The following is a 57,671-nucleotide window of genomic DNA, read 5'->3' on the forward strand; positions in this document are numbered from 1 at the left end:
GCGTCAGTCGTCTGCAAAACAATGCCCCCTTCCAACAAATTATGGACATCTCTAACAGACAACTACTCACCGAAAGATGCACAAATGTAATTGTCGTTGACGCTCAAGTGTAATTGTCGCTGAACAGTTCTCTTTGGGTTTTACGGCCCTGTGCGAGGCTCAGGGTATTGCGCCCACCGCAAGGACAACTGCATTCCCCGCACCCAGCGACATACTCAGGCAATCAGATGTCATACCTTTTTCCAGCGGTATGCTTGGCGCATATATGCCGACTATTCCAAACTTAGAATTAGGCTTTCAATACTATTTTGGTGACAAGGTCCGCAGCGGGCAAGTCAGCGGGGATTATCTCCTACCTTATAATCTCGGCAATGACGCTGTTCTCTTTGGGGAAGCCCACGGTAACTATTGGAATTTCGCCCAGAAACCATCAGGAGGCGCCAGCAACAGGGTAGATTTGTCTATAGGCGCTGGCTATCGCAAGATTATGTCGAGTCAGCTACTTATAGGCATAAGTGGTTTTTATGACACATCGAGACTATTCAACAACTGGTATTCCTCAGGTGGTGTTGGATTGGAAATGGCTGCGAATATGGGCTCCAGTGACGCTGTTGATTTGAACGCCAACTGGTATGGTGACCTGTTCGCTTCCAATAGCATCTTAAACGCATTCAGGAACCAGGGCTCCAGTTTCGATATACAGGCTGGGTATTCCCATGCGCTGTTCGATTCTGCCCTTGACCTTCGTCTAAAGGCTGCCGGTTACAAGTTCGATGTTGGAAATAGTGTTTATGGCTATATGACAGGGGCTGACCTAACAACCAGAGATGGGATGTTCACCGTCCGATATGAATATGGAAATGATAAAGTTAATGGTTCCTGGAACAACATTGGGGCATTTGTAAATGTGGGCTTCCAGATGGAGAATATTATTAAGGGTGAGAGTCCTGTTACCATGCCGGAACCTATATTCAAGAGCCCGCGTAATCTACGAAGGATGCTTACTCAAAAGGTTAAGAGAGACTGGAACCAGCAATACGCTCCTGGGAGGGCTGCTCTTGCCTCGGCTGCGGTGAGTGGTGGATGTGCGTTGAGCCGCACAGCAGCAGGGGGCGACAACAACTTCTTTAGCCCATTCAACGAGGGGGTTGTTCCCTATTCTCAACTCACTCCTGGTGCTTATGTAACGGTAACTTTCACATATACTACAAACTATACACCGCCCCCCGACAGGGATCTAAGCGTTTATGTTCAAGGTGATAATCTCTCGATATATGTGCAAAAGGATACCCCAAATCTTTCCGTAGGAACGCATACTGTGACTCTGCAATTATGTGGATCACAAGATGTCTTCATTACAAACCATGCCAATCCCTATAGGGTACTTTTCGAAGGACATAGGCTTGCTGGAGATTTTACCATTAGCAATATCGTCGTTTGCTTCAATCAGCCACAAACGGAGGTATGTCCTTAAATTAACTAGGAAATAAAGTTCCACATTACAACATAAACATCTTATTAACGTCTCATAACACTGTATCCCTCAACAGACCTCCTATTTGTTGGGGGTATTTTTTGTGGGAAGGAACGCCTTCACATCCTCAGTCCCGTTTCACGGGAATTAACTGATGGAGCTAAAACTGAGGTTTTTAATCACTATATGGTGGTATTTTAGAAAAACTCATGCCTACCCATGTTAGACCCTACCCGAATGAGTATCGTCGCTAAAACGCCGATACGTTCAGCGTATTTTGATGCAATTTAGTGATGTCTGCTGAATCGTTATGGCGTCTCTCGTTGTAATGTTTCTGATGTTTCCATTGTACTGTTTCAGACATTTCAACAGGAAAAAGTTGTTAGTTTCTGATTATTGAGTTGCCACTGTTGTTTTCTGTTCTCTCGAATCTGTCCAACTTGAACTGAATATTATACTTTGGGTTAGGATTTCGGCAGAGTCGATACTTTTTCCCTTGTGATGATACCGTGACCACAATCGTCACTCATAATGTGCCGTATTTACAGCAGAATGACGATAGTAACGGTAGTGACGATTAATTTCATAGTATTTACGGTTTTTCTTGAATGATTTTCTTTGCGGGGGCGGGCGGTTTATAACTTTGAAGATAAAAATTAAGTGAACTGTAAATTTGCGCGCCCTAACAAAACACAGTTACTTAACATCCCTAAAGCATTACATAAACTGATTTTGCGTACAAGTTGCGGACAACTTTTTAGGGTCTAGTTCTTAATCATTTCAATAGGTTACTGGTGGAGGCGGCGGGAATCGAACCCGCGTCCGAAAACCTTCGACCTGAGGCATCTACATGTTTGTTTCGAGTTTTGTTGTCTCGTCTGACTCGTCCCCCTCGAACACGGTACTCATCAGACCAACCCGCTATTTTTTTCGCATCATTCTCAACGGGTCCGAGAAATCAGCTATCCTGCTTTCCCTCGCCTGCTCCACTCTCACAGGAAAAGAGAGGGCAAACGCTAGCCTTACGCGGCTAGAGCGTACTCGTAATTATCGGCGAGTATATTTATTTCCAGCGGATTACCGAGTCGCCGGAGGGCTCGACATGCAACCTCGATCTCAACTGTCCCCGTCGAAACCAGTGCGCCCCCTTTGGAATTTCATTCTACCTGTACTCTTTGACAGGCGTGATAGCGGAATTGTTCCCGAAAAGCAAAGGAAATGAAATTAATCAAAACTATAAAAAACTCTCTTTCCTTGCTAACGCCCCTGAATGCGGAATTTGACCAACCGTTCGAGTTCTCGCCGTTGTTCCTTTTTCTTGATGACTTCCCTTTTGTCATAGGTCTTCTTGCCGCGCGCCAGAGCCATTTCTACTTTTACCTTACCATTTTTAAAATACATTTTCAAAGGTATTAGGGAAAATCCTCTTTCCGCCACCTTACCTGTAAGTCGCTTGATCTCCCTTTTGTGTAGAAGCAACTTTCTTTGTCTCAATGGGTCGTGGTTAAGGAGATTGGACTGCTCATATGGAGATATGTGAGCGTCTATAAGAAATATTTCGCTATTGCGAACTTTTCCGTATGAATCGGACAGATTGGCTTTCCCATTCCGTAAAGACTTGACCTCTGAACCAAGCAGAACGATGCCACATTCAAAGGTGTCTTCAATTTCAAAGTTGAAGAAAGCCTTCCGATTCTTACAAATTATCTTGATGTTTTCAGCCTGGGGGGTTTTCATTATTACTGTTGACTCAGGAAATAATCCCCTGGGAATCTCTCAAAAATCCATCTTTCGAGAAAATCATGAATCTCTTGAGCGGACTGCATCTGAAATGCCTGATGGGTTAATTCCATGCACTCATCATAGGATATTGACCTGATCAATTTTTTCACAAGCGGTATGGATAAGGCGTTCATTGACAACTCATCTATTCCCAGGCCGACCAAAATAGGCACGTTAACAGGATCCCCCGCCATTTCGCCGCACATAGCCACATTGACTCCGTAGGCCTGTCCAGCGCTGACAACCTGCCTGATAAGCCTCAAGACCGCTGGATGCAAAGTGTCGTACAAATAATTCACGTGTTCATTGAGCCGGTCGATCGCAAGGGCGTACTGAATCAGGTCGTTAGTGCCAATACTGAAAAAGTCAACCTCACGAGCCAGAAGGTCAGCTATGGCCACTGCCGAAGGCACTTCGACAAGGATCCCGAGCTTGATACGCTGATCGAACGGAACACCTTCCGCTGCCAGCTCGGATTTCACTTCCTCCAGAATAACCTTGGTACTATGGATTTCAGTGATGCATGAAATCATCGGAAAGAGCAAACGACACGATCCGTAAGTCGCGGCTCGCAGAATAGCCCTTAATTGTGTCTTAAAAAGATCCTTTAAACTCAGACATAGCCTGATGGCTCGCAATCCCATCGCCGGGTTGGTTTCGTGGGGAAGATTCAGGCTGCTCGCTATCTTGTCACCTCCGATATCAAGAGTCCGGATCGTGACAGGATAAGGCTTGTTAAGAGAAACTACCGCCCGATAGGCCTCAAATTGCTCATCTTCAGATGGAAGATCTTCCCTCCCTAAAAACAGATACTCGGTTCTAAAAAGACCTATTCCTTCGCAACCGTGAGTAACGGCTATATCGATCTCATCAACCAGTTCTATGTTTGCAAGGATTCGGATTGTGCGGCCACCATCACGAGTCACGGCAGGTAGCCGACCAAAAGCTAACAGCGATTGATGATAGTTCTTTAGTAGCTCATGTCTCTGACGATATCTGAAAATCATTTCAGGATCAGGATTAAGAATCACTAACCCAGTACTGCCATCTACGATTATGGTATCCCCGGTCTGGACCATCCGGCTAACCTTTTCGAGGCCGGTAACAGCCGGAATCTTAAGCGATCTGGACATGATGGCGGAGTGTGATGTCCTACCACCTACATCAGTAGCAATGGCAAGAACCGATTCTCTTTTCAGTTGCGCTGCGTCCGCTGGTGACAGATCGTGACACACGAGAATAGAATTGGGAGGAAGTTGATGTATTTTTTTCTCTGATGTTACCCCCAGAAGATTCCTCAGGACGCGTTCCCCAGCAAAGTGGACGTCTCTAGCCCTTTCTTTCAGATATTCGTCATTTATAGAGTCAAATGCGGAGGTTATTCTCGACATAATTTCCGACAAGGCCCATTCGGCATTCTGTCGACCTTGCTCTATAGCCCGTTTCGTGCCCTCAAAAAGAGTTCTATCTCTGATCAGGAGCACATGCGTGTCCAGAATATACGAGTGCTCCCCGAGTGGATGGCTGCTATCAATCTGACTCTTTATCGATTCAAGTCTCTTTTCAGCGTTGTCTACGGCTTCCTCAAATCGTGCTATTTCAGCAGGAATCTCTTCCGGACTCAGTATCCTGCACGGACAAATATCTGCCACAAGGCGTTCTATAAGAACTACCTGGCCGATACCAATACCTACGGAAACACCGACCCCTTTGATCATGGTGTTTTCCGGGATCTCCGTCGATCCGGGAACATCGGAATGGCTATTTTTATCTTCTATAGTCTGAATCATTGTTTTCCAGCAACTCGGATATTTGCCTCACCGCATCCTGAGAACCCGGGCCATGAGCGCGTATCATTAATTCAGCTCCGGGAGTCGCAGCCAGTAATAACAAACCCAGGACACTGCGAGCGTCAACTTCCATTCCATCCTTAGCAAGGGTAACCTGACAAGAGTGCTGTTTCATGGTCTTAACCAAAGCTGTAGCCACCCTGGCGTGAAGGCCCAACTCGTTACCGATAACAATCGTTTTTTCAATGAGTTCTGGGTCTAATGTCATTTAGCCTCATGTCCATTCGCGCAGAAGAGAGAAACCCAAAAGCAGCAAAATCAACAGTGGATAAATAAGTCTAGTCTGAGAGAAGCTTTTCTTCAGAACAAAGAAGGAAGCGGAGAAAAGCGCCAATAAAAGCAACACAAGCGCTACCAAACTAGTGACCTGCGCGGCGCCGGCGTGCTCAACAGCAAATATCAGCGCTACCGCTGTCACCGAACCTGAGCAAAGGAATACCAGCCCTCTAAAAACCGAAACCGATTCTTCAACCCACCTGGACTTTAATCTCCTCACTACTTTAACGCCGTCATCCCAGCCGGCATGGAACCCCACGTATCTTATAACTACATTAGGAACATTGTAAATCAACAATGCGATTATCGGAGCCAACCAAAAAGAAGAAGACATCATGGCGATAGATACCGAAATGAGTGATGAAACAGGCCTCAATATTCCCCAAAAAATTCGATCTCCCTGAGCAGCTAGAGTGGACATCAGTCTTTTTTTGATTTGAGCCGGATTTTGGGCGCAGTCCCCTTCTTCAAGCCTTGAAATAGCTCCAATACACATTGGCGCAAAAGCGGGGTTCGTGTTCCCAGATTCAATTTGCCTCAGAGTAACTTCTTTGCGGCGTTTCTCGTTAGTGATCAGCCTGTCCAAGGCTGGAAGTAGGCAAAAAGTAAACCCAACATTTTGCATGCGCGGATAATTCCACATGATCTCAATCAGGAATGATCTAAGAAATACCCGCCAGCCCACCCCTTTCATTGAAACCGCGCTACCTTCGGAATGCTTCATGGGGTCAAAATAAGATACCATAAGAACCCTGTCAATCAATGGGCCGACAAAAGCGCAAAAATAAATCGACAATGCAAAATTGAAGTGAGATCTGCTTTCGTTTCACCAATTTCAGAGTGTTCCAGCTCGTGTCCAGCACGAAAAATACCCTGTCTGAGTTTATTCTTATATCATAATTTACTCTAATTAAATATTATAAATACATATTTTAAAACTTGTTTCATAAATAGATTGTGATATATGAACCTTCTAAAGTCCTTGAAACATTAGGGCCGCAACCAGTTAACACAACACTAACTAGTAGATATCATAGGAGATTTTAGATGAGAAACCGCTCTTATTGCATCCTGACAGTAATTTTGGCGACCCTGATTCTAGTAGCGAACTCCCAAGCCTCTGGGACCGATGATCTAGTTGTAAAAGATTGCGCCGAGCTGTTGAGAATGGCTCAGAGCCTTCAAGATGACGTTAAGACCATTGATACGGTTCTCGGTTCGGCTATTGAAGTCGGCAATATGACCACAATTCGAAACTATAAACTCAAAAAGGCCAGCGCTCAGAATCAGCTTCAGGCAGTTCTTAAAGCTATTGAAATCAGATCATGCGTCAAAAGCAATTGATACTGATCTGCTAAATCGTCATGCGGGGCGGCTGCAAAGCAACTACTCCAATGAAGAGAATTTGTCCTCCTCGCCTCATTTAACAGTGGCAGGACTTTGTTGCTCTGATTTTTCGTTGCTGACGGTTGATTGTCTTGAATGTTTTTTCTTTGAAGCCATCAAATGACTGATTCGAGTAATCACAGGCCGTACAGCTCTGGAAACATTCAATTCACATCTTGAAATTGGGAAAAGCACTGGTTTTTCAGCTCCCACTTCTAGTTCTCGACCATCTTCCACAGATCGAATAAAAATTCTGGACAACTGTTTATCTGCAAACATACAAAAAAGTTCGTGAGTTTCTCCGTCCAGCCACGATATAGCTTTATTGAATGTCTGAGTTGATTGGACCCCTAGTACGGCTTCTGCGTATCGGATAGCTCTATCGGGAGCCAAACCCAAATCCATTATGCACAGAGCGAGCTTAAGTGTCACCACGTCCTGAATTAAGAATGATTCTTTCTTGTTGTTGGAGTTGAGCCGTCTTATCAGACCTTGGCTCTCCGCTTCCTTGAGCTTCTCTGCGCTATCAACATCGAGAAGATACACCGCTTCGTCCATAGTCACATGTTTACTGAACATGGCCAGCCCTCAATCGAATCAAATGATTTTGGGGAACTGTATCGCAAGCTCCCCGGTCATTGTTTAGATAGCTCATCTGCCCTATCCGCAGCCGCAGCTACCGTTTCCATAAGCACTCCCCTCGTTCCCGCTCTTTCTAAAACCCTCAGCCCATTGATGGTGGTTCCTCCAGGTGAGGTAATCATGCCTTTTAACTCGCTCAGCGGTTTGCCCTCGGCGGCCATAGACGCCGCCCCAAGAAAAGTCTGTATGGTCAGTCTCGAGGCTATGTCTCTTGAAAGGCCAAGGAGAACCCCTGAATCAATCATGGCCTCCATAATGACAAAGAGATAACCTGGACCGCTTCCGGAGAGTCCGGTCACTGCGTTAAGGTTCTTTTCGTCAACAACTACAGTGGAACCTACAGCATCGAATAGACGAATGGCGGTCTCAAGGTCTCTGTCGTCCGCTGCGCCCGCCTTGCACAAAGCAGTAGCGCTTTGGCCGACCATGGCCGCAGCGTTGGGCATAGCCCTAATAACACGCCTGTCATGTCCCACCTTTTCCAATAGGTGTTTGGTGGCTATTCCGGCTGCGATTGATATCAAGAGAGTTTCTCTGTGGAGCGATTTAGCCAGACAATCGAGAACTGTGTCAATGACCTGCGGCTTGACCGCCAGCAGGACAACGCTGCAGTCTTTTTTCAAGGTGTCTTCCAATGAATTGGAAACCAGAACTCCCAGTTGACTTTTCAAAGTCGCCGTTTTACCGGAGTCAATGTCAAAGACTGTAATGTTCCGCGCCTGCGTGACTTTGGCTCGAACCAAGCCATGAACTATGGCGTTACCCATGGCGCCGACGCCGATAAGCGTTATGGTAAGATTCTCAGTCTTCATTTCAAAAACATCCGTAGCATAGATTATTCCTATTGCTTTTATCGAGCATTTGAATACATAAAAAAGATATATTAAACTTCATCGTAACAGGGTCCATTCGTTTTATCTAGCATGGAAAGAGATCGTATCAAAATTTTTATGAACCTGGAGAAAAAAGAGTGATCAAAACCGACATATTTAGACTGGACGTACGTGGGCTCAAGTGTCCCGATCCCGTCATTCAGACAAAAAAAGTCTTTGACAAGGGAACGGTTGGTCGTTTGCAAGTGATTGTAGACAATGACGTCTCAAAGGAGAATGTCTGCCGATTCGCCAGGAATCAGGGGGCTGACGTTCAGGCGCCACGAAATGAGGGCGCGGACTGGGTCATAGACATCTTCATAAAGAATCGGGCAGCGTCTTACGAAGAAAAGGAAGAACTGATTCCCTGTCCAATCCCGTTTACCGAAACCGCGTCTGTCAAAAACGTGGTCTATATTGGGTCGGACAAGATGGGTAGAGGGAATGATGACTTGGGGCTCAAACTAATGCGAGGGTTCCTTAGAACCTTGATTGATGTTAATCCTCATCCTTGGCGAATTATTTTCATAAATTCGGGAATAAAACTGACTACAGTCGATCAGGAGGCGGTGGACGCATTGGTCATCCTTGAAGAAAGAGGCGTAGAAATTCTCTCTTGCGGGACCTGTCTCGAAGCCTTTGGGTTAAACGATCAGTTAAATGCAGGGCGTGTAACAAACATGTATGAGGTCATTGAATCCCTCAACACGGCTTCGAAGGTGGTTTCACCTGGTTAAAGTTGTTTACGACCACTGCGCTGTCATTTCTGGCGCACAGGAAGCTCAACAATGAAGCATGCTCCTTGGTCGTCGGAATCCTTGACTCGAATAAAACCGTTGTGATCAGAAACAATCGCGCTGACTATTGTTAATCCGAGCCCGGTTCCTCCCTGTTTCCTTGTGAAATATGGGTCGAATATTCTTTCTCTATCTTCGGGGGCTATCCCTGGGCCATTATCGCATATACTGACTGAGGCTATCCTAAGGATAGGCTCATACCCAGATTGGATCTCTACCTTACCGTGCGGTCCGGCCGCTGCCACCGCATTTTCAAGAAGATTCATGATAGCTCTTTTCAGTTGCTCTTTGTCCAGGTCAAGAATTGGAATCGAATCGTCGGGAATGAAGCGAATTTCCATTCCCTCATTTGCGGCCCGGTATAAAGGCGTTACCTCTTTGATAATGTCATTCAGTTTGTTGGGGGATGGATTGGCGGCAGGCATTCTTGCAAACTTGGAGAACTCATTAACCATGTTCTTCAGTTGTTCAACCTGATCAATGATAGATTCGGTGCATTGGTCAAGGACCCTGCCGTCCTCTCCCAGAGCAGCGAGGTACTTGCGTCTTAACCTTTGGGCGTTCAGTTGAATCGGGGTTAGAGGGTTCTTTATCTCATGCGCAATCCTCCTGGCCACTTCTCGCCATGCCGCCATTCGTTGCGCCTTGACCAGGAAAGTCAAATCCTCGAACACTAAAACGACTCCCAATTCAGCTCCCGCTTCATCTTTCAGAATGTTGGCAAAACAAAGGAGGATCAAAGATTTCTCAAGGAATGAGATTTTCAGTTGTTTTTCAATAGCGCCTGATTCGGATTCCCTCAGATCCGATATTATTTTTTTAAGACGTTGCGCCACTTCGTCAGCAAGTTGAGCAAAGAGGCTCGAACCGAGCCCCAATTCAGAATCTAATCCTAAAAGCTTAAGTGATGAAGCGTTGAATGCGGTCACTCGCTCTTCAGCGTCAATGGCGATAACACCGGCGGCCACATTTTTTAGAACCGTCTGAATATATTTCCGCCGGTTTTCCAGATCGGCGTTTACTCTAAGAAGCTCATCCCGCCCTTGTCTCAAGTCACCGGCCATTTTGTTAAAAGAGCGTACTAGCGCCCCTAGTTCATCGTCTCCTATCGGCTCAACAAAAACATCGAGATTCCCCGTTGCAATCTGTTGGGTTCCCTCAGCGAGACTCTGAATCGGATCCGTTATCTCCCTGGCCATACTCATTCCAAACCAGAAGCCGACAAAGATCACGAGAAGAGCCACAATCAACAATATCAATATATAAGTGGTCTTTACCGGACCCTTAATGCGTTTGGCCTCCTGGTAATCGTCAAAGGCCTTGGTTATGCCGAAGAGTTTACTTGAAAGGGCCTTTGGGATCACGTAATCAGCCACCAGAACTCCTGCTATTTTTTCCCCTTTGCCGGAGAATACTGGGACGATGCCTCTAACCAGATCCTCACCGGAATCAAGTTTGATTACTGTGGAAGCGTCAGAACCTTGACGACCTATTTTGAGAAAACTTGGGATCACTTGCGGAATGGTAACGTCTCCGAGATTGCCGGAAGAAATTTGCAACGGTTTGCCGTGTTCCCCGAAGTAGACATGAACTACGTTCAAGCCCAGATTGGGCATCTCGGACATTATAAGGTTCGTGGTTTTTTCAGGTTGATCAGCGGATGTGATATTGTTCCGCATAAGTTCATCAGAAAGTCTCTCTGCGCTTTTGGCAACGTTTTCGGAGGCTTTCTGGTGGTAGGCCTGGCCGATAACCACAGCGGATGTCAACGCTTCTTCGATTTGAGAAGCGAACCAACTGTCTATGGTGGTATGCAGGACACCGGCGCTGGCGATAAAGAGCACCACTGTGGGCACAAGAGTCAGGGCTACAAAAGCAAGTATTAGCCTGGTTTTTATTTTTGAGCCCAGGACTTTGCCTTTACGTTCAAAGACGAGCTTGAAAAGGTTCCTTATGAGAAAAAATATAATCAAGATGAGCAGGAGTATTACAATTCCAAGCAGGGAGAACAGAAGCAAGTGTCCGCTAAAAGGCCCCTCACCTCCGGATCTGGTGAGTTCTGAACCAGCGAAAAGCAGCGCCACAATCGCCAGCGCTGAAAATAAAGAAACAACAAGTTCTCTTCTTCGTTTCTTTTTCTCAAGTTCGATTTTGAAGTTTTCTTTCAAGAGGTCAACCTTGACATTTCATGAAGCTCATCATCACTAAAACCAAAGTGGTGTCCGATCTCATGAAGGATCACATTACTTATCACCTGGACAATGTCTGTCTCTTTTTCACAGGAACGAAGTATTGGCAATCGGAACAAGTAAATACGGTCAGGTAGAAGATTAGTCTGAAAAAAACTGCGTTGGCTAAGTGGATTTCCGACATACAATCCAAGTAATCGCCACTTTGAACTGATATTCAAGGACTTCAAAATTTCTGCGTCCGCAAAATCTTCGACCATAATTTCTACGTTTTCAAGGTGTTCAAGAAAACTAGCCGGAATTTTTTCCAGGGCTTCAAGGGCTTTTTTTCGGAATAAGTTTTCATCCATGGGAGATTGAACTTGACATGTTACAAAAATAGAGATTAGAGGATGCTCTAACAGAAAAGGGCATAAATGTGAAGTTGTTGAATGAATCTGACAGTAGAATATTTGTGGTGGTCGGTCTAGGCAACCCGGGTAGGAAATACGGCTCTCACAGGCATAACATTGGCTTTATGACTGTCGACGCGCTAGCTGATGAACTTGCCTGTACGTGGTCTCCCGTCAAGCATGAAGCTTTGACATGCCTGGCAGAGTATGGGGGACGGAAACTAATACTGGTAAAGCCGCAAACCTTCATGAATCTGAGTGGCAAAGCTGTGTCCAAGGTATTTTTAAATCGAAATATCGATTACAGGGCATTGATTGTCGTTCATGATGAACTGGACATAAGTCTTGGGAGACTAAGAATTAAAGTGGGCGGGGGTGATGGTGGCCACAGAGGGGTCAGATCGATAGCCGACTCGCTTAGATTCAGAGATTTCATCAGAATCCGTCTCGGGATAGGGAGGCCTCCGTCGGGAATCGCTGCGGAAGACTATGTGCTGAGTCCGTTTCAGCCTTGTGAGATTCCAATTGTGAAACAACTCATAGCCTTGGGTGTAGACGCTATCAAGTTAATCATAGATAAGGGTATTGAAAACGCCCAACATGTAATTCATACTACTAAGGATGTCGCAATAGTCGACTCCGAATCCGTATAAGGTTTTCTCTTGCCTATCTGGACTAATTGTAATAAAAGTATAACTTCGAACCTATGGAACGTTTGTAGGGGGTAACCACACAAATGAATGGAACTATGGTGAGCGAAGATCACGCTCCGCTCCAAAGATTATTAAGACCACTTATCAAGGCGCTTAGAACCGCCTATATACAAGGCAATAGAGTAGTGAAGCTGATGCCCTCCGAAAGGGCCATCCAGCTCTATTACAAGTATCGCCGCAAGAGTTACGATTTGCAGTGGTCCATGGACCCAGGATATAGAAAAGGTCTCAGAAAGCTTGTCGAACTGGTGATTGAAAAGGGAGATCACGTGCTTGATGTGGGCTGTGGAACAGGCTCAGCCACCGTGGTCGCGGCGCGGCAAGCAAAGGATGTCGTTGGAATTGATCTGTCTCCCCACATGATCGAACTGGCTGAAGAAAAGACTAAGAAGAAGAATATTTGTAATACGTGTCTATTCTCGACTTCGGTTGAAGACTACAGTCCGGATTCAAAGTTTGACAAGGTTATCAGTTCATTTATGATACCTCACGTCAAACCGCATCTGCGCCCCACTATCTACTCCTGCATGTATAGTTTTCTCAAACCTGGAGGGGTTGTCGGTTTATTCGGGTCGCGTGGAGAAGTCTGTGATGTCTACGAGACAACAGAGGAAATCCTTGAGAATTTGACTAGGGCTGGATTTACAGACATAAAACTCTATGACGTTTATGACATTTATCGGATCGCAGTAGCAAAGAGACCGGAAAAAGCCTAGCTTATTTTCTCCATAATATACCAAAAAGCCCCTTGATGCGAATATGGCGCCAAGGGGCTTTTTGCTTGTTGGGATTTAGTAACGTGATGTAAAAAGTGATTCGTTAGAAATCCGGTGTCAAAACGATTCGTTTCATCAGTCCGCCGCTGTGCGCTTCTTCGAACGCCTTTTGAATTGTAGACATCGGGCGTGTTTCCAGTAATGGATCTATCTTTATCGCTCCGGACTGAACCATTTCCAAAACGTTCGGGTAATATTTCGGTAGGCATCCCCATGTGCCTATGATTTCGGCGTCAAACGCCATCAATCTTGAAATGCTGTATGAATTTTTTTGAAGTCCAAAACCCACAACGACTAGTTTTCCTATGAAGCCCAGAAGGCCAAGAGCGATATCTTGAGCTGCGCCAACGCCTGTGCATTCAAATATTTTCCATCCAGTGTTGTGCCTTACCTTCGACTGTTTAGCTATTGCTTTAAATTCTTCCTGAATAGCCTTGAAATCTTTGTCCTTGGTGTTGATTACATAGTCCACGCCAAGTTCTATAGCTCTTTTTAGTTTTTCCTCATTGCGAGCCATCCCGACAATCGGTCCGGCGCCGAAAGCTTTTGCGACCTGGGCCATATACACGCCTACACCACCGGTAACGCCAGTAATCAATACTGGGTCCCCTGCGGTCAAACCAGCCCGAATTGCCGCCTGATAGGGGGTAGTAGCCGCATCGGCGACAACCGCATAATTCTCTAGCGGCCTGCCTTTTAAATCATCTATCACACACAAATCAGCGGCCGGAACAGGAATATGGCTGGAAAAGCCTCCATAAATTCCGAGAGAGTTTCCGGGCATCTTTTGAGCCAGACAACGATTGCCCCTCCCTTTTCCGCAAATATCACAAGAATTGCATGGCATTACTGCAGGGACTATTACATTCTTTCCGACCCACGAACCTGCCCCTGGACCCGCCGCCACAACAGTTCCAGAAATTTCGTGGCCAAGGGTTAATGGCGGCTTTGTTACAGTCGGCACGCCATCGTAGAAATAGGACATGTCAGTGTGGCAAACCCCACAACCTGCGATTTGGACCAGAACTTCACCTGCGGCCAGTTCCGGAACAGGTATTTCTGTTTTTTTCAGTTCTCCCGGAGCAGTGACTTTACGAGCTTCTTTGTCATAAGTCGGCCCCTTTACCATTTGCCAAGTGAATATTTTATCCGGAACGCTCACGCTAGTACCTCCTGATTCAGACTGTAGATTATAGGTCATTCATCCTTGGAAGAACAACCAGAGGATTTCTTCATCCCATATTGGATTCTCACAGTTAAGATATTTCCATGCAGATACTTCTGTCAAGCGAAATTCTGTATCAGCTCAAAAATCACGGTCAAGCAGCTAACTGTCTATTTATTTTTGGTTATCCAATTAGCAATGATTGTTCTTTGTATATTTACACGTTCAGCATGAAGAACACGATGTTACACGCCAATTAGTAAGAATTGACATAATTGTTTAGCAAACCCATCATTTCCAAAGTCAAAGGCCCTGGCCGTCCCGAACCAATGACGTTGTCGTTCAAACGCACCACCGGAAGAATGTTTCTTGTGGTGGAAGCAAGGAAGGCTTCCCGAAATGTGGTGACTTGATCCAGGGTGACAGGTCGTTCAAGGACCTCAATTTTGTCGTTGGATTTCATTAGCTCCAGGATCGCCCGTCTTGTGACGCTGTCGAGAATACGACCGTCCAGTGGGGGTGTTATAAGTTGACCGGACTCCAGGATGAAAAAAACGCTGAAAGTAGAACCTTCAAGTATTGTTTGGAGGTCATTTGGGCATACAAACAAGGTATCATAAGCGTCAAATTCGGGAACAACCGTTTGATGGGCTATGACCGCGCCGATGTAGTTCAGGAGTTTCACACCGGGAAACATTCTCTGGTGAGCGAAAGTAGCCAAAGCGACACCGTTTTCATAAAATTCCGTTGGTGGACTGAACATTTTTTGCGCAACTATATAAAGATGGGCGCCTCCGCCTGATTGTCTCATGGTTTCGCCCTGAAGTCCTCCACTGAAGATTATGTCTATCAGCAGGTCGGCGCTGTCCAACTCCTTATTCTTATCCACAATCATCATTAGAACGTCCTGAAGCTCTGAACGGGATTTCGGGGGTTGCATGTATATCAAAGATGCGGACTTGTAGAGACGATCCAGATGATCTTCCAATCTGAAGATCTTCCCGTTGACTGTTCTGCAAGCAGTAAATATACGATATCCTCGCAAAGTGCCGCTAATATCTTCCGAGTAAGGGAACACCAAATCCTCTGTGTTCACAAAATGATCACGCTGATAAGAGAGCATCATATTTCTCCGGGATTTTCACAAAAATCATTTTCAAGCAGCCTTACCGCAACATTTCTTGTATTTTTTGCCGGAACCACAAGGACACGGCGCATTACGGCCAATTTTTTCGACTGTTCTGTGTTTAGGCGTTGAGCCGGATTCAGGTCCAGTAAGGTTCGAATGCACAGCCTGCAGTTCGCGTTCCCTAGACTCGTTCAATTCTTCAAGCTCATTTGGCACTGCCAGTTTTACGAGGAGCAGGTTACGAACGGTCTCTTCCTTAATTCTGGAACTCATGTCGAGAAAGAGTTCATAGCCCTCTCTCTGATATTCCTTGAGTGGATCACGTTGCCCATAGCCACGTAAGCCAATTCCTTCCTTAAGGTGGTCCATGCTCAAGAGATGATCTTTCCACTGTGAATCAACGGCCTGGAGCATCATAAACTTTTCCAATTCCCGCATAAGCTGAGGAGTTACTTCCGCTTCTTTTTCATCATACCGTTGTTTGATCCGCTCCGTTACATGATCAATAATTCCAATCTCTGTTTGCTCGGATTCAGGGAGTTGACCGAAGTCGAATTTCAAGCCAAACTGACCGTATAGGGCCTCAGTTAGCCCAGTGATATCCCAGTCCTCGAAATGGGTCTTCTCATTGGTGAAACGTCTAACCATTTCATCCGACAAATCCTCAGCCATCTCAAGCGCTGTAGTTTTTAGATCCGATCCCGCTAGAATAAACCTGCGCTGAGAATACACTACCTCTCTCTGTTTGTTCATCACATCGTCGTATTCGATGAGATGCTTACGGATTTCAAAGTTGTGGCCTTCTACTTTCTTCTGCGCATTTTCGATTGCTTTTGTGGTGTACTTATGCTCTATGGGCTCTCCATCCTGCATCCCTACCCTTTCCATGATCATTTTCACCCTATCGCCACCGAAAATTCTCATAAGGTCATCTTCGAGGCTCAGGTAGAAACGACTGGATCCAGGATCACCCTGGCGGCCCGAACGACCACGTAACTGATTGTCTATACGCCGTGATTCATGACGTTCTGTTCCAAGGATATGCAGACCGCCGGCCTTAAGCACATTTGCCTTTTCCTGCTCACACTTAATCTTGAAATCTTCAAGCGCCTGATTGTATTCTTCGGAGCTTTCTCCTCTCTTGACCTTGGATCGAGCAAGGAAAGTGGGGTTGCCACCTAGTATTATGTCCGTTCCTCGGCCGGCCATATTGGTAGAAATCGTCACACCCTTATAGCGGCCGGCTTGTGCGACAATTTCAGCTTCGAGAGCATGATTCTTTGCATTCAGGACGTTGTGGGCAACACCTAGTTTCTTCAGTCTCGCGGCTAGATACTCCGATTTCTCGATCGAGATTGTACCCACGAGAACCGGTTGTCCTTTCTCATGAAGCTCCCGAATTTCAGAAATTGCCGCCTCGAATTTCTCATCTTCAGTCTTGTAGATCAGGTCCGAAAAGTCTTCTCTGATCATAGGAAGATTAGTCGGGATGATCACAACCTCAAGTTTATATATCTTGTGGAATTCTGCAGCTTCGGTATCAGCAGTACCGGTCATCCCCGCCAGTTTTTCATACATTCGGAAGTAGTTCTGAAAAGTAATAGTAGCTAACGTCTGATTTTCATTTTCGATCTTGACGCTCTCTTTTGCTTCCAGAGCCTGGTGCAGGCCGTCAGAATATCGACGACCCGGCATGAGCCTTCCAGTAAATTCATCAACAATAATTACCTGGCCTTCTTTTACTATGTAATCAACGTCCTTCTTAAACAGTGTATGCGCTTTCAAACCCTGATTAACATGATGAAGCGTCTCCATTTGCGCAGGATCGTACAAATTGTTAACCCCAAGAGACCGTTCCACTCGAGCTATTCCTTCTTCGGTAAGGACAACGCTCCTGGCTTTTTCGTCCAGAGTATAATGAATATCCTTTTGAAGACCTGGGATAACTCGATTTATTTTATAATATTTGTCCGTGTTCTCGTGTGTCGGTCCTGAAATAATTAGCGGGGTTCTGGCTTCATCGATCAAAATGCTATCAACTTCGTCGACTATGGCGTAATGGAGTTCTCTTTGGACATAATCTTCCAGGGCGAACTTCATGTTATCCCTAAGATAGTCGAAACCAAACTCATTATTGGTCCCATAGACAACATCGGAACCATAGGCTTCCCGTCTTTCCTCATCACTGAGATCGTGGACTATGACACCGACAGACAAGCCTAAAAATTTGTATATAGTCCCCATCCATTCGGAGTCACGTTTGGCGAGATAGTCGTTGACGGTAACCACGTGCACGCCTTTTCCAGTCAGAGAGTTTAGATACACGGCGAGAGTAGCCGCCAAAGTCTTGCCTTCACCAGTTTTCATTTCCGCTATTTTACCCTGGTGCAGGACAAAACCACCGATTAACTGAACATCAAAATGACGCATCCCCAGCGTCCTCATCGACGCCTCTCGAACCAGAGCAAACACCTCGGGGGCAAGATCATCAAGGGTTTCCTTCCCTGAAGCTAAGCGTGCTTTGAATTCTAACGTTTTCGCAGGAAAATCGTCATTTCCCAAGGCTTTCATTTGTGGTTCAAGATCATTGGTGGCCTTTACTATGGGATCGATGCGTTTCAACTCTCTATCGTTTTTACTGCCGAATATCTTTCGACCTAGTGTTGCAAACATTCTAGTATTCTAACCCCTTTATTAGTGTCTAACGGTAACAATTGACAATCTTACGGCTTGAAGGTTCATTGTTATTGTAGTCAACCGGATTTGGCAAACTGTTTCAAATTGATGGGGATCTTTCTGTTGGTTCTGCGTGAAAATGGCGCCTCGGAGTAATGATTGGGCTCTATCGTCTAGTAATGACGGAATTCGGTCTACCACAGTGGCCAATGGGTGTCAATTCGCCTCTCGCGCATTAAGCTACCCGGACGGGTTCGCAAGGATTTCTGTAAGAAAAACGTTCTTCGGGTTCCTACATCAGTCCCTCCGGTGGGAGTTTTTCCGAAGATTGACCAGGCGCTCCGTAGTGATCAGTCAAGGCGCGAACCAGTCCATCCACAGTATACTCTCGCGCTTGCACGGAAGCCTTCAACCCATGCTTGGCCAAAGTGTCGGTAGTAATAGGGCCTATAGAGGCCAAGAGCGCTCCGTGCAGGAGATCGCCGATGTTGACGCTATGAAACATTTCGACGAAGTGATTTACCGTAGAGGAGGATGTGAAGGTTACAGCGTCAATGGCCTTATCAAGGAACATTTGTTTTATAGTGTCAACACCTTGACCTGAAGGAAGCACAGTCTTGTATACCGGAACCACTTCAACGGAGGCGCCCATCCCCACGAGACCTTCGGGGAGGATATCCCTAGCTTTCTCAGCTCTTGGTATAAGGAAACTTCGCCCAATGAGGTCCTGATTCTCAAAGAAGCTAAGAATCCCTTCAGCCACAAATTCTTTGGCTAGCATGTCTACCTTTATGCCTCTCGAACTAATGGCTTTGGCTGTAACTGGTCCTATGGCCCCAAATCTGGGTCCGACAAGCTGTCGTATGTCCCTTCCCAATTCGAAAAAACGTCTAAAAAAAAGTTCCACACCGTTTTCCGATGTAAAAACAACCCAGTCGTAGCTTGAGATTTTGTCGATTGCCGCATCTAACGGACCATAACTAGTCGGTGGAGTTATCTCGATGGTTGGAAACGCTACCGGTTCTCCGCCATTAGCATAAATCTTGTCCGACATCTTCCGCGATTGCTCCCTGGATCTCGTTACGAGAATTTTCTTCCCGAAAAGAGGTTTTTTTTCATACCATGAAAGCGTTTCTTTAAGTTTTATCACTGAACCCACAACTAGAATAGCCGGAGCTGATAATCCTTTTCTCCGGGACTCCATCGCTATGTTCGCAAGATCAGACACCACGGAAACCTGTTTGGGGGTAGTTCCCCATCTAACAAGCGCAGCGGGAGTATCAGAGGCTTTTCCATTTGAGATTAGTTCATTTGAAATATTCTCTATATTCTTCACCCCCATCAAAAAAATGAGAGTTCCGGACATCTTGGCCAGAACGGACCAGTCTATGGCTGATTCATCTTTCTTAGGATCTTCATGACCGGTTACAAAAGTGACCATGGAAGCGTGATCTCTGTGAGTTACCGGGATCCCGGCATAAGCAGGAGCGGCTATTGCGGATGTAATCCCAGGAACCACCTCGAAGGTAACTCCGGCCGCGGCCAATTCCTGAGCCTCCTCCCCTCCTCTACCGAATACATAGGGGTCCCCTCCTTTGAGTCTAACTATCGTTTTGCCTTCTCTAGCCTTGGAAACGAGGATCTGGTTGATGTCAACCTGCTCAACCGTATGACTTTTCCCGCTTTTCCCGACATATATTAGTTCTGCGTCCGCTCTAGCTTTTTCAAGAAAGTTTTGACCAGCCAGGTAATCGTACACGATTACGTCGGCTTCAGCTATTTTCTCGGCCGCCTTTATGGTCAAGAGGCCAGGATCCCCTGGTCCGGATCCAACCAAATAGACAATTCCGGTTATCTTCTTATCTTCTATTACCATTCTAGGTTTCTATTAACCTCTACTCCATGTTCGGGAGATCTGAACCAGCATATGAGAAAGGCCCCGATTAGCGGCCCCGGATATTCCGGATTCTACATAACATTATGGCGTTAGACTCCTACTGTGACCGGCTCCCAGTCCGCCGAGAGCACTGAGCGCAAGACATCCCCTGCCCCTCTTTCTATTAACCTGTCGGCTACGGCGATTCCAAAAGCAACATCGTGAATGGGCCCAACGTAAGATTCTTTGAAAATTGGAGATCCATCAGGATGAGTAACAGCAGCAGTAATCCTGAAGCCGTCATCATGAGGCTCGCAATAAGCCGCCATTGGAACCTGGCAACCGCCTCCCAGTCGCATTAGAAAGGAGCGTTCAACTGACACGCATTTCCGCGTCATGGGGTGGTCCAACTTTTTTATCAGGTCTACTGTACCAAGATCATCAGTCCTCGTTTGGACCCCTATGGCGCCTTGACCTATAGCGGGAATCATTTGATCTACATTCATGAAATGTCTGATTCTATCCGAAAACCCCAGTCTTATTATGCCGGCCGCAGCGAGTAAGGCTCCCGCCAAGCTTTCCGATTCAATTTTCTTCAAACGGGTATCGACATTTCCGCGAATAGGCACGACTTCCAGTTCAGGAAATTTGTGGAGCAGAAAGGCCTTTCTCCTTAGACTCGAAGTTCCTATTTTATCGCCACTGACGAGTTCGCCAATCGACCTGCCATCCCTTGAAATAAAGACATCCCTGGGGTCTTCTCTTTTCAGAATTGCAGACAAAACCAGACCTTTCGGCATCTCAGTTGGAACATCCTTCATCGAATGGACCGCAATATCGATACTGCCATCCAGCAGAGCGTCTTCAATCTCCTTGGTGAAAAGTCCCTTTCCGCCAATTGTCGCTAGTGGAGCGTCCAGAATCCTGTCACCCGTAGTCTTGATAATCTTCAACTCTACATCGAGTCGTGAATCAATTGTTCTTAAAAGGCCGGACACGTGACGAGCCTGCCACATTGCCAGCCCACTGCCTCTAGTTCCTATTATCAATTTCATGGTCCGAAGTCTTTATTTCCTCTGAGTCGTCGTCGGAAACGAATGTGTCAAGATCAAAAACCCGTTGAACAAAATCGACATGTTGATTACTTCTTGACGTTTTGATGGATTTCTTCATGAAGGAAATAGGCCCGTGAGCTATCTTGTTGACGATAGCCCTGGTCAATATTTCAATCGCATCCCTCTCCGCCACGTTCAAGTCGTTAAGTTTTCCGTTCATCCTGCTTATTTCGGCGGATCTTATCTGTTCGAATTTTTCTTTCAAAGCGACTATGGTAGGGGCCCATTCCAAAGATTTGGTCCAACTCAGGAACTTCCTAACCTCTTGATCCACGATCTCCTCCGCCTTTTCCGCCTCAAGCCGCCGTCCTCCTATATTTTCATCAACAACGGACTGTAAATCATCAATGTTATACAAATACACACCGTCCAGATCATTCACTTCCGCCTCAATATCTCGTGGAATTGCTATGTCTATCATGAAAATAGGCCTGTGCCGCCTCTTGCGCATGACTTTTTTCATTGCGCCAAAGTTTATTACGGGATCGCAACTTCCTGTTGAGCTTATTACGACATCAGCAGATTCCAGCGCCTCATAGAGCCTATCCATAGACTCGGCCGATCCTTTGAATTGAGAGGCTAATGAACATGCGTTTTCAAAGGTCCGATTGATGATTTTTATCGGTTTGTTAACGCATGTCGCCAGGTGTTTTGCTGTAAGTTCGGCCATGTCGCCCGCGCCTATGAGCAACGGTTGACGTTGCGCGAGGTCGCCCAATATCTTCTTGGCAAGTTCAACCGCCACATATGCGATTGAAACAGCGGCTAAAGCCACTCCTGTCTCTGTTCTGACTCTCTTGGCGGTAAAAAAGGCTCTGTGCATTAGCCTGTTGAGCAAAGGGCCGGTTGTATTGGCCGCAGCGTCTCTTTTAAAAGCTTCCTTGACCTGGCCCACAATCTGAGGTTCTCCAAGAACCATGGAATCCAGGCTCGAAGTCACCCTAAACACATGTCTGACAGCCTGCTCACCCCTTTTGACATAGAAGTACGACTGCACGGAGTCCCTAGTGAGGCCATGAAGACTACAAACCAGTTCCATCAAGGCCTCGCAGGATGAATCCGGGTTCCTGGTCACTGCGATCAACTCCGACCGATTGCAGGTTGACACAATAATACATTCCAATATCCCGCCGACTTGAACTATGTGTCTGGTAACTGATCCATCCGAGTTTCCGGGAAAAGTGATTCTTTCTCGGACGAGCACAGGGGCGGTGTTATAATTTATTCCCAACACCAGAAAGTTATTACCCAGAATGGTCATATTAGGAACAAGTCTCTAGAACCGCTAGCAAAGGAGTGGTGACCACCAAATAAAAGGCTTACTCCAATGAACGTAAACATCACTAAAGCAAACCCTACCAACGCGAGCATCGCAGCTTTCTTTCCTCTCCACCCAATAGCCAACCTCTGATGAACCATGGCAGCGTAAACGAACCATGTAATAAGACTCCAGGTTTCCTTTGGGTCCCAATTCCAGTACGATCCCCATGCGTTGCTCGCCCACAGCGCCCCCGAGATAATACCGAGGGTAAGAAAAAAGAAACCCACTGGTAGAGCCCGCCTGTTCAGTGTGTCAAGAGTTTCCAGCGAAGGTAATATCCTATGAAATCTGCCTATTTTCTTCCTCTTGATTAGATGTTCCTGAAAAATGTACATGGCCCCGGCCATCGCCATAATGGTAAAGACAGCGTTACCGGCCAGAGCGAAAGAAACATGGATCGGCAGCCACCAGCTCTTGAGAATAGGAACAATAGGCTGTGATATCTGATATGAGAATGTTGAAGCCATTAACATCAGGACAGTGGCAATGGGGGCAGCCATTGCTCCCAGCACTGGATTTGGCTCTCGCAACTGCATTGTCGCAAAGATTGCCACGACCAACCAGGCAAACAGGGACAACGAGTCAAAAGCCGTGGCCATAGGAAAAAATCCCTGCGCCACGAACAAATAGATTATGGACACCGTATGAGCGGATAATCCGCCAAGACAAAACCAAAAACCATACGGGCATCGTGTCCCCTGAGACCTGAAAAGGAAGGACACAAATATGACCGAAGAAATCAGATAACAAATTACCGCTACTTTGAAGAAAACAAGATTCACTTATGATCCCTAAATGTGATCCTGATGGTGTTTTTCTGATATGGCTTCTTGGACGTCGATCTCTTTAGGCAGTATCTTCCTGAGAATTTCCAACACCCTGTTCATGTCGCTTTCCCGCAGCGCAACAAGGAGTTCGGAATCTACTATATCCGAAAAGAGCTTGCGATTTGACTCAGAATCCGCCCCTGCATTTAAAACATGTTTCCTCAACTCCCCCATCAGTTTCGTCATCATCCCGTATTCGGGGCCAAACTGCTTCTCCAAATTTTCACGGATCCTTCTGGCCAACGCCGGCGATGCCCCACCCGTACTCACCGCTATAGTGAGATCGCCCTGAGAGATTACCGCAGGAACAATGAAAGTGCACAGATCAGGCACGTCGGCAATATTACACGGCAATCCTCTTTCACTTGCTGATTTGTAGATTCCGAGGTTAACTTCCCGATTGTCGGTGGTTCCAAAAATCAAGGCAATTTCCGGCAGGCGATCCAATATCTGATCTTCGAAGAGAGCCTCTATCCAATCAATTCGGTTCTCTAGCAGTAATACATTGATTTCCGGGATAAGTAGGGGCGAAATTATTGTGACCTTGGCCCCACTCTCCAATAGACTCAATGTCTTGCGTAAAGCTACCCGTCCTCCCCCGACAACCACAACGCGTTTGCCATGGAGGTTCATCATCACCGGATATGGTCTCATTTAAACGTTACCCGACCCATCATTTCCCTTTCCAGAAACACAGCTAGTAAGCATAACATTTTTCGCATGGATTCACAAAGATCTGACATGAAAAGGCCGGGACCCTAATTCGTAACAAAATCTCTCCAGGGTCTGTCGTTCTATGGAAAAACTAAAACAAACGGTCAGTTGGAGGGCAAATCCTGAGTATATCGGTACGCGCACATAGAATTATTGGGAAGACTTATTCTAAAAAGAGATCCTTTGCCGGGAACGGAGTCAAACTGTATCTTACCTCCGTGTTCATGAACGATTCTCTCTGTCAGCGCCAGTCCCATACCGGAACCTTGGGTTTTGGTCGAAAAGAACGGGTCAAACACGAATTCCCTGTCGGAGTCGCTAATCCCTGCTCCGTAATCCTTGACCCCAAGGATGGTCTCGTGTTCGCCTTCATCAAGGAAGACATCCACAACCGACCCGTCTGGAGAAAAATATACGGCGTTGTCCAACAAAGCTATAAGAGCAGTCTTAACGCAGTCCGGGTCAAACATTGTCTGGGAAGATCTGGATTGAAGTGTATTAAAAACAATTTTCACATTTTTATCGCCAGTTTTTGGCGCCATTTCCTTGATCGCTTCGAGGATTACTTGTTTCATAGAACCGGAAGCCAGTTTAATGTCTTGCAGATTTGCGCAATTTTGAACTTCATCCACTATCAATTCCAGCCTCTTTGCGCCATCCAGAATATTTCTGGCATAGGACTTGACCGCCTCGGACAGACTGGGATCCTTCATTATTCTAGATGCATATCCTCCTATCATGACGACAGGATTTCTTATCTCATGCGCTACTCCCATAGCCAGCCTATTGAGACTCTTCATTTTATCTTGGGCAATCCGGTCTCTATCTTCCAGTAATCTTTTCTCTTTCTCACGCAGCATGTGGATTTCAGTAACATCTTTAAAAATGGCTACAAAACCTATGAAACGGGATTCGTTTTCGACTGATTCAAGCAGATATGATGTCGTCGCGGCTAATCTTTTCCTCAATCCCTCAGGATGGTAATAATCAACTTCACTGTAACCATAGACGGACTTGTTCCACACTGCATTTATAAGTATTTGATTAAAATCGTAATTCTCTTCTCTAACAAAAAAGATTAACCCTAGTCCTTTCTCTTTCAACTCATCTAACGAATACCCGAGGACCTCCTTTGTATTTTTGTTGGCGTACATGACATCACCCTGGGCATCTATGACGACAAGACAGTCACTCATGCTATCCAGAATGTTTTTTACGATGATAGGATCCATAAGGGAAACTCCCGATTGGTTCTTTCAGATTCTATCTTTCAATTCGTAAAAGCTCGAGGGATCCTTGACGAAGCTCTCATACAACTTAAAAATCTTTGTGTCCCGAAAGTTGACGGGGGCGATTCCTGTTTTCTCAAATCCAAAAATCCGGGCTCCCGGACATCCTAGAATTATGGGGGAAAGACTCGCTATCAAATACTGCTTATTTGACGAACCTACATTGCTGAGCAAAACTCTTACAAATTCGACTTGATTCGCTGGAGACAATGCCGCTTCAGGTTCATCTATAACGTACAGTCCGTCTATTTTGAATGAATAGCTTTGAAAAAAGGTCAGAAACGACTCCCCATGAGATTGGGCATTCAAAGAGCCCCCTCCAAAATATTTCCGCCTTCCCGGGTCATCCACCAAAATGTCATCGAGAGAAGAAGCAAAGTTGAAAAAAGCCTCCGCCCTGAAATGAAAACCATATTTGGGTCTAGCGGAGAAATCCAACTTAATGAACTTCGCCAGTTGGGTTTCGTGAGGATTAGAATGGACCTTGTGAGTTTTGCTGCCGCCCCAAGGCATTAATCCGCATTTCCGGGCAATAGCGTCAAGAAGGGCGGACTTTCCCACCCCGTTTTCTCCACAAAATAAAATGATTTTCGAATCAAACCTAAGATTATTTGTGGATCGAAATGCTGGAATATTGAACGGAAAGATATCCCGCGTTGGAAATCTGTCACTCTCTATTTTAATACCATTGAGATACATATATTTTGACTGAACTTGCTAATTGATCAAAGAACCGCAGTTTGGACTGTGAACCGCCATTGACAGAATCTTTCGGGTGGATGCGGATCAAGTGGAGCGTGAATACATTCAACATTTATATTTGGGTCTATAACTTTGGAAAAACTTTCAAATTCTCCCCGGTGCATTTCCTTGCACGCGTATTCACCCCTGTTTCTCTTCAATCTAGCGACTTGAGTCGGACATTCCGGGACGGATATTATGACTTCGTCATCGGAGCTTTCTATTTCATAACCCACCATTATCGCCCAGGGAAAGTATTTTAGCGCCTTTACAAAACCAGCCAACCCTTTGTCGGTTATTCCGTAACGTCCGACAATATCTTTGGCCGCCATACCAGCCACGCGCCTCCAAACCTTTTCGTTCAGACGGTTAGCTTCCTCTGTCCCATGGGCCTGTTCTGCAAATATGTACCAAAAAGAATCGACAACACGATAATGCCAGAAAAGAAACTCCAAATATTTATCGGCAGCCGCTCCTGTCATCCAATCCGGCGTCATTTAGAAAGAATCCTTCCTCAAATGTTTTTTCATATCAGGCGATTTTGAAACATGGCCAGAAATAAGTCAATGTCATGATCAAAATTGCAATTCTTTACAATCACAAACCTCATGATAGAATTAAAACAGTTTTCGAGACGAGGTGCTCAATGACGTTGAAAATGATCCCTGCAATCACGGCATTGCTACTGCTGGTCTTTCAGGGGCCGCTTCATGCGCAGCAAAACTTCACAGCCCCTGATGTATCTAAACTCAAACACCTAACTACTCAAATGTCGGATCACGCGCCTGACGTCCCTGGCAAAGAAACGCAAATGGATTTTTACTCCGCGCCTGAAGGACAGATCATTACGGTTTATACGTACAAAGGCAGAACCGTTGCGTTCAGCGTCCATTCAAATAGTGATGTTCAGAAGACTTACCGACTATTCATCGATCCTCTTGGCAATCATTTTTTTCAGGAAGTTAACGCAGGAGTCCAGTGGCAGCTTCCAGGCTGGGCGAGATAGAGGACCAACACAAACATGAGATTCATTCTTCCTCCAGAAAAACTACCTGTTGATTTAGGAACAAGATCCAATGCATGAACTAGGCATAGTTCAAAGTATTCTCGAAATAGTTGAACAACAGGCTGAACTTAATTCCGCCAAGAAGGTTTTGCGGGTAGAACTGGAGTTTGGAGCCCTGACCGCCGTAATGCCGGAAGCCATTGAATTCGCGTTCGAGGCTCTCACAAAAGATACCATTGTGCAGGGAGCTGACTTAAAAATTACAATCTTGCCCATAAAGGCCATTTGCATGGACTGCGGATGTGAATCCACTTTAGAGTCATACGCTCCGTTCTGTCCGAGCTGTTCAACGGGAATTCTCAACATTGTCCAAGGTAAAGACGAGATGCGAATTGTCTCCATTGAAATAGAATGATTCATAAAGATCAAGACCATGGGAAAAGGAGATTGATATGAAATTGGCGCAAAAGAAGGCCGCTTTGCTTGTGGAAGATATGTATAATGAATTCGAGGTGTGGATCCCTTATTACCGACTCAAAGAAGAAGGAGCGGTAGTTACAGTTGTGGGATCCGGAACCGCCTCAACTTACTTCGGGAAATACGGCATTCCCATCTCAGCCGACAGATCCGCCGTGGAAGTTACATCGGACGATTTTGACGTGGTGATAATTCCAGGAGGATACGCGCCTGACAAGATGAGGATTCATCCCGAGATGGTGAAACTGGTCAAGGACGCGGTAAAAAGAGGCAAGGTAGTAGCCTCGATTTGTCATGGTGGCTGGATGCTCGCAAGCGCAAATGTCGTAAGGGGTCGCAGGATGACATCTTACGTGGCTATCAAGGATGATCTGATTAACGCCGGCGCCCTCTGGGAGGATTCCGAAGTGGTCAGGGACGGCATGCTGATCACTTCTCGAAAACCAGATGATCTACCGGCCTTTTGTAGAGCAATTATTTCAGCGTTGAACGAATGATTCTTTAAATGGCGGAAACATCCAATAGACTCTACTGAGGATAGTCATGGGAAAATCTACTTTCTCATACAAGGCTGTTCTTCCCGAAGGGGTTAGTCCTGTTCAAATAGTGGTTGACTCAGACTCCGGCCTTATCGAATCAGTGATTCCGGCTTCAACCCCAGTGGACGAGTCGCTCCTTCTGTTTCCCGGCTTTTTTGACATCCATGTGCATGCCAGGGAATTCCCCAAGCCACCTTTAAATGACGCAGAGACCTTGAAAAAATGGGATACAGTCTGTAGCAAGGAAGTTTTTTCATCGGCGGGAAGAGCGGCTATCAACGGAGGCGCCATTGGTTTCGCCGCCATGCCTAATGACCCGATTCCCCCTGATAACATTGACGCATACCAAAAGAAGGCGTTATTATCCAGCCAATCAGAGTGTCCCACAATTATCTTCGCGTCAATAACAGAGAGGTCCGAGCCTTGGGATGAGCTTCCCTACAAGGTCTATTTGGATATTGCCCAAAACCGGTCGACTTTTTCAGATTGGGGTGTTCTCGAAGATTCACTGAGGCGTTACAAAGGACGTCGGGTGTTTTTTCATGCTGAAGATCCGGGTATTTTGAGAGAGTACGTTGGATTGCCGGATTACTGGAAACGTAGACCGCCCGAGGCGGAAATTATGGCGGTAGACAAAATTCTGAATTTGACCGCCAAGATCGGTCTTGTTTCCCACATTTGCCATGTTTCCACGGCCCGGACTGTTCAGCTCATTAATGAATTTAACGCTACAGCGTCCACCAAAGTCAGTTGCGAAGTGACTCCGCATCATCTTTTTTTTAGCGTTGATGAAAAGGGATACATGGCCGAAGGACAACGGGTTTATATTAAAGATTATCTGTTGAATTCCAACCCGCCCATCAGATCAGAAGACGACAGGCAATTCATGGTGGAGGCCCTCAGAACTGGAACAATCCATGTTTTAGCTTCTGATCACGCCCCTCATTTGTTAGAGGAAAAGATCCAGGGAGCCGCTGGAATGCCTCACCTCGACACACTTGGACCATTTGCGGGATGGCTTATCAAGAATTGTAAATTTTCGCCGGCTCGTATAGCTCAAGTTGTTTCAGAAGCGCCGACCCAAATCATGGCTCCAAATTTGCCTATAAGACAGGGGATAATTAAAGAAGGTTGCTCCGGGTCTTTCACCGTGCTGGATATGAGTAAGGAAACAAACATTGGAACCACAAATGGAAAGCCTGGAAACAGAAAGCTTTTTACTCGTTGTGGATGGTCTCCATTCGAGAAAATCTCTCTGCCGGCCTATGTCCGACTGACGGTTATCAACGGCGCCTCTTTCGATTACAGCAAAGGAATTTAGCAATATGAACTTTGAAGGTCGTGACATCATTTCAATGAATGATCTGACCCGTAAGGAAATTGATTATATTCTGTCCAAGGTTTCTACTGTTCAGAAGCATCCCAATAAGACGTCGTTATGTCGAGACAAGGTTTCCGCGATGCTTTTTTTTGAGCCTTCAACAAGAACCCGGACATCTTTTGAAGTGGCCATGCGTAATCTAGGAGGTAAAATCGGCGGGTTTTACGACGCGAATATAACATCTACGGTTAAGGATGAATCTCTGTGGGACACTGTCAAGATGCATGACGGCTATGGTTTCGACGTGATCGTCATCCGGCATCCGCTAAAAGGGGCAGCTAGGGTAGCGGCCGAAGCGGCCGATATTCCTGTAATTAACGCGGGCGACGGTCCCAACCAGCATCCCACTCAAACGTTATTGGATTTGTATTCAATTCAAGAAACGCAGGGAGGCCTTGATGGCATTTCCATAGCCATAGTGGGAGATTTAATGAACGGACGCACGGTTCATTCCCTGACGGAAGCGCTCTTAAAATATGAGAAATGCAGGCTTTTCTTCATTTCTCCTAGAGACCTGGCCATGCCGCGATCTATTATCGACAAATGCGCCAAGGCGCAGGCGGAACGGGGCTTTTCATTTGTGGAGAGTCGCAGGATAGAGGACCATATCACGGAGGTTGATGTCCTTTACATGACCAGGATCCAGATGGAAAGGCTTCAGGAGAGAGCTTTAGCCGAAAAATTCAGGAGCATTTACAGGTTGGAAGCCGGCATGTTGACCGACGTCAAGCCGAACATGAAAGTAATGCACCCCTTGCCACGAGTCACTGAGATAGCCCAGGATGTCGATGAAACTCCGTACGCTTATTATTTTCAACAGGCCAAGAACGGTTTACTAGTTCGAGAAACCTTACTCGCCCTCATCCTTGGAGCCGTAGCATAATGGACAGACCCGTAACAATAGCGAAAATTGATTCAGGAATAGTCATTGACCATATTCCAGCAGGCAAGGCTTTTCTCATTTCCCAGGTTCTGGGACTTAACGCTCTTGCCCGAAAAACAGGTGATATTATAGCGATAGGGATAAATTTCGAGTCCCAATCTCTTAACAAGAAAGACATCATTAAAGTCGAAAATCTCAGCCTGACCCGCAATATGCTCAACGTTGTGTCTTTGATAGCGCCTCTAGCGACCATCACCAGGATAGAAAACAGCAAGGTAATTGAAAAACACAAAGTTGAGATCCCTGACAGAATAGGCGACGTCGTAATATGTCCGGACCGCTTCTGCATAACCAACCATGAACAGGTGCTGTGCAAATTCTCAATTGTCGGCAAGAGCCCATTGACGCTCAGGTGTCATTACTGTGAAACCGAATTCTTTGGACCGTTGATTAGATACAAAGAGAAATCATAGTCGTCCATTCTTTCGAGGCTTCTCCCCGCAAAAAAAAAACGGCCCATGTTTTGGGCCGCCTTTTTTCGTTTCAATTGAAACGTTACGAATATTAGTACATGCCACCCGGAGGCATACCACCGCCAGGCATAGCGGGAGCTTCTTTATCCTTTGGCTTCTCTGCTATCATGACCTCTGTGGTAAGCATCAGGCTGGCTACTGAAGCTGCATTCTGCAGAGCGAGTCTAGTAACTTTGGCCGGATCGATAACACCGTTCTCAAGGAGATCTTCGTAAACCTCTTTGTAAGCGTTAAAACCGAACGCGCCTTTTTGGTTCTTGACCTTGTCTACAACTATGGAACCATCATGCCCGGCGTTAACAGCTATCTGACGAATGGGCTCTTCAAGGGCTCTGAGAACAATTTTGGCTCCTGTGGCTTCGTCACCCTGGAGCTTGAGATCGGCGATGGATTCCAGACAACGCAGATACGCCACACCACCACCGGGGACGATGCCCTCTTCCACGGCCGCGCGAGTCGCGTTCAGAGCGTCTTCGACTCTGGCTTTCTTTTCTTTCATCTCGGTTTCAGTCGCCGCTCCAACATTGATTACGGCTACGCCACCAACCAACTTGGCCAAACGCTCCTGAAGTTTTTCACGGTCATAATCCGAAGTGGTTTCGTCGATCTGGGTACGAATCTGTCGAACGCGGCCCTCAATCTTCTCTTTGGCGCCGGCGCCGTCAATTATAGTACTGTTGTCCTTGTCAATGGTGACTCTCTTGCAACGACCCATATCATTGAGATTGACATTTTCTAACTTCAGACCGAGGTCTTCAGAAATCACCTGACCACCGGTAAGAATCGCTATATCTTCGAGCATGGCTTTTCTTCGGTCACCGAAGCCGGGCGCCTTTACCGCGCAAGCGGTGAGTGTGCCACGCAGCTTGTTAACGACCAAAGTCGCCAGAGCTTCTCCTTCAACATCCTCAGCCAAGATAAGCAATGGACGGCCCATTTTGGCTACCTGCTCCAGCAACGGGAGCATGTCGCGCATATTTGAGATCTTCTTCTCATTGATAAGTATATAAGGCTCGTCGAGCACTACTTCCATTCTCTCAGGATCGGTTACAAAGTAAGGGGACAGATAACCGCGATCAAACTGCATACCTTCGACGACATCCAGTGAGGTCTCCATCGCCTTGGCTTCCTCGACCGTGATAACTCCCTCTTTTCCAACCTTTTCCATGGCTTCGGCAATGATGTTACCGATTGTGGGATCGTTGTTAGCCGAAATTGTCCCAACCTGGGCTATTTCTTTTTTGTCCTTGGTGGGCTTGGACAATTTTTTCAGATTTGTCACAACAGCTTCAACAGCAGCGTCCATGCCCCGTTTCAGGTCCATGGGAGAAGCGCCGGCGGCAACCATCTTGATGCCTTCACGGTACATCGCCTGAGCCAATACCGTTGCTGTAGTGGTTCCGTCACCAGCGACATCCGAAGTCTTGGAAGCGACTTCTTTCAGCATCTGGGCGCCCAGATTCTCAAATCTGTCTTCCAGTTCGATTTCTTTGGCTACTGTGACACCATCTTTTGTAACGTTAGGGGAACCCCATGATTTTTCAAGAATGGCGTTTCGCCCCCTTGGGCCAAGTGTGGATTTTACTGCGTCAGCCAAGATATTGACACCCTTGAGAATCTTGTCCCTCGCCTGTTGTTCGAAAAGAATTATTTTTGCGGCCATATAATTTCTCCTTAAATTTTTTTCAGCTTATGGCATTAGTGGTTTTGGATTTTAGCGGACACTTAATCAACGATGCCGAGAATGTCGTCTTCACGCATAATTAGGTATTCAACGCCTTCGACCTTGATTTCGGAACCTGAATACTTGCCAAACAGCACTGTATCGCCTGCTTTGAGTTCCAGGGGAATGATTTTACCGTCATCGCCCTTTTTACCCTTGCCTACTGCGATGATTTTGCCCTGCTGTGGTTTCTCTTTGGCGGTGTCAGGCAGAATTATGCCACCTTTGGTAACTTCCTCAGATTCCACCCTCTCAACGAGGACTCGATCATAAAGAGGACGAAATTTCATAGTATAACCTCCGAAGCCTTAAGATATAGTAAGAGAGCTAGACGCTTGTTAGCACTCACTATATATGAGTGCCAATAGTTGTCCGGTTTGTCAACCCCCAACGCCAGAACAAAAAATGGAAAAACTGAATGAAAACTGAATTTGTTTGTCCGAAATGCGGTTCCACCACGCTGGTTTACAGGAATCCCTTACCTACGGTGGATATCATAATCAGGATCCAGGGCGGATTCATTCTAATCAAGAGAAAAAATCCACCCTTCGGTTGGGCTTTGCCCGGAGGATTTGTAGATTACGGAGAATCGGTTGAAAACGCAGCAGTGCGGGAAGCCAAAGAGGAAACATCACTCGACATTACGGATCTGAAACTGTTGGGGGTGTACTCCGCTCCTGAAAGAGACCCAAGGCGCCACACTATCTCAACGGTGTTTACGGCGCGAGGCCACGGCGCCCCTGAAGCAGGGGACGACGCAATTCAAATCCAGGTTTTTAACAAGGATATTCTTCCAAAAGAATTGGCTTTTGATCACTTGAAAATCTTGCAGGATTTTTTCAGTTCCGGTTATTAACCTGTTCCATTTCTCCATCATGCGGATTTATGGCCAAGCGCTTTATCCCACAGGAAAGTTGCAAGATTCGATCTAACTGTCTAGTATCTTCTGTAATGTATTATCAGGAGACTACTCATGATCGGCGTATCAAAACTATACTGCGGCGCGGTCGAGGCGTCGGACCCCCTGCGGTACGGACGGATGTCCAAAGACTTACCATCGCATCTACTCCAATTCTCCAAGGACAAGAAGCCCGTTGTGGTTTGGAACGTAACCCAGAGATGCAATCTCAAATGTGTTCATTGCTATTCCCGCTCGGAAGACAAGAGCTATAAAAACGAACTTACTACAGACGAGGGGATTAATCTTCTCAATGATCTGGCTGAGTTTGGATCTCCGGTGATATTGTTCTCAGGTGGGGAACCTCTTATCAGACCTGACATACTTTCATTGATAAAACACGCCACGGCCTCTGGGATGAGGGCGGTTCTGTCGACAAACGGCACGTTGATAGACACGACGATGGCGTCGAAACTCAAAGATATGGGCTTGTCGTATGTGGGCATCAGCCTGGACGGACTGGACCAGGTTCATGACGCGTTCAGAGGGGTTCCCGGAACATACGTCCGGGTTCTCAAAGCCATACAAAATTGCCGGACGGCCGGTTTGAAGGTGGGGCTGCGTTTCACAATCAATAAGCGTAACTTCAAGGAGATAGCCGGGATATTTGATCTGGTGGAACAAGAGCGGATACCACGAATATGCTTTTATCATCTCGTCTATACCGGTCGTGGAGCTGATCTCATCAACGAAGATCTTGATCATGATCAAACCAGATCGGTGGTCGATCTTATTGTAGACCGAACCGCAGCCTTGCATGATAAGGGGATGAATGTCGAAGTACTGACCGTGGATAATCACGCCGACGGACCCTATATTTATCTGAGGCTATTGCAAGAGGATCCTGAAAGAGCCAAACAGGTTCTAGATCTGCTCCTCATGAACGAAGGCAATAATTCCGGACGGGGCATAGGTTGTGTTTCGTGGGACGGTTCTGTCCACGCTGATCAATTCTGGCGCCATCAAAGCTTCGGAAATATTCGGACCCGGCCATTTAGTCAGATATGGACTGATCCAAACGATGAGTTGCTCCGGAAATTAAAGGTAAAAAAGGATTTCGTTAAGGGCCGTTGCGCATCTTGTCAGTGGTTGAGTATCTGTGGCGGAAATTTCAGAGTGCGCGCTGAAGCGGTGACCGGGGACATTTGGGCTTCAGATCCAGCTTGCTATCTTACAGACCAGGAAATCGGGCTGAGTTAGAGTTCCATTTGCGATGGTTTTTTAATCGGACGCTCTGCTAGCGTTGAAATGCGGCATGTCGCTCGAAAGGTTTGCCCTATATGTTATATGGTGGCCATGTCCGAAACCTGGACGACATTGAGTTCCTCAGAGATTATCATTTTGATTTCGGTGAGGTTATTCTTGATGGTCCTGATTCGCGAGTCTACTGGGGTGACATGTATGCCCCCCGTGTCAACGGCCGAGAGTTTCATCTTATCGCTCATGGACCTCGTGAAGGCGACCCAAATAGCCTCGACAATTTGTTGAAAAATTATTGTCCTTCTCTCGAAGCTACGATAGATACGACCGTCAGGATAGGGGCCAATTTTTTGACGGCGCATTTGTGGATGGATCCCAGGTTTGTGTCTGCGAAGCTATTGCAGGAGAAAAAAAGCGCTTTCGAACGTCTTTTTGCCTACGCACACGAAAGAAAGGTGATCCTCAGCCTCGAAAATCTTTCAGAATCTGCGGCTGATATCGAGTTTACCTTGTCGAATATCCCACGCGGTTCCATAACGCTGGATATCGGTCATGGTCAGTTGCTGACGACAACCAATAGAGCTTTCGATATAATTGAGCGGCTGGCTTCAAAAGTGCGCCATGTCCACATTCATGACAACTCCGGCGGAAATGGGGTAAAAGATGACCTGCATTTACCGGTCGGAGATGGTATTATAGATTTCGAGGGTATTATAAGATCTCTCTTGTCGTCAGGATACGACAATACGATGACCCTGGAACTCAAGCCTCATGAACTCGATGTTTCCAGAAAAAAGTTGAATCAAATTGTCGATTATGTCCGGGCCGATTTAGTGGCCTAAATTTCTCTAGTTCGCCTCGCGCCCAAACTTGCCCCAGGGAGAGGATCACATGAAATCGGATAAGAGCTTCAAAGAGATGACTATTAGCAGCATAGCCTCAGATTCGAGGAACATGCAACCAGTGGTGGTCCTTCGGGAAAAAAGCGGGGACAGAGAGTTGTACATCTGGATAGGCCCCGTTGAAGCTATGGCTCTTCAAAGGGCCATTGCCAAGGAAGTCTTCCAAAGACCATTGACACATGAATTAATGCGAAACGTCATTGAAAAGACAGGGGCGCACATTGAGCATATTGAAATAGATGATCTCAAAGATCACACATATTACGCGACAATTTACTTGAAAACAGCGGACTCAAAGTTGGTAACAATAGACGCCAGGCCATCGGATTCTCTCGTATTGGCTACTTGGGCCGGAGTTCCAATTTTTGTTAATGAAGTCGTAATCGAGGGCATGACTAGCATCGAGCAACTAGAAGACAACAAGACTAAAATGGTCCTTACTCAGGAAGATGTCGAAAAAACCGACGAAGAACTCACTAAGATATTGGAAAGAATGAATCCGGACGACATTGGAAACGCCTAACCGATGCTCCCTTAACTTGCAGATTCCTCAGCAAGTTCTTTCTATCCTTGCTTTTAGCAAACTGGCCAATGTATCAGATCATTCATGGTCGGCCCTTCAGGACCAAATTATGAGGCGTGGAAATAATTTAATGTCGGGGCCATACCCAAGATTTTCAAATCATGTCAATAGCTGAATCCAAAAAATTCGACAATGCGTCTTCGACAAATGGCGCAGGGCCATTCAGACTGTTGAAGTATTTTATCATCTCCGGTTTTGCGGCCATCAGCATTGTCACCCTTCTGCTGGGAGCATTCCTGTATACTAGAAGTGTCGACACTCTGTTAAAAGGAGCTGAAAATTACGCTCGTCTTTTGGCTGAAAACCTTAATTACAATATATTCGTAGGATTCTACGCCCCGCTCAAAGCTCGCGGCATGGCCATGGACCTGAGGAAATGGGACCAATTCGGGGCATTGGATTCCTTGATCAAGGATTTCACCTACGGCCTCAAAATTGATCGAATCAAAATTATCGACAAAGACCGCAAGATTGTCTACAGCACTGATTATGACCTTATAGGAAAATATGAACAGCAAAACCAGGCGGTAGATGAAGCCCTTCAAAACGGAAAGGATCAGACCAAAATACGCCAGGGTGAGAGGACATCCAACAATTGGTATGGCGTATGGCTGGCCGACACATATTATCCCCTCCGGGAAGGAACAGGAAATTACTGGATGCTGGGCGCCATTTACGGGGTGATTCAGATAACCCAGGACGTTTCTGATCAGTACGTAAATGTTCAACGCTACATCATAGTCATACTACTTGTAGCCAGCGGTCTCATGGCGTTCCTGTTCGTCGCCTTGACACTTATTGTGCGTCGTGGAGAGCGCATTCTTATAGAAAGGGCTGATCAGCAGAAGCGCCTGGAGGAAAAACTTCAGCAATCCGAAAAACTTGCGTCTATTGGACAAATGGTTGCGACCATAGCCCACGAAATCCGGAACCCTCTTGGAATAATAAGGTCTTCAGCGGAAGTTCTTGCCAAAAAGACCAACCCCGATGTCTCGAAAATCAAAAAATTCGCGGGCATCATCCTGGAAGAGGCTACTCGTCTCAGTTTAATTCTGACTGATTTTCTGGATTTCGCGCGGCCTAAACTCCCAGCGTCCAATCCGGTAGACGTGAAAGACGTTGTGGCCCGAGTCAGGAACATTCTCGAGCATGAAATAGTCTCGCGCAAGATATCATGGACGGAATCTTCCGACGAATCCGAATATGACTCTTTAATCCTTGGTGACGCCGATCAACTCTATCAAGCCTTTTTGAACGTAGCGATGAACGCTTTTGAGTCTATGGATGAAAATGGACGTTTCGAAATTTTTGTTCAACCCCAGGAATCTTCTATTAAAATAACTTTTGCCGACGACGGGCAAGGGATCAAGAAAGAAAACCTGAACAAAATATTCACGCCTTTTTTTACTACAAACCAGATGGGAACCGGTTTGGGGCTGGCTGTAGTTCACAACATCATCACCGCGCATAATGGCGAGATATCCGTTTACAGTGAAGAAGGTCACGGCGCAACATTCAGCATTATCCTACCCCGAAAAATCCCGTCTCGAGAGTAGGTTCATACAAACGAGGTCGACTTATGGCTACTGTGCTTGTTGTGGACGACGAAAAAAATTATCTTTATGTCCTTGAGGACTTGCTCACGGATGAGGGATACAGTGTATTGACAGCTTCCTCAGGATCCGAAGCGCTGGAAATAATAAAGGATCAACAGGTAGACGCAATATTGTCGGACATCAAAATGCCTGGAATCAACGGGATTGAACTCTTAGAGAGAGTTATGGCGCACGACCCTGGACTACCCGTCATTCTGATGACCGCTTTCGCCGAGGTTGATCAGGCTGTTTCCGCCATGAAAAAGGGAGCGATAGATCATATCCAAAAACCATTTGATAATGACGATATCAAACTCGCCGTAACCAGAGCCGTTCAAAGAAGAAGCATGAACCCAAATCCTACACGAGCAGGAGTGGAATCCGATCCGGTTTGGGATTCGATTATCGGCGTATCAGAGGCCATGGATCGCGTTTTTCAGATAGTGAAAAGAGTCGCAGACACGTCAGCTACAGTATTGATCTCCGGTCAGTCTGGAACAGGCAAGGAGGTTGTAGCCAAGGCCCTTCATAAAGCTTCTTCCCGTTCGTCTCAGGCTTTTGTTTCGATTAACTGCGCGGCCATACCGGAGACTCTTCTTGAATCTGAATTGTTCGGCTATGAAAAGGGCGCGTTCACCGGGGCAGTTTCAAACAAACTTGGTAAATTTGAAGTGGCCGACGGCGGAGTCCTTTTTCTTGACGAGATAGGAGAAATGTCACTCAATCTGCAGGTCAAGTTGCTGCGCGTGCTTCAGGAGCAAGAATTCCAACGGGTCGGCGGAAACAAGGACATCAGGGTGGACATCAGGCTGATTGCCGCCACCAACAAGGATCTACAGCAACAGGTTGACGCCGGCCTCTTCAGGTCCGATCTGTTTTTTCGACTCAATGTTGTGCATGTCCCCATGCCGGCATTGAAGGATCGAAGTGGAGATATACCGCTGTTGGCTTCCCATTTTCTGAAAAAATCCTGTGAGCGTTTTGGGAAAAATATTACCGAAATTCAAGGGGATGTATTACGACTCCTGTGTTCATATTCCTGGCCCGGAAATGTCAGGGAATTGGAAAATGCGATAGAATACGCTATTCTAATGTCAAGGGGTCATTCTATCATGATGGATGACCTTCCAAACCAGATCAAGTCATTTGCGAATTCAACTCCAACGCATTTAGTCGGAGTCGACGCAAGCGGCGGTCTTATGGACGCACTTGACGCGATCGAGGAAAAAATGATCAGGGATGCCTTGAGGAAAGCTGGAAATATTCAGGCGCAAGCGGCTAAGATGTTGGGTATATCGAGAAGCAATCTTCAATATAAGATGAAAAAGTATGGGCTTCTGTCTTGATCTGGCTTATCTACAGGATATCGTGGGTTGACACGATATATGAATTACATTATAGCAAATGTAATTTCAAATTGATGAGGTAATTTTCTCTGTAATGATGGAGAAGAGGGTCTTAACCATGCGAAATTTATTTAAATGTGGAGTATGGGTTATTTTTGGTCTCTGCGTGTCTTCTTTGGCGCACGGCCAGTATTATGACGACGCTAACTATCAGAACAGTCCATATAGTTATGGAGATTCTCAGGCGACGCCTCCGGCTTATTCCAACCAGAGGCCGGCCAATTCGCAGCAATATTACAACAACACAGCGCCAGCGCCCAACCTGCAATATGACTCGAGAGACGCTGAACGAATTTTGCGCGAACAGATGGAGCGCGCGTCGGAACCCGAAAGCCCGGCTCCCACGCAGCAACAACCGCAAATGTATGATGATTATTATGGACATCGCATGCACGATGAAGGACAAATCCAGAGAGTCATTGTCGAGGCCAAAAACATCGGTGGGCTTGTCAGGAACCGTAATGGAAAAGCCTTTATAATTATAGACAAGAGAAATTTTCAGTTTTATCTGTTTGATAGGGAAGGCAGGTTGCTACGCGTAGGACCAGTAGCGATCGGGAAGGGAAAAACCCGGGTTGGCGCTTTTGAAACACCTGTGGGAGTCTTTCCCATAAGAAGCAAAATTCCTGTCGCTGATTGGGTGAGGCCTGACTGGTATTTCATAGAGGAAGGCGAGCCTGTTCCAGCAAGATGGGAAGACCGTAGGGTTCCAGGGTTCTTCCGATACAAACTGGTGTTTGATGGCGCCAGATACATTCACTATGCTGAAGCTACAGGCGGCAGGTTGACCCATGGATGTCTTGGACTTGATTGGCAGGACGCCGAAGCTGTTTTTCACACGCTTAGCGTTGGCTCTTATTGTATAATTGCCGACCAGGGCCTCCTCGCCAGGCTGGCGCGTGGCGAATTCCCGTTGCCCAAGCCTGAAGCCAAACCGGCGGAACCGAAACAAGAACAGACTATCACGGCCAGAGTTGAGCCTTCTGAACCACAGTCCGTTGGAGTTTCCCAGACCGTGAGGGAAATTCAGCCCAAGCCTCTTTCAAATCTGTGGTGATATATCGATCCTGGTTTTTTGGTTATTAAACATCGTTGTCTTGAGCCGCATGAAATGGGTAGTCGCCGCATGACTTTTTATTCACGAATCATAGGATTTCCCGTCCTGCTGTGCGTCGCAGCGTTCTGCGCCTCCTGCCTCACTGCGTCGTTGCCCAAAAGCGCTCGACTGGATGATGCCCAGTCCAGTCCCGGAATGTCGGCCACGCTTCAGGGAGGAGCGGACAAAAGCGTTGTCGGGAAATGGGAGCTTTTGTACCAGCTCAACGATAAAGGAGAACGTCAGAATCCCAGGGATCAGACAAAAACTCAGATCGAATTCACCGACAATGGTCAGGTAGTCTTTAACCGATTCGATAATGAGCATTCCGATAACGTCAAAAGCAGGACAGGGAAATTCACTCTGGACAAGAATGAGATCAGTATTACCGATGACGCTGGAAACACAGTAAAGTGGCCCTTTCAGATCGCGTCGGATTCGTTGATTATCTCCATGCCAGAAGTCAACAAGAAATTCCACTGGAGAAGGATCAACTGAAAACACTACCCAAAATAATATGTTCGGTTTTGTTGTTAGTCGGGGTCTGCCTTTCGGTAGAGCCTACATTCGCTAAGGAAAAAACTGAAATTCTAAGATATGAAGTTTCATGGAATGGAAATCGGGCTGGACACGGCGATATCACTATGAAGACTGACTCCAAAATGATGAGTGTTACCGCTCAGGCTGTTTCGGACGGGGCGCTCAAGGCCTTACTCGAAATCTGGAGCCGGGTTCAGGCGACCTTTTCAGCCAGTACGTTCCTTCCTGAATCTTATCGTTTTCATCTGAAATCCAATCTGTTGCGCTCTGAAGTCGTAGACCTGGCTTTTGACCAGAAAAAAAAGACGGTCCATGTGAATAAGAGCAAAGCTGAAGGGGTGGAAAGTCATTCCGAAAAGTCTGGTGGCCTCCACGATCCCATAAGCGCCGTTTATTTGCTTCGCAATCAGAAAGACCTGGACAAGCCGCTTTTTGTAGATATTTACGATGGAAAGGACAAAGCCAGACTTTTCGTGTATCCGGAAGGGCCGGAAACCGTAAATGTTAAAGCGGGATGCCTTTCCGCTGTCCGTATGGCCCTGCGCCTTGAGCGTCTTGGACGCGAGCCCAAAGAAATCGCTAAGGGCAAGTTGTGGATCTCCAATGATGAAAATAGAATCCCCCTTCTTCTAACGTCTTCTCCAATAGTTGGCACAATCAGGTTTGAACTGGTTCATGCCCAGATGTAAAACCCGCCTCTCAAATCGCCTGTATTCTTCTTAGTCGTCATAATCCGCTGATGTGTAAGGAAAACTTGTTGAGCCAGGATCTTTCACAGCAAATATTTAGGGAGGTTCTGAGTCTTTGCGACGAGAGTTACCTTGTCGGCGGCGCTGTACGTGACCTTTTACTAGGCAGTCATACAGTGACGGACCTGGACTTCGCTGTTGAAGGAGACGGCTATGAAATAGCGCGCTCGCTGGCTAACCGCATGGGGGCATGTTCTTCTTTTGTGCCCCTGGATAAGGAACGACGCACGGGCAGGGTTGTAATACGCCATGACCATCAAAACGTAGTCGACATTTCCAGTATCAGAGGATCAGGAATCACCGAGGATCTCTATTCTCGTGACTTCACCATCAACGCCATGGCGATTCATCTTTGGGACGCAATCAATGGCCGACTTCCCTCCGGTGTTGTGGATCCTATGATGGGACGCCAGGATCTTCGAGACAGGATAATCCGGATCTGCACAGGTGGTTCGTTTCCTGATGATCCAATCAGAATGCTCAGGGCATTCAGGTTTGCTTTGTGTCTGGACTTCAGAATCAGCGAGGAAACCCGGGCAGGGATAGAGCAACACTCCAATCTGGTAAAGCTGGTATCAGGAGAACGAATCAGGGACGAATTCGCCATTATTCTGTCATACGGTCGATCCTCTCACGCTATTGGAGAAATGGCTTCATTATCTCTTATATCCGCCATTTTTCCGGAATTAGAAGCCACGATGGGATTTGAACAAAACGCTTTCCATCATCTGGATGTTTGGGGACATACGCTTGAAACTATTGCAAACCTCGAGCGGACTGTAGAACACCTTTCGGGAATTTTTGGATCCCTTTCCGTCCGGATTAAGGACTACCTTTTTGACGAGCCGGTTTCCGGGAGACCCAGAATCTGGCTGATGAAACTCGCCCTGCTTTTTCATGACTGCGGCAAACCTGGTTCTTTAACTGTAGGCCCTAACGGTCGTCGTCGGTTTATCGGACATGAAAAGTTTTCCAAGGCCCTTTGTATCGACGCAGGGAGCAGGATCAAGCTCGCGTCCAGGGAGCTTTCCGAGGTTTCGACCTGGGTTGAGGGCCACATGAGGACCTCTATCCTTACCAACGAGAACCTCTCACAGAGAGCCATTGTTAGACTTCATCAGAGATTTGGCCTGGATCTCATTGGTCTGGTCCTGATTTACCTTTCTGATCTATTTGCGGCCAAAGGACCGGCGAGGAAATCTGTTGATTTCGAGAGGGCTAAGGTCAGAGCCTACGAGACGATTGAGCTTGCGTTCAAGCATGAAAGCTCGCCGATCAAGCCCCTGTTGGATGGTTTTGCGATCATGGATGAATTTGGACTGGAACAGGGACCGCTCCTTGGAGCGATCATCAGATGGCTGGTAACAGAGCAAACTCTCGGTTCCATCAACGATAGAAGTCAAGCCGTTGACGCTGTTCGCCGCTATCTTGCCCATGGGTCGACAAAATTGGACAGCGGAGCTGAACGTGGAGTTTAAAAACGTAGACTTTTCAGTTTCGGATTTCCAATCCGCTAGAACAATTTTGGCGTCTAGCCCGAGTTTGTTTGGCAGTAAACACCACTCGTACCAGACGCCAAAAATAGAAGAAAAAGATTAAAGTTTTATATAATTAGATTCTGTAACTAACTATTCCTTGCCCAGCGACGCCCCAAGATTCTCCTTCAGAAGGTCGCCGAGATTAGAAGCTACCACATCCTGGCTACCGGCGTAGCCCTTCTGATCATAGTCAGCCGTCCTCTCGAGACTCTTGATCGATAGCGCTATCTTCTTGTCTTTCTTGTTGACCTTCAACACAACAGCGGTTAGTTCAGCTCCCTCTTTTGTGAAATCGTGGGGTGAACTGACCCTTTCTTTGGAGAGTTCGGAGACGTGAATCATCCCCTCGATACCCTCTTCTATTTCAAGGAATACTCCAAAATCCGTTATGGACGAAACCTTGCCGGCAACCTTGGCCCCAGGAGGATATCTGTCGGGAACGGTTTCCCATGGATCTTCCTGCATCTGTTTGATCCCAAGGGAAAAACGCTCGTTTTCTTTATCAATATTGAGCACGACAGCCTGAACTGTTTGCCCTTTCTTGTACAACTCTCCCGGGTGTTTGATCCGCTGTGTCCAGGATATGTCGGAAATATGAACCAAGCCATCAATACCTTCATCAATTCCGACAAAGACTCCAAAATCGGTCACATTTCGGATTTTACCCTCAATCTTTGTACCTTCAGGATAACGTTCGGCTATTACATCCCATGGATTGGACCGTAACTGTTTCATCCCCAGTGAGATTCTTTTCTGTTCCTTATCCACATTCAGGACTATGACATCAACGTCTTCACCGATATGGACCATTTTCGAAGGATGACGCGGTTTCTTGGTCCAGGCCATTTCTGAAACATGAACAAGTCCTTCGACACCTTGCTCCAGTTCAATGAAAACACCGTAATCCGTAATGCTGACAACCTTACCGGACCATTTGGAGCCGATAGGATAACTCTGGTCAACGGTTTCCCACGGATCAGGGACCAATTGTTTAAGTCCCAGCGACACTCTTTCCTTGTCACTGTCGAACTTCAACACCTTGACCTTGATCTCGTCTCCAACCTTGATCATGTCAGCCGGATGGTTGATACGACCCCAGGACATATCGGTTATATGAAGCAGCCCGTCAATCCCGCCGAGATCAACAAAGGCGCCGTAATCGGTAATGTTTTTTACCACGCCCGTAAAGATTTCTCCGCTTTCGAGAGCAGTAGAGATAAAGTCTTTACGCTGGTCTCGAGACTTATCGAGAAGCGGTCTTCTGGAGAGCACTATGTTCCCGCGCTTACGGTTATACTTAAGAACATTGAATTCGAATGTCTCACCAATGTATTTGTCGAAATTACGGACGGGTTTTAGATCGATCTGGGAACCTGGAAGGAACGCCGGGACACCGATATCCACCTGCATGCCGCCTTTTACGCGAGCTACGACTTTGCCGAGAATCGTCTTTTCAGTTTCACATATCTGAGCTATCTCATCCCAAATTTTGATCTTGTCAGCCTTGGTCTTAGAGATTCTTACCCCACCAGAGTCGCCCATGTCTTCAAGAAAGACTTCGACCTCATCCCCCACTGAGACAGTCAGATCGCCTTCAGCGTTCGTAAACTGGTCGATGGGTATTTGTCCTTCAGATTTAGACCCGACGTCAATCATAATGCTCTCGGGTGTGATCTGTACGATAACACCCTTGACTATCTGGCCTTCCTGGGCTTTGTGAAAACTGCTTTCGACAAGTTCAGCGAAATTTTCTTCTTTAGTGTTATCCTGCCCCTCTTCTTCGTTAGTTAAGTTGTCAATAGATTGGGTTTCCAAGTTTTCCATCCAGTAAGCACCCCCAGACTCTTTTGTCCGCCTTCGGTATTTCAACTAAGCTGAGTAATCGATTATTCATATACCATCTGTGACATTGTTACAAGAAAAAGTTGTCGCAACGGAGTTTTTTTCTCTATCATCCTCAAATCTCGCCATCTTTGGGGAACCGTTTCTCTCTTATGCGCTCCAACATGAATGACACAACCTCATCAGGCGCCAGCCGCGTTGTGTCAAGAATTACGGCGTCCGAAGCAGGGACCATCGGCGCTACACTTCTGGTTTCATCCCTATAATCCCGAGCGCGCATTTCAGACAAAACCTGCGAGTAATAGATGCTCTCGCCCTTTTCCACCAGTTCCGAGTATCGTCGCTTCGCTCTTTCTTCAGGGTCCGCAGTCAAGAAAAATTTTACCTGGGCAAAGGGAAACACTATCGCTCCCATGTCTCGGCCCTCAGCCACAATGTTGCGTTCGCTCGCGACAGACCGTTGTAACCCAAGGAGGGCTTTGCGAGCTTCCGCTTTGGCTGAAAATTTTGACGCCGCCACCCCTATTTCTTCTGATCGAATCTCCGCGCTGATATCCTCACCGTCAAGAAAAAGCTTCATGCCTCCGGAAATCGGCTGAATCGAAATCCTGATCGAACTCAGCGTGCCTTCTGATATGCAATCACATTCCGGGGACACCTTTCGTCTCAGGAGGGCCAGGGCTAAGGCCCGGTACAACGCCCCACTGTCCAGCATAAAGAAGCCGAGACACTCAGCCAGCTTACGCGCTATGGTGGTCTTTCCCGCTCCGGCTGGACCGTCTATTGCGATAACGAATCCAGATTGATTGCCAATCCTGTCCCTATTTATTGTCATTCCACTTCATCATCCGAATTGGTCCGTTCTTTCATCATTAATCCGGTCGCTCAAGAGATCGTCACTCAACCTCGTGTCACCATTTTCAGGGCGTCAATAAACTTCATGTTCTGTTCTTCAAGTCCGACTGTGACACGTATGTGGTCAGGAAGCCCAAAGCTCTTTAAATGCCTCACGATAACCCCTTCCTTCAGGAGAGCGGCGTAGACTTCCCCGGCGTTCAAATTCGGCTTGAAAGCTATGAAGTTAGCCTGGGAAGGGATAGGCTCAAATCCCAAAGAGGCAAGTCTTTCATGCAGAAATCTTTTACCTGATAAGTTCAGTTGACGAGACTTCCTGATGTGATCATCGTCCCCAAGGGCCGCCCGTGCGGCTTCCTGCGCCAAAAGATTAACATTGAATGGGGCTCTCACTTTGTTCAACAATTCAATCAGCCATGTGTGGGCTACGCCATAACCGATTCTCATGCCTGCAAGTCCGTATATTTTTGAGAAAGTCCTTAAAACGATCAGGTTGTCGAAACGTGAAAGATAATCAAGACCTGACGGATATTCTTCGGCGTCAACGTATTCATAATAGGCTTCATCGAGCGCTAGAAGCGCATTTACTTTTTTCGTCTCGCTTAGAAGTTCCTCTAGCTCTGAACGGCTGATGACGGTTCCCGTAGGACTATGCGGATTCGACACGAATACCAGTCGAGTCCTTGAGTTTAAAGCCCGAATCGTAGCGCTTATGTCGGGTCGAAACTTTTTCAATGGGACTAAAACCGATTTACCTCCGAAGAGTCTAGTCACTATCTTGTACATTGAGAAAGCGTTTTCCGGCATTACTACTTCATCTTCGACACTGACAAAAACATGAGACAACATCTGCATGATCTCATCGGAACCATTTCCGAGAGCAAAATGATCCGGATCGAGATCGTATCTGGAGGCTAACGCTCTTCGAAGTTCAGGACAGGATGATTCCGGATATATGTTGGCCATCCCCAGATTTTTAACAATCGCGTCAACCGCCTTGGGAGACGGTCCCAAAGGATTCTCATTCGAGGCCAGCTTGATGGCTCCGGAGATCCCAAGCTCACGCTCCACTTCCGCTATAGGTTTGCCGGGAATGTATTCAGGGATTGACAGGATATGAGGCAATACTTTCGAGATCGCCCACTCCGGTATGCTGTAACTCATAACTCCAGGAACCTCTCTTGATCGTCGTGCGGTAGAAACTGCGAGGCCGGCCGCCGAACATGCGGGGAATGACTTTTATAGCTTTTGCGGCGCCACAGGTCAACCCCATGTTGGACACGGATGAATTCAAAGAAACATCTGGGCAAAAATCATTTTTCTTGACAAGGAGACTCAAAGTTACTAGCGTTAATATATCAAATAAAACAGCTTTTTATAATGAAAACATCATCTAAAACATATACAAAGCTCGTTACCTTAAGTTTCGTAATCGCGCTCGAGATCTCTATGATCCCAAGCGCTATGCCTTATTCCGCTTCACCGCCGGCGCCCAAGTTCCCTTCTACAGTAGAACTACCCGTAATTGTGGGGCAATTTGAACATAAAAGACAGGCCCCTGCCCCTGATCATTCCGAGCGCTACCTGCCCTACACGCTGAATCATGGTCTCCGCATGGCCTTGCCGGCGCCGATGCGCAACAACTTCGATTTTGACGCGGGGTTTGATAAGTGGAAAGGTCTCCCAACATTTAAAATGGACTGTTTTATACCGGTCAAGGCCTGGCCCGACAAGAGCGTGTTCTTCGCTCCCCGGGCGCTTCTTACCGGTAATAAAGAGAGCTACGCGATCGGAGCCGGCATACGGCAACTAGTCACATCTGAAGTTATGGTGGGGTTTCACTCGTTCTATGATTGGACCCGGCCGAGGCGATTGGCGGATGATTTCCTGCGTGAGGCCGGAGTAGGAATTGAATTCTCCGCTTTGCCCGGTAGGTATTCGGACCTGACTTTGTCGGCTAACGCCTATTTCCCCGTTAACAGCCGTGAGGAAATTGGAAAAGATGGAGTGTCGCTTTTTCAGGAAAGCCTGCCAAGTGGAGCCGACGCGAGGATCAGCTTCCTGCTCCCTCCCATTGTTTCCTGGCTTGACTTTCGTCTGAACGCCTCCGCTCATCGTTATGCGGGACAAGCGTCGGATCGCTCCGGTTACCAGGCTGCGTTATCTGTCAACTCCAGGGATGGCATGTTCAATTTGCGCCTCGAACAGGGCAATGACAGCCGCTGGGGCCGGCATTACAACGTGACTGCCGGGTTGCGGGTAGATTTTGACTGGAACTCCATTATCGAAGCCAAGAATCCATTTTCAGCTCCCTACAAGTATTCAGAGACCAGGTATAACCGCAAAGTAAGAAACAGTCTTGTTTCAAGAGTTAACAGAAAATATGACTTGCCGGAGGACCGTTATGAGCGAAGAAGCACGTTGATGGCCTCGGTTATGGGAGAAACAGTTACCTTCACCGGCGGTTTCCCGAATTTGCCCTATTCCTCCCTCACCGTCCAAATTTCTCAAAGTCCATGGCGAGATTTGTCGGAGGTGCTCACTGACGACAAAGGAGTCTATTACGGCGCCATTTCCTTACCGCCAGGAGTTTGCAGAATACGTCTCCTCCATAAACCCAGTGGAAGGGTTACGGAACCAAAAACCGTCGTAATTTCGGATCCGGAGTTTTCATCAGAATCAGAGCGTTCTTCTGGAGCCAATGATCTCTAGCCATTCCCGCTATATTCCGGGAGCCGCTTACATATTTCTCCGATATTGACCGCCTGCTTTATAAAGGGTTTGGGTGATTTCTCCCAAAGAACAGTGTCTGACCGCCTCCATTAGTCCCTCAAATATGTTTCCGTCAGACTGGGCCACCCTTTGTAGCTTTTCCAGGGCCTGAGCCGATTCATACTTGTTACGGTCCTTGAAATCGGCCAGTCTTTCCAACTGGGATTTCTTTTCTTCTTCGGTCCCTCTGGCCAACTCTATCCCCAATTGCTCGAGGAAGTTGCCTTGAGGATTCAGGAATGTGTTCACTCCAATAATCGGATACTCACCCGTCGTCTTCATGGTTTCATAATAGAGGGACTCATCCTGAATCTTTGTCCTCTGGTAACCGGTTTCCATGGCCCCCAGGACTCCACCACGCTGCGAAATGCGGTCGAATTCGGCTAACACGGCTTCCTCAACCATATCCGTGAGTTCCTCGAGAATGAAAGAACCCTGATTCATGTTGTCTACTCTCGAGAGCCCCCACTCCTTGTTGATTATCATCTGAATCGCAAGGGCTCGTCTAACCGATTCCTCACTCGGTGTCGTTATAGCCTCGTCATAGGAGTTAGTATGCAGGGAGTTGCAGTTATCGTAAATGGCTATAAGAGCCTGGAGCGTCGTCCTGATGTCGTTGAACTGAATCTCCTGAGCATGTAGAGAACGCCCACTCGTTTGAATATGATATTTCAACTTTTGGGAACGTTCATTGCCCCGATATTTGTCTCGAACGGCTATAGACCATATTCGACGGGCTACTCTGCCTATGACGCTGTATTCCGGCTCCAGACCATTAGAGAAGAAGAAGCTTAGATTTGGAGCAAAGTCGTCAATATTCATCCCTCGAGACAAATAGTATTCAACATAGGTGAAACCATCAGCCAGTGTTAGCGCTAGCTGAGTTATTGGATTCGCTCCCGCCTCGGCTATGTGATAGCCGGAAATGGACACTGAATAAAAGTTGCCGACATTGTTGCGAATGAAATATTCCTGAATGTCACCCATCATTCTCAAAGAAAAGTCGGTAGAAAAGATGCAACTGTTTTGACCCTGGTCTTCTTTGAGTATGTCAGCCTGAACGGTTCCTCTTATGTTGCTCAAAACCTCGGACTTTGCCCTGAGAACAACCTCGGGAGTGGGCTCTGAACCGGTCTGCTCTCTTATTGGATCCAGCTTCTGATCAATGGCCGCATTGAAGAACATTGCCAGCATTATGGGGGCCGGTCCGTTGATGGTCATGGAAACCGATGTGTTGGGGGCCGTAAGGTCAAAACCGGAATAAAGAATTTTTACATCATCAAGTGTACAGATCGAAACTCCTGATGTGCCGATTTTGCCGTAGATGTCCGGCCTCTCCTCAGGATCCTGTCCATACAGTGTGACTGAATCGAAGGCGGTAGAAAGTCTCTTGGCGGGGCTACCGGCGGAAAGATACTTGAACCTTTTGTTAGTCCGGAATGGATCTCCTTCACCAGCGAACATTCGTGTCGGATCTTCGTCTTGCCTCTTGAACGGGAAGACGCCGGCGGTGAACGGAAACATGCCTGGTAGATTTTCCTTGAGTCGCCATCTCAATAACTGTCCTGGATCTTCATATTTTGGAAGAGCTATCCGTGGGAGAAGCGTACCACTCAAGGTTTTGATTTTTAGCTTTATTGGGAGTTTTTTCCCTCTAACAGTGAAAACAAAATCGTCCCCAGAATAAGCCTCCTTGATGTCCTCCCATTCCCCAACGAGCCTCAAGGCTCGCGGATCAAGCTGTTTCTCTATTTCTTCCTGGAGTTTTTTAATTTTAACAAACGCTTCAGATTCTTCATTGACGTTCGAGTTTCGCAGTTCCTTTTCTACACCGTCCAAACGCCACAGTCGCCTTATCAGCTCCTCCTGTTCAGTTCCCCATGAGTGATACCGTCGTACGGAGTTGGCGATCTCAGAGAGATAACCGGATCGCTCCGACGGAATGATTATGGTTCTCGATGAAGGTTTCCGATCCCGCCGGGCCGTCATGGAAGTCTTCCAATCAACGCCGGTCTTACCATTTATCGCTTCCACTATTCCCACGTACAGGGAACTGACCCCGTCATCGTTGAAACGGGACGCTATAGATCCGTATACAGGGAGATCCTCAAGACCGGTCTGGAAGCTGAGGCGGTTTCTCTGGACCTGTTTTCTAACGTCATGCAAAGCGTCTTCTGATCCGTGCCGGTCGAACTTGTTGATGGCTATCAAATCAGCGAAATCGAGCATATCGATCTTTTCCAACTGACTTTGCGCCCCAAACTCGGATGTCATGACGTAAAGGGACACATCGACCAGAGGGACTATCGCTGCGTCGCCCTGCCCTATTCCGGCTGTTTCAACAATTATGAAATCAAATCCCGCGGCCTTCAGAACTTCTATGGCCTCTTCCATATGGGCAGGCACTTCGAAACCCTGATTTCTGGTAGCCATGGATCTGTAATAAACTCGATCCGTATGGATAGAGTTCATTCTGATCCTGTCTCCCAGCAAGGCTCCGCCTGTTTTTCTCCGGGTAGGATCTACGGATATCACCCCTACGGTTTTGTCCGTTTGATCGTTTAAGAAACGTAATATGATTTCATCCGTTAATGATGATTTTCCGGCCCCTCCCGTTCCAGTTATCCCCAGGACAGGTACTTTCCTGCCGTAGGACTTTTCCTGCAATTGTGACCGGATGTCCGCAAGGTCACTATTGCCGGTTTCCTTTGCGACCTCCACCGTCGAAATCAATCTTGCAATCGCTTTCCAGTTCGTGGGAGTCAAGTCAGAAATATCGCCACTGAGACTACCGTCTGAAACAGGGAAATCCGAAGTTTGAAGAAAGGAATTTATGATACCCTGCAATCCAGCAGTTCGTCCGTCCTCAGGACTGAATATCTTGGTGACTCCGTATGATTCAAGTTCCGCAATCTCTTCAGGGACGATTACGCCACCGCCACCGCCGAACACCTTTATCTGCGTACTTTCATGTTCACGCAGAAGATCAACGATGTATTTGAAGAATTCGACGTGGCCACCCTGATAAGAGCTGACCCCTATCGCCTGAACATCTTCCTGAACGGCGGCGCTCACAATTTCGGAAACCGATCTGTTATGCCCGAGATGGATAACTTCAGCGCCTGAAGCCTGAAGAATTCGACGCATGATATTGATTGCGGCGTCATGTCCGTCAAAGAGGGAAGCGGCTGTGACAATCCTGATACGGTTCACTGGCTGGTAAGGCGCAGACGAAGGATTCATACTGAACTCCGACAAGTAATATTTTTCGGACCTCTGTCCGGTTTATTTACATATGTGTTTGCGTATGAATTCGGCTGGGGCGTCGATGTCGGAACCACCGAGGAATACTCCTGCCACGCCCATTTGTTTAAGTCCCTGGATGTGCGTTTCGGTATTACACCACTGCAGCCATGATATTCGAAGGCGAACCCAAATTCAACTATTATAGAATGAGCTAGGGTTATATGGTATCCTGAGACTACCGAAGCGCTCAGTTGATAATGATCCTAACATATCCAATGGTATCACCATAAAAATTACCATTATATAACAGCAGATTAAAGGTATAAAATTAATTAAAAGTTAATATTGGACATCCCATTAACTTGTTGACAGTAATTTAACATAGTGATAATCTTAGTCATTCAATTTAATTTATTATTAGCTCCGCTAATAATGTAAATCAGCCTGGTCAAAACTCGACCAATTTGTGGGTCTGGTATGAAGTCCAATAGGTTTGTCGCTCTTTTTTTCTTCGTCCTATCATCTCTTTATCTTCTGCCACCTGACGCGTTCGCTTATTACATGAGGGCGCTTATACCCCTTGGTAAGGGTCACAGCCTACCGGGGTACATTTTCCTTCCTCAACATAAAATCCGTGAGCCGCTTCCCGCTGTTATCGCTGGAGTCGGCGTAGGCGCCACGAAAATTTATCAATATCATGATCATTGCCAGAATCTTGCCAATAGGAATTTTGCGGTGATTCTGATCGACCCGTCAAACTATCCCGAGGACTTGGCGCCCGGTCCATGGACATGGGATCACGGCGCCGGATATCTTCTGGGGAGTTTCAACCAGGGCTTTGTCGGAGCCAAACTGGCGGTGAGTAAAGAATGGTATCTTAAATCCTTTGAAGCCGCCATTAACTACATGTGCTCCTGGCCAATCGTAGACAGTGGAAAGATTGCGTTGAGCGGGTTCTCTCAGGCGGCGAACGCTGTGTTGAGCGTCGCAAGCGCGGACCCTCGGGTGAAAGCTGTAGTGTGGAACTACGGCGGATGGCCCTGGATTATGCCCTACGAGCCATACAAGTTGCCCCCGGTGGAAATTTTTCATGGAGAAAAAGATGACGTTTACAATGTAAAATACGCCAAAGAACTGGCCTGGAATCTCAAAACGAATATGCGGCCGTTTGAATTGAATATCTATCCGTGTCAGGGTCACATGTTCAATATCGTTTACGACTTGAAAACTGAAAATCGCTACATGAAGCCCGTGCTGCTGGACGCTTTTGAAAGAATGGTGGCGTTTCTGAAACGAACTCTGGAAGTCAGGGAAGGTTCACATGCGGGGGCGTTGCGGGCCCGCAGATAATGGGCCCGCGATGATAGGATATAATTTCAGTATGTCAGGACTTCCTCACCTTCCACTTTGATCCATTCCTGGGATAACGCATTAAGAGCCTTTGAATTGTCATCCACGGCCAGAACCAGCGTTGGCGTTTTCAACACAGCGTATGCGCCCTGAAGATAGTACATGTCTTCCAGATTTACTTCGGCAAGTTTGAGCGACCTTAAAATCGCGTTGAGCCCACCGGGATGCTGAGGAACCTGAACAACTATTCTGTCTTTAATAGTTACGGAAAATCCTGAGGATTCAAATATATTCTGAGCCCTGGAAGGGTCATTGGTGACAAGACTCAAATTCCCCTCGGAACCTGAAATATTTAGGCTGAGTCCCAAGGTATAAATGCCGTTCGAACTCAATAGTTCAATAATGTTTGACAGAGACCCAGGTTTGTTGGGAATCCGGATAGCGATCTCTCTGACCGTTTTCATAAAAACCTCCAACCTATATAAGCCGTCAAAGATATTTTTGTTCCAAGCTTTTCAGGCCTTTCGAATGAAATCAGAGCCTACGCTTACAGCCTTCTGATTTGTATCGATCAGCTTCTGTTTTTTACCTTCCAGAACAGTTTCAATTGCTACAGATATGGATTTCTCCGAGACTATGTCTGTCGTCGCCCTAACAACTCCCAGCATCACCATGTTAAGAGAACGGTCCGATCCCATTTCATGGGCAAGAGTGTTGGCCGGCACTTTAACTACGTTTATGTCCTCCCGAGCCGGAGCCTCAGTTATGAGGTCCGAATTCAGGAACATGGTTCCCCCGGATTTTATCATATTCTGATACTTGATCATCGAAGGATAGTTCATTGCGACCACGAACTCGGGCGAAGACGCTATGGGTGAGGCTATCTCTTCATCCGAAACAACAACCGTGCAATTCGCCGTGCCTCCTCGAACTTCCGCTCCATACGCAGGCAGAAAAGTGACATGCTTGTCTTCCTTCATACCCGCGACGGCGAGCACATATCCCATCATGAGCACGCCCTGACCACCAAACCCTGAAAAAACTATCTTAAGCGACATCTTTGATTACCTTAATCGGGAATATTTTCGTCATGGTCTCATCAACCCAGCGAGCAGCTTCCGTAGGAGACATTTTCCAGTTTGTGGGACAAGGTGAAAGCACTTCGACAAGGGCGAAGCCTTTGTCTTCGAGTTGAACTTCAAACGCTTTTCTTATGGCTTTCTTTGTTTTGATTATCCCCTTGGGATTAGAGACCGTCGTTCTCTCGATGTATGCGCTGCCGGCCGCCAACCCCAGCATCCCGCTCAAGTCCAGAGGGTATCCGTCACGAACTGGTAGTCTTCCGCCTGGAGTTGTAGTAGTCACCTGTCCCGGTATGGTAGTGGGGGCCATTTGCCCGCCAGTCATCCCGTAAACGGCGTTATTTACAAATATGGCCGTAATGCGTTCACCACGATTAGCGGCGTGGATGGTTTCCGCTGTTCCTATGGCGGCGATGTCGCCATCACCCTGGTAAGTGAAAATTACACGATCCTTGAGAATTCTCTTCAGACCGGTAGCGACCGCGGCCGCTCTTCCATGTGGGGCTTCGCACATGTCCACATCAAAATAGTTGTATGCGAGGACTGCGCAACCTGCCGGCGGAACCCCGATTGTCTTATCCTTGATACCCAGTTCATCTATCACTTCCGCTACAAGCCTGTGAATAACGCTGTGACCACAGCCCGGACAGTAATGGAACGGGTTGTCTTTTAAAGAGTCTGGTCTTGAGAATATTTTCTTCACTTTGCCCTCTCCCTTTCAGGGTCTCGGCCTGCAAGAGGCAAAACCCTCTTGTTGACACGAAGGGATTGCTTCCGATTAAATTCCGGCGGCGTGATACGCGCTCGATAAAATGGACGCTACTTCCTCCGGAGTCGAAACGACTCCACCCGGTCGTCCGTAAAACGAGACTTGCCGTCGTCCTTCCACAGCGAGGCGAACATCTTCAACCATTTGTCCCGCGCTCATCTCGAAAACCAGAAACTGGCGAACACGGTCGCAAAGAGTTATGAGTCCTTTCGATGGGAACGGCCAAAGAGTCTTGGGTCTGTACAGGCCCACTTTCATGCCCGACTCTCTCACCCTGTGGACGGCTCCTTTGGCTATCCTCGCCGCTGTTCCATAGGCCACGATGACAAGCTCAGCGTCGTCCGTAAGGTACATTTCCTGGTCCGGCACGCTGTCTGAAATCATGTCGTATTTACGCATAAGCCGCCAGTTAAGCTCTTCTTCTTTGGGAGGATCAAGCAGTAGCGACAGTATTATACGGCTGCCCCTACCTTTGGAGCCGTTCACGACCCATTCCTTCCTTGGTAAGGATAGAGGATCTATCGGTTCCGGGAATACCACGGGCTCCATCATTTGCCCCATCATCCCATCGCCAAGAATCATGACAGGCGTTCTGTAATAGTCTGCCAGTTCAAAGGCCCGCCGAGTCATATCGGCGATTTCCTGACCGTAGGCTGGAGCTAGCGTAATAACTCGATAATCGCCGTGTCCACCGCCCCGGGTGGCCTGAAAATAGTCCCCTTGCGCAGGAGCTATGTTACCCAGACCCGGTCCACCTCTCATCATATTGACTATGACGGCCGGAAGCTCCATAGCGGCCAGGTAGGATATGCCCTCCTGTTTAAGGCTGATCCCCGGACTCGAAGATGATGTCATTACTCTAGCGCCCGCAGCGGCGGCTCCGATGACCATGTTTATTGACGCCAGTTCACTTTCCGCCTGTATAAAGACGGCGTCATCCAATTTTGCGAACTTGGAAGACATGTACTCCGGCAATTCGTTTTGCGGTGTAATGGGATAACCGAAGTATGCTCTACAACCGGCCCTTATCGCTGCTTCCCCGAGCACATGGGTGCCGCGCATGAGAGTCTTACCGGACATTCTTAGTTCCTCTCAATCAGTTTCGTCTTTCGATTTCTGCTTCTCCTCGCGATAAACCTCGATCGCGATGTCCGGGCACGTAATTGCGCACAAAGCGCAACCTGTGCATTCAATTTTCTCGGTATCGTCGATGTCTTCTTCGAGGAAAGTCGCGGGATAATAGCCTTTGGTATTTAACGTAGGAGAAATTTCGATCTTTTTCTTGGGGCACACGGTAATGCATAAACCGCAGCCCTTGCAGCGTTCCCGATCAATTCGAATACGGCCTTTCACGCTAGTTACTCCGGTAGAGAAAAGTAAAAAAGTAATCTATAACCCTGTAAGCACGCTGTCAATAGAAAATCCCGCTATGAAATTCCGCCGGATTTCCCGCGCCAAGCCAATTAATCTCACGATCTATATTCTTTCCATCTCCTGGCGTCTAAAGTCAATACTGGCGTCCTGATACCCCTTTATGCCATAATTCATCCAGCGAGCTTATTTCGAAACATTTTGAGAAAAGCGTTTTCCATCTCGCAATTTTCCGACGTGTGAAGATCCCATGCCTCGCTTTGATGGTCTGCGCCATCTGGGACAAAAGAAACATGAACCGCGCCGGTAACAAAAAAGAACCAATATCTTCAACACTGTCCCAAACGCGGCCAGGGACAGCGCAAGCCAACAAAAACAGGACTCGATCCACAACCGTCGACGTTCCGGATAAATCTTCCGTTTACCCTGTCAATCCTGTTTCAGGCGCCTTCCTGAAATGGCTCAGAAAGCACGCCGATGAAATAAAAAGCGAATGGGCCCACAGACTTTCAACACTTTCCGGTTCTTATGTTGAAACCACATTGGATGAATTGGCCGGCACTGTGTCAGGGGCATTCGAGGGCAACTTTGAGTATCTGTCCTCCGGTCGTCTTGATCAGATACAGCAATTCATCGACTATATCACTGAGAAGCGACTACAGGCCGGGTTTGCGCTTTCAGACGTTCAAAAGGCCTTCGAACTTTTCCGCGTCATCGTGACCGCTCGTCTCAAATCTGAACGCCGTTTAACCCTTTTGGCCGAATCTGTAGCCTCCATCAACGGGTGTCTTTCATACACAATTCACAAATTTTCAGACCATTACCAACATATGCACGAACTTTCCATCACTGAACACGCCCGAAACCTGGAGCAGGCCATAAGCGTCAGAACTGCTGAACTGGCGGCCAGTGAGAGACGCTACAAGACTCTGGTTGAAGGGATAAACGACGGCTATTTCGTTATTCAGGATCAAAGAATCATCTTCGCCAACCGGGCTTTCTGTTCCATGCATAGAGCGCCCCTGAAAAAAACGCTTGGCAGACTCTTCCTTGATTTCGTCGCTCCAGAATCGCGCGAGAATCTTCTGAAAGCTTACGGTGAAATCATGAATGGGGAATCAGGACCCGGCCCGGTTCAATATCTTCTTGCAAAAGAACCTGTCGAACACTCGTATCGCGAAGTCAGGGCAAGATTGGCGGACCTTGGCGTCGGGCCGGTCATCATCGGCATTTGTCGCGATATTAGTGAACGAGTGTCAATGGAAGCCAAGGT

General features: G+C 47.0%; 54 protein-coding genes and 1 other RNA gene (1 of these 55 running past the window's edge). 24 read left to right on the top strand and 31 right to left on the bottom strand.

The features are described from left to right. The first annotated feature begins 133 nt into the window (after nucleotides 1–133). Nucleotides 134–1,474: a hypothetical protein gene (locus tag WC647_04340; protein ID MFA6221521.1), complete on the top strand. Its 1,341-nt coding sequence runs from the start codon at nucleotides 134–136 to the stop codon at nucleotides 1,472–1,474. Nucleotides 1,475–2,266: 792 nt separating this feature from the next. Here WC647_04340 and ssrA read toward each other — a convergent pair. From ssrA to WC647_04365, 5 genes are all read right to left on the bottom strand, one after another. After that, nucleotides 2,267–2,622, bottom strand: a transfer-messenger RNA (tmRNA) gene (gene ssrA, locus WC647_04345). A gap of 109 nt (nucleotides 2,623–2,731) precedes the next feature. After that, nucleotides 2,732–3,211: an SsrA-binding protein SmpB gene (smpB, locus tag WC647_04350; GenBank protein ID MFA6221522.1), complete on the bottom strand. Its 480-nt coding sequence runs from the start codon at nucleotides 3,209–3,211 to the stop codon at nucleotides 2,732–2,734. Between the two features lie 2 nt (nucleotides 3,212–3,213). Beyond that, entirely contained in the window at nucleotides 3,214–5,046 is a 1,833-nt protein-coding gene (gene ptsP, locus WC647_04355; GenBank protein ID MFA6221523.1) for a phosphoenolpyruvate--protein phosphotransferase, read from the bottom strand. Next, the gene (locus WC647_04360) at nucleotides 5,024–5,314 is read right to left on the bottom strand and encodes an HPr family phosphocarrier protein (protein ID MFA6221524.1); all 291 of its coding nucleotides are present in this window, start codon (nucleotides 5,312–5,314) and stop codon (nucleotides 5,024–5,026) included. The genes ptsP and WC647_04360 overlap by 23 nt, the downstream gene beginning before the upstream one ends. A 6-nt stretch (nucleotides 5,315–5,320) precedes the next feature. Beyond that, a complete protein-coding gene (locus WC647_04365) occupies nucleotides 5,321–6,127 on the bottom strand; it encodes a PTS system mannose/fructose/sorbose family transporter subunit IID (GenBank protein MFA6221525.1) in 807 nt (268 codons plus the stop codon). Between the two features lie 302 nt (nucleotides 6,128–6,429). On the opposite strand from WC647_04365, the gene WC647_04370 reads away from it, so the two are divergent. Next, entirely contained in the window at nucleotides 6,430–6,726 is a 297-nt protein-coding gene (locus WC647_04370; protein MFA6221526.1) for a hypothetical protein, read from the top strand. 75 nt (nucleotides 6,727–6,801) lie between these two features. Here the strand turns inward: WC647_04370 and WC647_04375 are convergent, their stop codons facing one another. Both WC647_04375 and proC read right to left on the bottom strand, forming a co-directional pair. After that, nucleotides 6,802–7,347: a hypothetical protein gene (locus WC647_04375; protein ID MFA6221527.1), complete on the bottom strand. Its 546-nt coding sequence runs from the start codon at nucleotides 7,345–7,347 to the stop codon at nucleotides 6,802–6,804. Nucleotides 7,348–7,403: 56 nt separating this feature from the next. After that, nucleotides 7,404–8,222 carry a pyrroline-5-carboxylate reductase gene (gene proC / locus WC647_04380; GenBank protein ID MFA6221528.1) on the bottom strand — a complete coding sequence of 273 codons (819 nt, stop codon included), beginning with the start codon at nucleotides 8,220–8,222 and terminating at the stop codon, nucleotides 7,404–7,406. A gap of 158 nt (nucleotides 8,223–8,380) precedes the next feature. Between proC and yedF the strand changes: the two genes are divergently transcribed. Next, the gene (yedF, locus tag WC647_04385) at nucleotides 8,381–9,019 is read left to right on the top strand and encodes a sulfurtransferase-like selenium metabolism protein YedF (GenBank protein MFA6221529.1); all 639 of its coding nucleotides are present in this window, start codon (nucleotides 8,381–8,383) and stop codon (nucleotides 9,017–9,019) included. Nucleotides 9,020–9,042: 23 nt separating this feature from the next. Here the strand turns inward: yedF and WC647_04390 are convergent, their stop codons facing one another. After that, on the bottom strand, nucleotides 9,043–11,247 hold the full coding sequence (locus WC647_04390) for an ATP-binding protein (GenBank protein ID MFA6221530.1): 2,205 nt from the start codon (nucleotides 11,245–11,247) through the stop codon (nucleotides 9,043–9,045). Then, entirely contained in the window at nucleotides 11,244–11,618 is a 375-nt protein-coding gene (locus WC647_04395; protein ID MFA6221531.1) for a metallopeptidase family protein, read from the bottom strand. Before WC647_04395 ends, WC647_04390 begins: the two co-directional genes overlap by 4 nt. A gap of 68 nt (nucleotides 11,619–11,686) precedes the next feature. Between WC647_04395 and pth the strand changes: the two genes are divergently transcribed. Together pth and WC647_04405 are read left to right on the top strand one after the other, a co-directional pair. Further along, nucleotides 11,687–12,313: an aminoacyl-tRNA hydrolase gene (gene pth / locus WC647_04400; protein ID MFA6221532.1), complete on the top strand. Its 627-nt coding sequence runs from the start codon at nucleotides 11,687–11,689 to the stop codon at nucleotides 12,311–12,313. Nucleotides 12,314–12,396: 83 nt separating this feature from the next. Further along, a complete protein-coding gene (locus tag WC647_04405) occupies nucleotides 12,397–13,089 on the top strand; it encodes a class I SAM-dependent methyltransferase (protein ID MFA6221533.1) in 693 nt (230 codons plus the stop codon). 103 nt (nucleotides 13,090–13,192) lie between these two features. Here WC647_04405 and had read toward each other — a convergent pair whose 3' ends face one another. The 11 genes from had to WC647_04460 all read right to left on the bottom strand — a co-directional run bounded on the left by had (nucleotide 13,193) and on the right by WC647_04460 (nucleotide 26,499). After that, nucleotides 13,193–14,311, bottom strand: coding sequence for a 6-hydroxycyclohex-1-ene-1-carbonyl-CoA dehydrogenase (had, locus tag WC647_04410; GenBank protein ID MFA6221534.1), 1,119 nt, complete (start codon nucleotides 14,309–14,311; stop codon nucleotides 13,193–13,195). Between the two features lie 259 nt (nucleotides 14,312–14,570). Then, nucleotides 14,571–15,437, bottom strand: a complete 867-nt coding sequence (locus WC647_04415; GenBank protein ID MFA6221535.1) for an aminotransferase class IV — start codon at nucleotides 15,435–15,437, stop codon at nucleotides 14,571–14,573. Nucleotides 15,438–15,470: 33 nt separating this feature from the next. Next, entirely contained in the window at nucleotides 15,471–18,116 is a 2,646-nt protein-coding gene (gene secA, locus WC647_04420; protein MFA6221536.1) for a preprotein translocase subunit SecA, read from the bottom strand. Nucleotides 18,117–18,411: 295 nt separating this feature from the next. Further along, the gene (cobA, locus tag WC647_04425) at nucleotides 18,412–19,995 is read right to left on the bottom strand and encodes a uroporphyrinogen-III C-methyltransferase (protein MFA6221537.1); all 1,584 of its coding nucleotides are present in this window, start codon (nucleotides 19,993–19,995) and stop codon (nucleotides 18,412–18,414) included. Between the two features lie 110 nt (nucleotides 19,996–20,105). Continuing rightward, on the bottom strand, nucleotides 20,106–21,050 hold the full coding sequence (gene hemC, locus WC647_04430; protein MFA6221538.1) for a hydroxymethylbilane synthase: 945 nt from the start codon (nucleotides 21,048–21,050) through the stop codon (nucleotides 20,106–20,108). Continuing rightward, nucleotides 21,028–22,371, bottom strand: coding sequence for a glutamyl-tRNA reductase (gene hemA / locus WC647_04435; protein ID MFA6221539.1), 1,344 nt, complete (start codon nucleotides 22,369–22,371; stop codon nucleotides 21,028–21,030). Before hemA ends, hemC begins: the two co-directional genes overlap by 23 nt. Next, nucleotides 22,368–23,213 (bottom strand): c-type cytochrome biogenesis protein CcsB, encoded by an 846-nt coding sequence (gene ccsB, locus WC647_04440; GenBank protein ID MFA6221540.1) that lies wholly within the window; start codon nucleotides 23,211–23,213, stop codon nucleotides 22,368–22,370. Before ccsB ends, hemA begins: the two co-directional genes overlap by 4 nt. A 9-nt stretch (nucleotides 23,214–23,222) precedes the next feature. Then, nucleotides 23,223–23,912, bottom strand: coding sequence for a bifunctional precorrin-2 dehydrogenase/sirohydrochlorin ferrochelatase (locus tag WC647_04445; protein ID MFA6221541.1), 690 nt, complete (start codon nucleotides 23,910–23,912; stop codon nucleotides 23,223–23,225). Nucleotides 23,913–24,076: 164 nt separating this feature from the next. After that, nucleotides 24,077–25,204, bottom strand: coding sequence for an ATP-binding protein (locus WC647_04450; GenBank protein MFA6221542.1), 1,128 nt, complete (start codon nucleotides 25,202–25,204; stop codon nucleotides 24,077–24,079). A gap of 24 nt (nucleotides 25,205–25,228) precedes the next feature. Further along, nucleotides 25,229–25,960 carry an AAA family ATPase gene (locus WC647_04455; GenBank protein MFA6221543.1) on the bottom strand — a complete coding sequence of 244 codons (732 nt, stop codon included), beginning with the start codon at nucleotides 25,958–25,960 and terminating at the stop codon, nucleotides 25,229–25,231. A gap of 26 nt (nucleotides 25,961–25,986) precedes the next feature. Continuing rightward, nucleotides 25,987–26,499, bottom strand: a complete 513-nt coding sequence (locus tag WC647_04460) for a DUF6125 family protein (GenBank protein ID MFA6221544.1) — start codon at nucleotides 26,497–26,499, stop codon at nucleotides 25,987–25,989. A 149-nt stretch (nucleotides 26,500–26,648) separates the two neighbouring features. Between WC647_04460 and WC647_04465 the strand changes: the two genes are divergently transcribed. The 6 genes from WC647_04465 to WC647_04490 all read left to right on the top strand — a co-directional run bounded on the left by WC647_04465 (nucleotide 26,649) and on the right by WC647_04490 (nucleotide 30,761). Beyond that, the gene (locus tag WC647_04465; GenBank protein MFA6221545.1) at nucleotides 26,649–27,008 is read left to right on the top strand and encodes a hypothetical protein; all 360 of its coding nucleotides are present in this window, start codon (nucleotides 26,649–26,651) and stop codon (nucleotides 27,006–27,008) included. A 70-nt stretch (nucleotides 27,009–27,078) separates the two neighbouring features. Beyond that, nucleotides 27,079–27,423 (top strand): hydrogenase maturation nickel metallochaperone HypA, encoded by a 345-nt coding sequence (gene hypA / locus WC647_04470; GenBank protein ID MFA6221546.1) that lies wholly within the window; start codon nucleotides 27,079–27,081, stop codon nucleotides 27,421–27,423. 37 nt (nucleotides 27,424–27,460) lie between these two features. Then, nucleotides 27,461–27,982 carry a type 1 glutamine amidotransferase domain-containing protein gene (locus WC647_04475; protein ID MFA6221547.1) on the top strand — a complete coding sequence of 174 codons (522 nt, stop codon included), beginning with the start codon at nucleotides 27,461–27,463 and terminating at the stop codon, nucleotides 27,980–27,982. 46 nt (nucleotides 27,983–28,028) lie between these two features. Then, on the top strand, nucleotides 28,029–29,345 hold the full coding sequence (locus WC647_04480; GenBank protein ID MFA6221548.1) for a hypothetical protein: 1,317 nt from the start codon (nucleotides 28,029–28,031) through the stop codon (nucleotides 29,343–29,345). Between the two features lie 4 nt (nucleotides 29,346–29,349). Then, nucleotides 29,350–30,288 (top strand): aspartate carbamoyltransferase, encoded by a 939-nt coding sequence (gene pyrB, locus WC647_04485; protein MFA6221549.1) that lies wholly within the window; start codon nucleotides 29,350–29,352, stop codon nucleotides 30,286–30,288. After that, nucleotides 30,288–30,761: an aspartate carbamoyltransferase regulatory subunit gene (locus WC647_04490; GenBank protein MFA6221550.1), complete on the top strand. Its 474-nt coding sequence runs from the start codon at nucleotides 30,288–30,290 to the stop codon at nucleotides 30,759–30,761. Before pyrB ends, WC647_04490 begins: the two co-directional genes overlap by 1 nt. Before the next feature lie 91 nt (nucleotides 30,762–30,852). Here the strand turns inward: WC647_04490 and groL are convergent, their stop codons facing one another. Together groL and groES are read right to left on the bottom strand one after the other, a co-directional pair. Continuing rightward, nucleotides 30,853–32,484 carry a chaperonin GroEL gene (gene groL / locus WC647_04495; GenBank protein MFA6221551.1) on the bottom strand — a complete coding sequence of 544 codons (1,632 nt, stop codon included), beginning with the start codon at nucleotides 32,482–32,484 and terminating at the stop codon, nucleotides 30,853–30,855. Between the two features lie 62 nt (nucleotides 32,485–32,546). Continuing rightward, nucleotides 32,547–32,834 (bottom strand): co-chaperone GroES, encoded by a 288-nt coding sequence (gene groES, locus WC647_04500; protein MFA6221552.1) that lies wholly within the window; start codon nucleotides 32,832–32,834, stop codon nucleotides 32,547–32,549. 128 nt (nucleotides 32,835–32,962) lie between these two features. Between groES and WC647_04505 the strand changes: the two genes are divergently transcribed. The 10 genes from WC647_04505 (at nucleotide 32,963) to WC647_04550 (ending at nucleotide 43,051) form a co-directional block, all read left to right on the top strand. Next, the gene (locus WC647_04505; protein ID MFA6221553.1) at nucleotides 32,963–33,400 is read left to right on the top strand and encodes an NUDIX hydrolase; all 438 of its coding nucleotides are present in this window, start codon (nucleotides 32,963–32,965) and stop codon (nucleotides 33,398–33,400) included. 117 nt (nucleotides 33,401–33,517) lie between these two features. Next, a complete protein-coding gene (gene ahbC / locus WC647_04510; protein MFA6221554.1) occupies nucleotides 33,518–34,702 on the top strand; it encodes a 12,18-didecarboxysiroheme deacetylase in 1,185 nt (394 codons plus the stop codon). A gap of 80 nt (nucleotides 34,703–34,782) precedes the next feature. Next, on the top strand, nucleotides 34,783–35,544 hold the full coding sequence (locus tag WC647_04515) for a TIM barrel protein (GenBank protein MFA6221555.1): 762 nt from the start codon (nucleotides 34,783–34,785) through the stop codon (nucleotides 35,542–35,544). A 49-nt stretch (nucleotides 35,545–35,593) separates the two neighbouring features. Next, nucleotides 35,594–36,127, top strand: coding sequence for a bifunctional nuclease family protein (locus WC647_04520; protein ID MFA6221556.1), 534 nt, complete (start codon nucleotides 35,594–35,596; stop codon nucleotides 36,125–36,127). A 161-nt stretch (nucleotides 36,128–36,288) separates the two neighbouring features. Further along, nucleotides 36,289–37,743 (top strand): ATP-binding protein, encoded by a 1,455-nt coding sequence (locus tag WC647_04525; protein ID MFA6221557.1) that lies wholly within the window; start codon nucleotides 36,289–36,291, stop codon nucleotides 37,741–37,743. Between the two features lie 23 nt (nucleotides 37,744–37,766). Continuing rightward, nucleotides 37,767–39,128, top strand: coding sequence for a sigma-54 dependent transcriptional regulator (locus WC647_04530; protein ID MFA6221558.1), 1,362 nt, complete (start codon nucleotides 37,767–37,769; stop codon nucleotides 39,126–39,128). A gap of 118 nt (nucleotides 39,129–39,246) precedes the next feature. Further along, nucleotides 39,247–40,245, top strand: a complete 999-nt coding sequence (locus WC647_04535; GenBank protein ID MFA6221559.1) for a L,D-transpeptidase — start codon at nucleotides 39,247–39,249, stop codon at nucleotides 40,243–40,245. Between the two features lie 69 nt (nucleotides 40,246–40,314). Further along, nucleotides 40,315–40,782, top strand: a complete 468-nt coding sequence (locus tag WC647_04540; GenBank protein MFA6221560.1) for a lipocalin family protein — start codon at nucleotides 40,315–40,317, stop codon at nucleotides 40,780–40,782. Further along, nucleotides 40,698–41,513: a DUF3108 domain-containing protein gene (locus tag WC647_04545; protein ID MFA6221561.1), complete on the top strand. Its 816-nt coding sequence runs from the start codon at nucleotides 40,698–40,700 to the stop codon at nucleotides 41,511–41,513. Before WC647_04540 ends, WC647_04545 begins: the two co-directional genes overlap by 85 nt. Nucleotides 41,514–41,581: 68 nt before the next feature. Beyond that, the gene (locus tag WC647_04550) at nucleotides 41,582–43,051 is read left to right on the top strand and encodes a hypothetical protein (GenBank protein ID MFA6221562.1); all 1,470 of its coding nucleotides are present in this window, start codon (nucleotides 41,582–41,584) and stop codon (nucleotides 43,049–43,051) included. 150 nt (nucleotides 43,052–43,201) lie between these two features. Here the strand turns inward: WC647_04550 and WC647_04555 are convergent, their stop codons facing one another. The 3 genes from WC647_04555 to hisC form a co-directional block, all read right to left on the bottom strand. After that, nucleotides 43,202–44,935 (bottom strand): 30S ribosomal protein S1, encoded by a 1,734-nt coding sequence (locus tag WC647_04555; GenBank protein MFA6221563.1) that lies wholly within the window; start codon nucleotides 44,933–44,935, stop codon nucleotides 43,202–43,204. Between the two features lie 133 nt (nucleotides 44,936–45,068). Continuing rightward, nucleotides 45,069–45,788 (bottom strand): (d)CMP kinase, encoded by a 720-nt coding sequence (cmk, locus tag WC647_04560; protein ID MFA6221564.1) that lies wholly within the window; start codon nucleotides 45,786–45,788, stop codon nucleotides 45,069–45,071. A gap of 65 nt (nucleotides 45,789–45,853) precedes the next feature. Next, nucleotides 45,854–46,972 carry a histidinol-phosphate transaminase gene (gene hisC / locus WC647_04565; protein MFA6221565.1) on the bottom strand — a complete coding sequence of 373 codons (1,119 nt, stop codon included), beginning with the start codon at nucleotides 46,970–46,972 and terminating at the stop codon, nucleotides 45,854–45,856. Nucleotides 46,973–47,257: 285 nt separating this feature from the next. Between hisC and WC647_04570 the strand changes: the two genes are divergently transcribed. Continuing rightward, nucleotides 47,258–48,520 (top strand): inverse autotransporter beta domain-containing protein, encoded by a 1,263-nt coding sequence (locus WC647_04570; protein ID MFA6221566.1) that lies wholly within the window; start codon nucleotides 47,258–47,260, stop codon nucleotides 48,518–48,520. 27 nt (nucleotides 48,521–48,547) lie between these two features. Here WC647_04570 and icmF read toward each other — a convergent pair whose 3' ends face one another. Next, nucleotides 48,548–51,823, bottom strand: coding sequence for a fused isobutyryl-CoA mutase/GTPase IcmF (gene icmF / locus WC647_04575; protein MFA6221567.1), 3,276 nt, complete (start codon nucleotides 51,821–51,823; stop codon nucleotides 48,548–48,550). Between the two features lie 480 nt (nucleotides 51,824–52,303). Here icmF and WC647_04580 point away from each other — a divergent pair, with 480 nt between their 5' ends. Continuing rightward, on the top strand, nucleotides 52,304–53,176 hold the full coding sequence (locus WC647_04580) for a dienelactone hydrolase family protein (GenBank protein MFA6221568.1): 873 nt from the start codon (nucleotides 52,304–52,306) through the stop codon (nucleotides 53,174–53,176). Between the two features lie 26 nt (nucleotides 53,177–53,202). On the opposite strand, the gene WC647_04585 is transcribed toward WC647_04580, so the two are convergent. From WC647_04585 to WC647_04605, 5 genes are all read right to left on the bottom strand, one after another. After that, nucleotides 53,203–53,640 (bottom strand): hypothetical protein, encoded by a 438-nt coding sequence (locus WC647_04585; GenBank protein MFA6221569.1) that lies wholly within the window; start codon nucleotides 53,638–53,640, stop codon nucleotides 53,203–53,205. Between the two features lie 51 nt (nucleotides 53,641–53,691). Further along, nucleotides 53,692–54,234 carry a 2-oxoacid:acceptor oxidoreductase family protein gene (locus WC647_04590; protein ID MFA6221570.1) on the bottom strand — a complete coding sequence of 181 codons (543 nt, stop codon included), beginning with the start codon at nucleotides 54,232–54,234 and terminating at the stop codon, nucleotides 53,692–53,694. Continuing rightward, nucleotides 54,224–54,961, bottom strand: coding sequence for a thiamine pyrophosphate-dependent enzyme (locus WC647_04595; GenBank protein ID MFA6221571.1), 738 nt, complete (start codon nucleotides 54,959–54,961; stop codon nucleotides 54,224–54,226). Before WC647_04595 ends, WC647_04590 begins: the two co-directional genes overlap by 11 nt. 75 nt (nucleotides 54,962–55,036) lie before the next feature. Beyond that, nucleotides 55,037–56,107 (bottom strand): 3-methyl-2-oxobutanoate dehydrogenase subunit VorB, encoded by a 1,071-nt coding sequence (locus WC647_04600; GenBank protein ID MFA6221572.1) that lies wholly within the window; start codon nucleotides 56,105–56,107, stop codon nucleotides 55,037–55,039. A 12-nt stretch (nucleotides 56,108–56,119) separates the two neighbouring features. Next, complete coding sequence (locus WC647_04605) at nucleotides 56,120–56,380, bottom strand: ferredoxin family protein (protein MFA6221573.1); 261 nt, start codon at nucleotides 56,378–56,380, stop codon at nucleotides 56,120–56,122. A gap of 311 nt (nucleotides 56,381–56,691) precedes the next feature. On the opposite strand from WC647_04605, the gene WC647_04610 reads away from it, so the two are divergent. After that, nucleotides 56,692–57,671, top strand: the 5' portion of a protein-coding gene (locus WC647_04610; protein ID MFA6221574.1) for an ATP-binding protein. It continues 688 nt past the right edge of the window; the window shows 980 of its 1,668 coding nt (coding positions 1–980); it begins with the start codon at nucleotides 56,692–56,694; its stop codon lies off the right edge, out of view.

Source organism: Desulfomonilaceae bacterium (assembly GCA_041662605.1).
GTDB lineage: Bacteria > Desulfobacterota > Desulfomonilia > Desulfomonilales > Desulfomonilaceae > CAJBEZ01.

Bases quoted from the DNA above. Each gene is read 5' to 3' on its own strand.
- smpB (MFA6221522.1), bottom strand. From the start codon at position 3,211: ATGAAAACCCCCCAGGCTGAAAACATCAAGATAATTTGTAAGAATCGG.
- ptsP (MFA6221523.1), bottom strand. From the start codon at position 5,046: ATGATTCAGACTATAGAAGATAAAAATAGCCATTCCGATGTTCCCGGA.
- WC647_04360 (MFA6221524.1), bottom strand. From the start codon at position 5,314: ATGACATTAGACCCAGAACTCATTGAAAAAACGATTGTTATCGGTAAC.
- WC647_04365 (MFA6221525.1), bottom strand. From the start codon at position 6,127: ATGGTATCTTATTTTGACCCCATGAAGCATTCCGAAGGTAGCGCGGTT.
- WC647_04370 (MFA6221526.1), top strand. From the start codon at position 6,430: ATGAGAAACCGCTCTTATTGCATCCTGACAGTAATTTTGGCGACCCTG.
- WC647_04375 (MFA6221527.1), bottom strand. From the start codon at position 7,347: ATGTTCAGTAAACATGTGACTATGGACGAAGCGGTGTATCTTCTCGAT.
- proC (MFA6221528.1), bottom strand. From the start codon at position 8,222: ATGAAGACTGAGAATCTTACCATAACGCTTATCGGCGTCGGCGCCATG.
- WC647_04395 (MFA6221531.1), bottom strand. From the start codon at position 11,618: ATGGATGAAAACTTATTCCGAAAAAAAGCCCTTGAAGCCCTGGAAAAA.
- WC647_04405 (MFA6221533.1), top strand. From the start codon at position 12,397: ATGAATGGAACTATGGTGAGCGAAGATCACGCTCCGCTCCAAAGATTA.
- WC647_04415 (MFA6221535.1), bottom strand. From the start codon at position 15,437: ATGCTCTCTTATCAGCGTGATCATTTTGTGAACACAGAGGATTTGGTG.
- secA (MFA6221536.1), bottom strand. From the start codon at position 18,116: ATGTTTGCAACACTAGGTCGAAAGATATTCGGCAGTAAAAACGATAGA.
- cobA (MFA6221537.1), bottom strand. From the start codon at position 19,995: ATGGTAATAGAAGATAAGAAGATAACCGGAATTGTCTATTTGGTTGGA.
- hemC (MFA6221538.1), bottom strand. From the start codon at position 21,050: ATGAAATTGATAATAGGAACTAGAGGCAGTGGGCTGGCAATGTGGCAG.
- hemA (MFA6221539.1), bottom strand. From the start codon at position 22,371: ATGACCATTCTGGGTAATAACTTTCTGGTGTTGGGAATAAATTATAAC.
- WC647_04445 (MFA6221541.1), bottom strand. From the start codon at position 23,912: ATGAGACCATATCCGGTGATGATGAACCTCCATGGCAAACGCGTTGTG.
- WC647_04450 (MFA6221542.1), bottom strand. From the start codon at position 25,204: ATGGATCCTATCATCGTAAAAAACATTCTGGATAGCATGAGTGACTGT.
- WC647_04455 (MFA6221543.1), bottom strand. From the start codon at position 25,960: ATGTATCTCAATGGTATTAAAATAGAGAGTGACAGATTTCCAACGCGG.
- WC647_04460 (MFA6221544.1), bottom strand. From the start codon at position 26,499: ATGACGCCGGATTGGATGACAGGAGCGGCTGCCGATAAATATTTGGAG.
- WC647_04465 (MFA6221545.1), top strand. From the start codon at position 26,649: ATGACGTTGAAAATGATCCCTGCAATCACGGCATTGCTACTGCTGGTC.
- hypA (MFA6221546.1), top strand. From the start codon at position 27,079: ATGCATGAACTAGGCATAGTTCAAAGTATTCTCGAAATAGTTGAACAA.
- WC647_04475 (MFA6221547.1), top strand. From the start codon at position 27,461: ATGAAATTGGCGCAAAAGAAGGCCGCTTTGCTTGTGGAAGATATGTAT.
- WC647_04480 (MFA6221548.1), top strand. From the start codon at position 28,029: ATGGGAAAATCTACTTTCTCATACAAGGCTGTTCTTCCCGAAGGGGTT.
- pyrB (MFA6221549.1), top strand. From the start codon at position 29,350: ATGAACTTTGAAGGTCGTGACATCATTTCAATGAATGATCTGACCCGT.
- WC647_04490 (MFA6221550.1), top strand. From the start codon at position 30,288: ATGGACAGACCCGTAACAATAGCGAAAATTGATTCAGGAATAGTCATT.
- groL (MFA6221551.1), bottom strand. From the start codon at position 32,484: ATGGCCGCAAAAATAATTCTTTTCGAACAACAGGCGAGGGACAAGATT.
- groES (MFA6221552.1), bottom strand. From the start codon at position 32,834: ATGAAATTTCGTCCTCTTTATGATCGAGTCCTCGTTGAGAGGGTGGAA.
- WC647_04505 (MFA6221553.1), top strand. From the start codon at position 32,963: ATGAAAACTGAATTTGTTTGTCCGAAATGCGGTTCCACCACGCTGGTT.
- ahbC (MFA6221554.1), top strand. From the start codon at position 33,518: ATGATCGGCGTATCAAAACTATACTGCGGCGCGGTCGAGGCGTCGGAC.
- WC647_04515 (MFA6221555.1), top strand. From the start codon at position 34,783: ATGTTATATGGTGGCCATGTCCGAAACCTGGACGACATTGAGTTCCTC.
- WC647_04520 (MFA6221556.1), top strand. From the start codon at position 35,594: ATGAAATCGGATAAGAGCTTCAAAGAGATGACTATTAGCAGCATAGCC.
- WC647_04525 (MFA6221557.1), top strand. From the start codon at position 36,289: ATGTCAATAGCTGAATCCAAAAAATTCGACAATGCGTCTTCGACAAAT.
- WC647_04530 (MFA6221558.1), top strand. From the start codon at position 37,767: ATGGCTACTGTGCTTGTTGTGGACGACGAAAAAAATTATCTTTATGTC.
- WC647_04535 (MFA6221559.1), top strand. From the start codon at position 39,247: ATGCGAAATTTATTTAAATGTGGAGTATGGGTTATTTTTGGTCTCTGC.
- WC647_04540 (MFA6221560.1), top strand. From the start codon at position 40,315: ATGACTTTTTATTCACGAATCATAGGATTTCCCGTCCTGCTGTGCGTC.
- WC647_04555 (MFA6221563.1), bottom strand. From the start codon at position 44,935: ATGGAAAACTTGGAAACCCAATCTATTGACAACTTAACTAACGAAGAA.
- cmk (MFA6221564.1), bottom strand. From the start codon at position 45,788: ATGACAATAAATAGGGACAGGATTGGCAATCAATCTGGATTCGTTATC.
- hisC (MFA6221565.1), bottom strand. From the start codon at position 46,972: ATGAGTTACAGCATACCGGAGTGGGCGATCTCGAAAGTATTGCCTCAT.
- WC647_04570 (MFA6221566.1), top strand. From the start codon at position 47,258: ATGATCCCAAGCGCTATGCCTTATTCCGCTTCACCGCCGGCGCCCAAG.
- icmF (MFA6221567.1), bottom strand. From the start codon at position 51,823: ATGAATCCTTCGTCTGCGCCTTACCAGCCAGTGAACCGTATCAGGATT.
- WC647_04580 (MFA6221568.1), top strand. From the start codon at position 52,304: ATGAAGTCCAATAGGTTTGTCGCTCTTTTTTTCTTCGTCCTATCATCT.
- WC647_04585 (MFA6221569.1), bottom strand. From the start codon at position 53,640: ATGAAAACGGTCAGAGAGATCGCTATCCGGATTCCCAACAAACCTGGG.
- WC647_04590 (MFA6221570.1), bottom strand. From the start codon at position 54,234: ATGTCGCTTAAGATAGTTTTTTCAGGGTTTGGTGGTCAGGGCGTGCTC.
- WC647_04600 (MFA6221572.1), bottom strand. From the start codon at position 56,107: ATGTCCGGTAAGACTCTCATGCGCGGCACCCATGTGCTCGGGGAAGCA.